The sequence below is a fragment of the Roseburia inulinivorans DSM 16841 genome, assembly GCF_000174195.1.
In the GTDB taxonomy this organism is placed as follows: Bacteria; Bacillota; Clostridia; order Lachnospirales; family Lachnospiraceae; genus Roseburia; species Roseburia inulinivorans.
In genome coordinates this window covers 1-43,916 of record NZ_ACFY01000139.1, presented here as the reverse complement: position 1 = coordinate 43,916, position 43,916 = coordinate 1, and the positions used below count along the sequence as shown (strand labels likewise).

Genomic DNA, 43,916 nt, shown 5'->3' with positions numbered 1-43,916 from the left:
CCGTACCATGCGGTACTGTGCGCTTATGCGGTATTAGCAGCCGTTTCCAACTGTTATCCCCCTGTGTGAGGCAGGTTACCCACGCGTTACTCACCCGTCCGCCACTCAGTCACTAAAACTTCATTCCGAAGAAATCGGTTAAAGTGCTTCGTTCGACTTGCATGTGTTAAGCACGCCGCCAGCGTTCATCCTGAGCCAGGATCAAACTCTCATGTTAAAAAGTTAAATCCAAACCAGAATATCTGGCTTTCTAAATCAGAAACAAGTTCCTACCGGAATCTTGATTCAGGTTTTACTGTTTTTAAGGTTTGCTTTATTAAAAGCTGTTCGTTCATCTTTCGATGACTTGAATTATTCTCTTATGAATCTTTCAAGGTTATTCACTGTTCAGTTATCAATGTTCTTTGTTGTTTTTAGCAACTCTGATATATTATCACGTTCAGAAGTGTTTGTCAACAACTTTTTTATTTTTCTTTTTCAACTCTTCCGAGCTGATGTGTTGTCGTTTTTGACAGCTTTGATATTTTATCAAATCGTCTGTCGTTTGTCAACAACTTTTTCAAAAAAAATTCGAACAACATATATTGCAAATAAGAGCGGAGAAAGAGGGATTTGAACCCTCGCGCCGGTTACCCGACCTATACCCTTAGCAGGGGCACCTCTTCGGCCACTTGAGTATTTCTCCAAAGTTCATAATTGTCAATATGATGTTGTTCGTTACGTCTGTGACGCATTTAACATATTACTAAATTTCTATTTATTTGTCAATCCCTATTTTCTATATTTTATTTTACCGGTAACCGTTGCTTCCTTTCAGACTGGTATTGATCCTGCATATATCTTTGTGAACATTACTCCGTAAGTAATTCTTAATCTAAATTCCAATATAATAAGTAATTACGGACAGACATTGCCAAAAGCACTATCATGATAGCAAGTAAAGCAATTCTTCCCTCTGTCTTTGAAAACAACACATTTCCCCATAAAAATATCAATAAAAGAGTTCCTGTCACAGCCGGCCAGCATATGCGTAATATTCTCATCCATTTTTTCTGCCATGTCTATACGTTTTTTTCCTCCATGTTTTCGTTTTACAGCATGGATTCTAAACCCTGTACAAACTACAAGGTCAATATTTTTTTTCAAAATTATTCTGTTCTTTCATATATTGAAATATCTTTTTATCATTCTTTGACTTTTTATACCAGCCTATACCTATCATTATAATTCCAACAATAATAGCTGTAGTTCTTATCGATGAATCCGGGGAAAATAAACACGATGCAACAATTCCTGTTCCTGCACCTGTAAAAAAATCTACAATTGATTTTCTTTACGGATGTTTAATATTTGATTTCCTATGTTCATAATACTACGTCCTCCTTCGAATACTATTATCTAAAAATAATGTTCAAAGTAAAGCAATCAACACCTTACATTGCATATATCGTTACGCAAAGATTCTTTGACAGGTACTTTTCTCTTATTTGGAATCATTTTCCACCTATCTTTTACTCATTTATCAGCTTCTGGCTTTTCAGATAATAATAAATCCCATCATCTGTCACGCTTTCACAAATATCAGCCGCAATTTCTTTCACTTTTTCAGCTGCATTTCCCATTGCAATCCCTTTTCCAACGGATAGTAACATATCAATATCATTTTCTCCATCTCCAAACGCTATGGCTTCTTCCTTTGAGAATTTATAATGTGCAAGAACCTGTTCAATCGCAGTTCCTTTTCCACCATCTTTTGGAATAATATCTATGGCTCTACTCCACCACGCTGCTACTTTGGCATTTTTCGTTCCCTCTAATATATACTTGCGTTCTTCTAAGTCACATCCCAACATAATTTGAAAAACATCTTTTTCCACATATTCTTCAAATTTTTCGGATACATTCACCCTATGGTGCGCAATCGCAAAATAATCTTCTAAATCTTTATCACTTCCATTTGCAACAATTTCTTCCGCAGTTGCAATAGAAACAGGTCTTTCCATTCTTTTTGCATTTTCAATAATTTTTTTTACATCTTCTTTCGGAATAGGACATTTTGCCACTACTTGATCCCCTGCAACGCAAAAAGAACCATTGAATGCCAAAATCGCATCAAATACAATCCCTTCAAACATTGGTATGGTAACAAACGGACGCCCTGTTGCGATACATATTTTAATACCATTTTGTTTTAATGAACATAACGCCTTCCTCATATTCGGTGTTATCTCTGTTTTTCCCATCTCTAGCAATGTTCCATCAATATCAAAAAAAATTATTTTTACTTTATTTATCTCGTTCTTAAGTTCATCTTTATTCTCGTATGTTCTCAAAATAGTCCTCCACGATTCTCTATCCCTTATTTCAGCAGCAACTGAACGTTATCATAAGCCAACTTAAATCTGTCAGAATGTATCATTTGCATTTTTTATATATGTAATCCAGTTTTTCAAACTATCCACGCTGAAATCCTCAAGTGCTGTTTTATAATGAACAAATGCAATAGGGTGATTTTGCTCCATCCATTTCAATGTCTTTTTCGGACCAAAATAAGGATATTGCATCAATTTCTGCTTTTGATTTTTGGGGACGGTTCTGTATATGTGAAATCACTTTCACTTGAAGTGCTTTTCCTCGTTCATTGCTATCTACAGTAATCTTGCCATCAAAGATTTGTACAAAATCACTGTTCAGATTATTTGTTCCGTCAGCATACGGACCATAAAGGATGACAGAAATAGGATTTTAGTTTCGCTTTATATATTCAATAATCTGTTCCAAAATAATCACCTCTCCAAGCATCGATTTATAGGTACAATTTGTTTTCCTTTCTACCGGAACAGACCTTCTATAAACATCTTTGCAAATATACCATATCTATTAGTTGTACACCACCCTCATAAATTGGGTGGTCATAATTGTCCGTAAAGAAATTCGGAATCTTGTTAGACCGAACAAATCCACATTTTTCATAAAATGGTATCGTCAATGGACTGTCACCTGTTCCAACCTGCAAAACGGAATATTCATCTGCATATTTACCGGCAAGAAAATCAATTAGTGCTTTTCCATAGCCCTTTCCCTGATTCTGAGGATCGACTGCAATATTCTTGATTTCAAGTATTTCGTTACCTTCATCGGTGACAACACATTCAGCTTTTACATCACCATCTTCAAGCACATACATAGTTCCTTTTTCAAGATAGCGATCAACCATATTTTCCTGCTCATCAGCTAATAACAATAATGATATAAACTGCTTTTTATCCTCATTCACTTCTCTGATTTTCATATCCATCACTCCGTCAATTTGGAAGTTAATTTATAAACAATAAATTCTAATCAAACCTAATATTAGAAGATGCACAGGATAAAATAAATAGAAAAACCACTTGGAGAATACTTTCCCCTTTTCCATTCGCTTGCCATTATAGAAATATAAAATTACAATTCCCGCAAGAGCAATTCCTGACATACTTCCTAATGCATAAGCGATATTTGTACCAAGCGAAAATCTTCCAATACCACCTGCAAAATTAAAAAGTCCAAATAACAACATTGAAATAATGAATGTATATTTCATCTTATTTCTTAATCCTCTACTCCATATAAACAACAGTGTAAATATTGGTGCCAATAATGCCCAGTCGCAGAATAAAGAAAGTACTATCAATCCCAAGATACATATATCTTTTAAAAATTTATTTGATACTTTATCATTCACAATCAGAATCATAAAACATATCAGCAATGTAAATAACATATTCAAACCTTGAAATTCTAACACTCCATTTGTTGTAAACGCCATACAATATGGGATTTCAGAAATCAAGGCAAATATTAGCAGTCTAATAGCATAATTCTTTTTTGAATGAGTATATTGAAAGCCCTCTACAAGAAAGTAACACATTGTAATTGCTGTAAAGTACCCTATGTCCAGAAATAGCTCCGACAGAAAATATCCTGATTTCATAAAGACTTGTGAAATATGATTCAACAACATAGTCAACATGGCTATATATTTAATAACATCTCTGTTTAATTTTGAGTTACCATACGCCATTTTTGTTTCCATTTTTACCACCTCAAATTTCGATTGAGATTTCACCTGTCACAAACTATTGAAAACACTACGTTTGTGACAAATGAGCTTTCCCTTATATATTCCCTTGTGTTATATCGTCCCACCAGTGTTTACAAACTCTGATAAGGGAAAATACAAGGGCAAAAAAATCTGATAACATATTATAACACAAAATGAAAATCCTGTTCCATCAGGCAAGTTGCAGTCAAGAAAGATGATATCAAAACAGCCTTTTGCTATTTTTCGTAAACCATCTTTTTTATACGCCGTGTATATTCTCTGATATAATTTCATATAATGTGCGAATTGATTTCATAATTGTATGCCCATACCTCGATTGTGCGATTTTCAAGCATAAGATTAAAGTTGTACTTGATTTCTCTTGGTGTAATGATATCTCCTGTAGAAATATCAATCTTTAATGGGGTAATTACTCCATCAAATTTTGTTTCCATGCTTACACGAACACCCGGATAATCTGCTTCTTCCATGATTTCTGATATCCGTTTGATCCGAAACGAGACACCATCGTCCAGGGGGATTGATATAATTTGGGATATAATCATCTCTACATCCTCCACACTGACATTAGTGCCTTTTATGGTAGCATCCAGATCCATAGTAGCTCTGGCATCCAGACCAACCATTGCCGCCACCAGCATCCCACCTTTTAATATAAACTGATTTTTATACTCTGATAAAGAAATTCGTTCTAAAAAACGTTCCATCATATAATTCCGCATCAAAATCTGTGCATCTGCAGATTTTTTCTTTGACAGATTACGAATCAAATCCTTTAATTGTCTTGCCGTTGTTATCATCTAAAGTAACACCTCCAAATATGGTCTTAGTATCTTTTCAACATGAAACATAGCTGCGTATTTCATAAGCACCCGTAAGTTTTTATCCTTACGCTTCGCATATTGCTTTAATGCATCTTGGAATACCTGCATTTCAATATTTTTCCTGCTGCGAAGCAGATCGCAAATCGTTCTCTCCATATCATAAACCGGAACTGAATGTCCAAATGATGTCAGCATAGTTGTGATTCCTATTTCATGTAAATCCTTTTTTACTGTATACACTTGAAAACCGTCTTCCTGCAAACGGCTTGGATTATATCCAGTTCTTACTGTTATGGTGTATTTCAAAGGCTCTCTGTCCGTTAAATCATGAAAAAATAATGCAGTTTCATGAGAAAATACAGCTTGACCACAACGTAAATGCAAAAGGTACATCGCATCTGTCCACGTATCAGGTGATACATACACACCATGAGAAGCTTGCTCTAATCCTCGTTCCTTCACATAGGCATAAAATGCAGACTTACTAATTCCATTATTTAGGACTTGAAATGTCTGAATTGTCCCTCCACATTCACGCAATAACAGATCTAATTTTTCAAATTGAGTCATATGGAATCTCCTTTCATGCTAATATGATAATATATATTAGCATGAAAGTAAATATAAATAACACCTATGTGACAAACTCCCGAAACAAGCTTCCCATTTCTTTTCCAACTGACTTTTCTTTCAGGCAACGGCAAAGCCATAATTGATGGAGAAGAAATCAGCCTTTCAACTGGAGACTGGCTAAAAATCGCACCTGCTGCAAAGCGTCAGTTTTTTGCATCCGATATTTCCGGAATTACTTATATCTGCATTCAGGTAAAAGAAAATTCTCTGGAACATTTTTCAGCAGAGGATGGCGTAATCGGCTAATTAAAAATATTTATTTACAAAAATGCACAGCTCCCGATAAGCCGAGAACTGTGCATTTCTTCAATTTTACGATTTCTCAATTTTTCAAACAAGAATTTAACCTATTCTCTTATCATTCGATAGAATGTTCCAGTACCAATTCCTGTTGTCAACTCATAAGCTTGTCCATCAATCCTAAATCCTGCCTTTTCATAGCATTTTACCGCTCTGGTATTCCATGTACGAACTTCCAAATACAACGGCTTGTTAGGATATAACTTTTTTGAAATCTCATAAGCAATCAAGAGCATTCGTTGACCATAATGTTTATTACACAAATCAGGATTTACCCCTATTCCAATAAATACCTCCTCTTTTTCCTCCAATATATTGACAAATCCTACCAATATGCTTTCATCCCAAAAACCATAATAATTTTTTTCACTTTTGGGATTCATGAATCCTATCTGTCGAACTTGCATTTCTTCGTAAGCAGGAAGATTATACAAATCGTATTCTCCGCCATATTTCCATGCACATATTTGTCGTTTTGCATCTTCGGATAGATTTCTATATACTAATTCATTCATAACATTTACCTCGGTCAATCCCAATTGTTACTTACATTGCCATCGCCATAATCCTTATAGAATTCTTCAATTTTTTCATTGGAGGATGCAATGTCTGACAAATTATATTCTCTTTTTGTAAAGAGACAGGAGTATACAACTTTTTCTTTGTATCTTTCACATCTTTTTGTCATACCGTTCAATGTATAAATAAAAAATACAAATACAATCCCTGTAAATCCAATATCAAAAACCATCGTATCTGTACCAGCACGAAATGATATCATTCCAAAGTACAGCGTACATGACAAAAATAATATCGACATTATGATATGCAGAATTCTATATCCTTCCTTTAACGATATTATGTATTTTGGTTCTTCTTCAGCCAATATATTAGATTTCTTTTTCAGATCCATTTATCTCATCTTCCCTTTTAATAAAATATCGCATTTATTCCATTTCTTCTCTTGGCTGCTTCTTCGATACCCTGCATAGCATAAGAACAAATGACGGAATCGCTCCAAATAACAAATCTATCCCCCAAAATGACAATTAAGTAACGAAATCATTATTTCCCTCAAAATTATAAATTCTTTAGTTTAAAAAACTTGAATTTACTTGCTTTTCTTCTCTTTGCTGCGTCTCACTAATGCGATAAATAGTTCAATGACTCCGCCACATAGCCATATGATACCTAACGCAATATTTTCTGCCCAGAACCAAAACGGTGACATAACAATCCATGTAATCGCTAAAATAAAAATTCCCCTACTGCTCATGATTTTCCTCCTGAAACTTCGATTGTTGCTTACATTATACTTCGTCCATCTCTCTAAGGACAGTGGGATGTTGTGATGAAAGTGAGAGAGATCGCTTACCTGTCAGACAATTTATCTTACTATATTTTTTGCACGATAAATTTACTGATTTAATATCTCTGCAATCGTGTTTGGTGCATATTTATTGAGTTCATGTCCTGCATTTGGAACGATGTGCAAAGTAGCTTGGGGTAGCAATTCTTTTAGCCTTTTAGAAGCCTTTAGATTGGCAGTATCCTTTTTGCCACACAAAATTGTTACTGGACAACGAATATTATTTAATTGCAAAGTAAAATCCAATGACCGCATAGAGTGAGCCAATTTTATGGTGCTGCTTTTTGATAGTCCCATACTTTCAAAAACCTTGTTTGGCATACAACGGAAGATAAGATTTTGAAAATCTATCAGTAAACTTGGAACTTTATATTGTGCGCCAATCAAAACCAGCGAATCCACTTTTTCCTCATGTCGAATAGCAAAATCAATCGCAAGAAGCGCACCTAACGAAAGACCGCAGATACGAAGCGGCTCTTTTACTTCTGAATACCGCTGTTCTAAATCACCCAAAATCTGCGAATAGGATATTTCATCTTCTGTTAAAGAAAAAAGTTCTGGGCAATCGACATCAGAAATTGATAGTTGTTGGACTACTTCTTTCCAGTCCTGTGCAGTTTGTCCCAACCCATGTAAAAAAACAGTTTTCATTAAACGCCTCCTAAGCTCAAGATAACCATCAATGCACAAACAAATTGTTATTGTAAATCATTTTTTGATATTTCAATCGATGGATAGTGCTCTAAACTTGTTAAGTCAACATCTAATGGAGTAACGTATTCCATATAAAATTTTTCAGGATTTTTATCTTGCAATTTTTTAAGTTTATTCTTAATTTTTCCTCCTCTGTAGAAACAAAAACCACTGATACTTCTCCTACCTTTTCACTTGGATTCATTCTGCTATCTTCAACATTTCCACATAAAATCATTCTAACTGTATTCATAATAATCCTCCTCCACATATAACTCCTAATTTAACTTTGCATCAACTTAATTGCCTCATCAACAGATACACATGTAGCAAATCTCTTTGGCCACATCATATCATTGTAATATTTATAGGTTTCTTCTCCAGACATATAGTCGTTATCAAACGTTGAATTTGCCCCTTGTGGAACAATTACTTTATATCCTCTTTCAAAAGCAGATTTCACAGTTGCATCTATACAGAAATTTGTCTGTAACCCAACTATCATTAATGTATTTTCATCTTTAACATAATCTGTAAAATCTTTATTTCCGAAACAACTATTGATATTTTTTGTAAATATCTTTTCACCTTCCCTTGGATGCACCTGTTCTGCAATCTCGAATTCTTCATCGCCGATTGAAAATCCAGTTCCTGGTCCATCATCATGCTGAAAATAGATAACCTCTATTTGATTGTCTCTAGCTACTTGTATAATTCTTGAAGTATTATCAATAAATTCATCAAAATTAAAAAGTCTGCTATCTGTTATTCCTTTTTGTATATCTATCACAAGTAGTTTCATTCGTTTCTCCTTTACACATAAAAATTCTCAATTCAAAGAACAGCATAAATAGAGTAGCAACCAAAAATCCAATCATCAATATTTTATGGCAGATTACAAAATAAACAATATATGCTACGATAGCCACCAAGTATACAATCATCAAAATGTGCCACTTTTTAGCTGAACTATCAGTAATTATTTTCTTTTTTACGGCAACATCATCCTTAATCAACTCGTCCAAACTCAATCCAAATTCATCGCTAATCGCTATTAGATTAACAATATCGGGAATACCTTTATTAGTTTCCCATTTTGTAATTGCTTGTCTTGATACATTTAGTCTTTCAGCAAGCTGCTCCTGTGAAAAACCTGCCTGCTTTCTGCATTCTTTGATTTTTTCTCCTAAATTCATTTTTGAGTCCTCCTTATTATTTGGTAAACTCATTATAATGATTTTCGAGTTTTTAACAAGAAACCGCCATTTACAATGCCTGCTACAATACGTAGCAGACATTGTGTACAATTACTTTACAAATGAACAAATGCGATTGTTCCTTTTTTCAAGCGTTAAATTGCGATTGTTCTATTTCTTCCTTTTCTGATTTGAAATACTTTTTTACTTCTTTCTCCAGCAACACAATTAACCATTTAATTTCTGGAACATTTTTCTGCATCAATTGCAAGTACAAACATCAACGCATCTAATGCATTTCCCGGATCCTGTACATCAATAACATAAGTGTCAGTCATACGAAACAATTCTTTACTTATTTTTGCTATCTGATAACCGCTTCGATCAAGAATACTATAATCCCATTCCATAATGGTTCCATCAATATGCCATCCGTTGTAATCAATATTGTAATGTGGTGTCAGGAATGAGAATTCTTTGCTCAGGTATCCGATATAACTGCCGTTTTTATAAATTTCGAATTTAGGAAGGAAGGTAAGAACTTTCTGAACAACCATTCCTACTTCATTTCCATAAGCGTCATAAATTGCAAGTTTATGTCCCCAGGAAAACTGGCCTTTTACTACATACACAGTATTGCCGGCTTCATCATAAATATCATAGCTGTCAAACCATGAAAACAACCTTTGTTTAAACAATAACTTCATAACTTTTCACCACTCTCCAACAAATATAATCGTTCCTTATGCGTCTGATCTGGAGTATGCATTTTTCATCTGATTGCTCAGCTCATACAATACTTTATTCAATGTATCCTGAGTTTCTTTTTTTACCATGTCAGCGATTTTTTCATTTGCCTCCTGACGAAGCTGCATGCGTTTTTCTGCGTTGCTTTCCTTCTCAAGAAGTTCATCATATTGGTTGATATATTCATGTCCTTTTGACATAACTCTTTCCTGATAACGTTCAATATGGAAAATGGATTTACTATAAGAAGCATCTGCCATGGCTGCGATCATCCTGCTTGCCCAGTAAAAATTATCAGTCGAAGCATCTCCGGTCGTATTGGAAAAATACTCCGGTACTTTCTCTACATCTGTGTAAAACGGTGCAGTTGTATTAAATACGTTCGAAGCAAATGCGACCCATTCGATTGCCCGGCTGTCTTCTCCTGCATCCGGTCTCATCTGGATGATTCCCAGGAAATCTGTCCGGTTTACACCAATTGCACGATATGCACCTTTCATGGATTTATCTCCATAAGATGCATACGGATCATACGGTGTTCCCTGAAAATGAGAAGAAAGAACGTATTTCACATCTTCGATCGTCACCTTTTTCTCCGGAACCATGCACCAAGGGATATCATCAGAAAGTGGTGTAAAATCTGCATCCGGTCCATCCCAGTTCATTGTACTCGGATTCAGGCAGCGTGCCATATACCATGCTCTCGGTGTATTATATACATGATCAGAGTCATCATGACTGCCAAAAATATCTCTTGGATTAAACGTTCCATCCTGTGAAAGGTTCAAATGATATTTTTCAACAAACTCCTTCAGATCGGCGGAACACATATATTCTTTCTGGTTTGAAAGTGCATCCTCAAGATCGAACTGATCCATTCCAAACTGATTTGGCATCATGACATAAACATCATCCGGTACTTTGCGTGCGATCCAGTGATGTCCGCCAATTGTCTCAAGCCACCAGATTTCATCTGCATCCTGGAATGCAATTCCATTCATTTCATAAGTACCATACTGTTCTAACAGGCTGCCAAGACGTTTGACACCTTCCCTTGCACTGTGTATGTATGGAAGTACAATGTATACAATATCCTCTTCCCCGATTCCTCCAGGAATTTCTTCTTTTCCGTCTTTTGCAGGCTGATATCTTACAAGCGGATCAGCTCCAAGAACTCTTGGATTGGATGTGATTGTTTCGGTTGCTGTCATTCCGACATGGGCTTCATTCACTCCGCAGGCTGCCCAGATACCTTCGCCCTCTTCTGCATTTGGCATTGCAGTATAACGCATCGGATTTTCCGGAAGCTCGATCTCAACATGCGAAATGACCGATTTATAGATTTTCGGCTGTTCCTCCGGGTGGATCACTGCAAATTTTTTTGAAGTATAATGTCCGGATCCTGAATCATCATTTCTTGCGATTATGGTTGATCCGTCATAACTTGCTTTTTTTCCTACTAAAATTGTTGTACATGGCATAGCTGTCACACTCCTTATTTTCTTTCAATTTTTTATCATCAAACATGCATCCGCATAACTGCCATCTGCATATTATATCTTCTTTTATCTCTCGTAAAATCCGTTATCATGTTCCAGTGGGATGCTTTTTGCATCCATATTTTCAATCCAGACGTAGGTACGGTTTTGCAAAAAAATGATCAGCTCATCGATCAGCGGTTCCTCGCCTTCTACTTCCATTTCCACGCTGCCGTCATACAGATTTTTCACCCAGCCGGTCAGTCCGAGCTGATTTGCTTTCTGCACTGCATAATAACGGAACCCCACTCCCTGAACTCTGCCATAAAAAATAATATGTTTTCTTATTTTTGTTTTCTTTTCCCAAAACATACTGATCCGCTCCTGCTGTCTTTCCTTATATCTACATGAATTCATCCTGAACTTTAAAACTTCAGTCTCATCTGATTCCACACGACATTTCCGTGTATGGATTCTGAAACGCCCTCGTTTTCAAAACCAAATTTTGCATAGTAATGCACCAGCCGGTCTTTGCACGTAAGGACAAGACCTTTTCTTCCCTGGTCTTTTGCATCTGCGATCGCTCTTTTTAAAAGTTCTCCTGCATAGCCGTGGTTTCTATATGCCGGGAGCGTATTGACACCAAATATCATCTGCCATGCTCCATTTTCCTGATGCAGGGATGCATTTTCATACATTTCATCTGTCAGGTCTTCCTGATCTGTCACCATACCATCAACAAATGCGATTAATTTATCATCCTCGAACATCAGCCAGAAATGATCTGCATAATGTGAAAGCCTCTGCTCAAATTCCTCTTTTGTTGCCGCCTCTGCTGCCGGAAAGCATTCTTTTTCCACTGCCGCAATCTGGTCTATGTCTTGTAATGTTGCAGTTCTTATATTCATTTTCATCATCTCCTGATTTTACGGATTTATATTTAAGGGTGTTTGTTCTGCAAATGTGAGCTTTTTCCTAACATTCCTTTTCATTGTTTCTGGCACGGTAATCCGGAATTTTATAATATGCGGCTGCCTCTTCAAAATTTTTTTCATCAATATGCGGCCACTTTGTCTGAGCATTGTCCTCTAACGCAAGTTTTTCTGCCAACTCAACCATTTTGGCTGAACAGTCGATTCCGGTAAGGATTGTCAGAATGTTGCTGTTCACAAACCACGGTGCTATGGAAAGCAGGCCGCCGGTGATCATATCCTGTGCAACTTTCTGATTGTCATAAGGTACTTTCAGAAATTGAGGTTTCCATATTGTTGTTCCATTTTCCACACCGGACTCTAACAACATGCACTGTGCATATCCGGCATCATCAATGGATATTCCAACACTGCCTGAATTAAAGTAATGTTTGTTTTTGTATGTCATCTCTCCCGGATAATGCGTATGAGCACAGATCATGTAATCAGTGTCAATCTTTTCTAACCATTGTTTTACCGGATCCTCATTCAACTGCAAAAGTTCCCTGCTGCTCGCCGGTGATCCGTGACAACAGGTAATGGACGGATAACCTGCTTTCTCATAAATAAATGTGATTGGAAGATTCCGAAAGAAATCAAAATCTTTATCCACAAGCTGCCCGTAAGTGTAGAGTAGGTTTCCACTTGCTGAGTTACTTATCCACATCTGCTCTGTGCATTTCTTTTTCTGGCTTCCTGCTGTGTGAGCATGTACTCCTCACGATTGCCCCTTAACAGATAACAGGTATGGTTTTCCATAAATTCATACAGATAATCCATGGTTTCTCTTGTGTAAGGTGTATCGGAAATATAATCTCCAAGAAAGAAGTACTCGTCACATTTGTGTTTTTCCATATACTCTGTGCATGCCTTAAAAGCGTAAATGTTGCTGTGTATGTCTGATATAATACCGATTTTCATAATAATACTCCTGTATTCCCGTTGTGAGATTATCTCTCTTCTGTCCGAAACGGAATCTCTGTCTTATCTGCCATGATCTCGTAATATCTATAGTCACTATAGATGACGCTGCTGCTTGAGTTTTTATTTCTTCCTGCAAAAATAAGATAACCGTAGTAATAACTCTCATACATTGTTTCCCAGGAATCATATTCATTCTGCAGATAGACTGCAAGCGGTGCGGCATGAATCAGATATTCGTCATACGAAATATAACCACATATATAGCCAAATGCAAATAACCGGATGCATCTGCAATAGTCCCATGCATCCACTCCTGCATCCCCAATGTTATTGTATGCGTAATAAGTTCCCAGATATTTGCACATTTCATCTGGGGCATACAATTTGTATGTATAATAGATACTGTCCTCCGGTAATGTCAGCGCCTCTTCCCCTAATTTTTCCAAAGTCTGTGCATAAGTATATTTATCGCCTTTTTGTAACAGGGAATCGGTTGTTTTCATAAGGCTTTTTCTGTCATGAATTCCCCAATAATCGGAGATATTTTCCCGGATAGCTTCCACCTTATCCTCTCCCATGACGTCCGCATAATTTTCCACATCAAATGCATCAAACTCTCCAAAGCTGGTACTGTTCACATAAAAATATGGATAGAAGGACTGTTTCAACCATTTTTCCAGTTCTTCCCGCTCCATTCCTGCAGCCTCCACCGCTGTATTTGTCTGTTCATCTGTGACAGCATCACGCGCTGTCCACTCTGTTTTTAAGTTTCTTCCGTCATGTGTGTAAATAAAAATCTGCGCTTTTCCAAACTTATATCCACGAAAACCAATCCATACAATGAAAGCGATACAACCCACGGTCAGGATAGGATGCCGTTTGATCCATTCACCCGGGGTAAGTCTTCGTCTATCCATGAACATTTTAAACTCTAACGGCTCCTGATCCAGTAAGTATGGAACAAACGGACTGTACCATAAGATTTTCTTTTCGCCAACACCCAATCCCCATGCAGTGTCCGAAGCGTTTACTTTGTCCGATGGCCGCTGATGTTTCACTCCATATTTATCCTGAAATTCATAAATCAGGTGACGATCAGAATCGGAAGATCTGAATGCAAAATCTTTTTCATTGACAGCAGTCCCTTCCACACGATAGAACGTCGGCTTTGTGATTTCAAATTCTTTTCTGCGGCAAAGATATTTACTCAGTAACATTCCAATAACTCCACCGAAAAAGAAAATGACCGCCAATTTGCCACTTGTTCCACCAGGAGTGTTAAAAGCCAGCATAAACATTCCTCTTAAAAAAATAATCAGGCTCACAATCTGTGCTATCTGGAATATTTTTCTGTTTTTTTCAATCTGCTTTTTTATATTCTGGTCAAACTGACTGTCCTGCTCCTGCTTTTTGTCCGATACAGAGGAGGTCTGTGGCACGTAGTATAACGATTTATAGCTATTGATTGTCTTGGAAACTTCTCCCGTTGCAAGATAATCGGTAAAAATTCTGTCACTACCTTTTACGACAACCTGTTTTCCGTTTCTGACGGAAAATGTAAATGTACAAGTTCCTGCTTTTTGCAACGTTTTTAAAATGATCTGCTCTTTATCCTGAGTACTTTTATATTTACAGATCAGATTTGATTTTTCATCGAATAATCGGATCTGTTTTCTTCGTCCAATGGTGCATACTTTTACATCCTGAACTGGGATATTTTTTGTTCTTCCTACAAATGGCGTTACATAGAAAGTATTGATATCTAATACGGTTTTCTCCCTGTTTACTTTAAAAATAAACGGTATTGAAACTATCATCGGAATGATACAGGACACTCCGATATATCCCACAATTCTATCTGCTGTTGATCCATATTCCAGAAAGTTCACACTGATTGCCGCCAAACCAAACATACACAAAAACTGATTGCTGGCATGAGTGTGACAATCACTCTCTTTGCCACAGAATTACGTACTACCACTGTTCCCATAACCTCTACTCCCCCTGATTTCACTATTCCTTTATAAAAAATGTGTATTTTCCTTTTCCATGTCCGGTTACTTTTTGGATGATATTTCTCTCGAGTAGTTCTTTTAAGAACAATGATGCTCTTGTATTTTTTAACCCGGTTACCTCTTCAACCCTGCTTCTTCCAAATATTTCATTTTTATCAAAGGAATCACACAGTTGTTCCATATGCTGTATTGTTTTCTTTGAAATACCGGAAATTTTCTCTCCAAACATTCCAATATTCACTTTTTCCAGTTGAATGTTCACTTTTCTATTTTCAATGTTCGCTTCTGATGTTTTATATTCTATTTTTTGGCTCTCTCACAAGCATTTCCTTATAATCAACATGCATAAGACGATTCTGTAATAAATTTTTTTCATCCAACAACAGATTTCGCAAAAACAGTTCCAGATACTCTGTTGTTTCATGAATCTCATGTTTCAGATCATTATAATTTGCCCGAACCAATGCATTTCTGAAATACCATGCATTTTCCGCAAATATATCATTCGTTGCATCAAATCCAAGTGTTCGAAGATACTTGATAAAAAATACGGCTGTCGTTCTTGTATTTCCTTCTCCAAATATATGGATCTGCCATAAATTTGCAACAAATACTGCCAGATGGTGAATGATTTCATCCATGGATAATCCTTTGTAACTATAATGTTTCTCCTTCATAAAATCATATTCTAACGTTTTCCTTAGTTCAGAAGCACTTCCGTAAATAACAGTTGCTCCATTCAGCACCCATTCTTTTTTTGTAATATTATAATCACGGATTTTTCCTGCGTGGTCATATATTCCGGTAAATAATTTTCTGTGAATTGAGATATACTCATTTGGTGTAAAAGAAAATGCATGTTCCGAAAGTATTTTCGCAATGCGTATGGAAACTTTATCAGCCTCTTCTGTCCTGTCATGATTTTTCTGTGGTTTTTCTTCATAGTAAGAATCTAATAAATTTTTTACTTCATCCAGCGTAATTTTACCTTCAATATTCTGAATTGCTGCATCAACGAGATATTCGGACGGCTTCAATCCATCGACTGCCTGCAATCCAATCGCAGTCTGCCATGCATAACCTTTATACTTTTTATCTGGCTCCTGCTGTTTTAGATATTCTTTAAATGGATCTGTCTGCATGAACACACCTCCAAAAATGATAAAAAATTACGCTTCAAATGTTATTTCTCGTACATAACCTCTACTGCACCGCAGAATTCCTTTGCTTTTTCCATCCACATATCCAGTGACTTGAAATGCTATATTTTCTTCCAATTTTTTTATTCTTTTGTTCTCATTTTACTCCAACGTGCAATATTTTTTGATTGCTGTCTCATACAGATTGTTTCCCTCACTGTCAATGACAACGATCACCGGAAAATCTTTCACTTGAAGCTTACGGATTGCCTCAGCTCCAAGATCTTCATAACATACGATCTCAGATTTTGTGATACATTTGGATAAAAGCGCCCCTGCTCCGCCGACTGCTGCAAAGTAAACTGCATGGTTTCTGACAATCGCGTCAATGACTTCTTTCGAACGTTTTCCTTTTCCGATCATCGCCTTTTCTCCGAGATCTAAAAGAGTTGGCGCATATTTATCCATTCTGGTTGCAGTTGTCGGTCCTGCAGAACCTATTGGACGTCCCTCTCTTGCCGGAGATGGTCCCATGTAATAGATTGTGGAATCTTTGATGTCGATCGGAAGGTTTTCCCCGCGCTCCAATGCCTCGATCATTCTTTTGTGTGCGGCATCTCTTGCCACATAAATGGTTCCCGTTATGTAAACGTAATCACCGGACTTTAAATTTTTTGTCACTTCCGCGGTGATCGGTGTTGTAATATGTTTGTCCATATTCTGTGCTCCCATTTCTAAATTTATATTTTTCTTCATTTATGACTGTAAAATTTAACAAACTACATTTGTAGTAATATGTTTTTTCTTACACTTCCCTCACCACATGCCGGTTCACATGACAGCAGATATTGACTGCCACCGGAAGTCCTGCAATATGTGTCGCGTAAGTATTCACATTCACTGCGAGAGCAGTGGTTGATCCGCCAAGTCCTCCCGGTCCTATTCCAAGCCGATTGATTTTTTCTAACATTTCTTCCTCTAACTCTTTCACGTATGGGATAGTAGAATGTTCGCCCACCGGTCTGGTCAACGCTTTTTTTGCTAAAATCGCACATTTTTCAAAAGTACCGCCAATACCAACTCCGACAACCATTGGCGGACAGGCATTCGGTCCTGCATCCTTCACTGCTGTAAGAATTGCATTTTTTACACCCTCAATTCCATCAGCTGGTTTTAGCATGAACACACGGCTCATATTTTCACTTCCGAATCCTTTTGGAGCCATTGTAATTATCACTTTATCTCCCGGAACAATGCTGTAATGAATCACCGCTGGGGTATTATCTTTCGTATTTTCGCGGATGATAGGATCACCAACGACTGATTTTCTTAAATAGCCTTCCGTATATCCCTGACGGACACCTTCGTTTACCGCATCTTCGACTGCCATTCCCTCAAAATGAACATCCTGTCCGACTTCCAGAAAAATAACTGCCATTCCGGTATCCTGACAGATTGGTATCATCTCTTCATCTGCAATTTTCAAGTTTTCCTGAAGCTGATTTAATATTTTTTTACCAAGTTCTGATTTTTCAGAAACAGTGGCATCTTTCAGGGCTTTATCCATATCTTTGGAAAGATAATGGTTTGCCTCGATACACATTTCTTTTATATTTTTTACGATATCCTCTGTATTGACTGTTCTGATCATGTTAATTTCTCCCGATAATTGTATTACATTTGTAATTTAATATATATTTTCCTATTCATCTTTCTTATGATCCGGTTTGCGGATGTTAAAGTATTTCTTGTATTTCTCCAGAGATTCATTCTGTTCACGGGAAGTCATATCTGGGAACGCCTTCATCAAACGCTTGAAACCAAAATTCTTCTCTGCAAATAATTCTTTGTATCTGCGCTCAAGTTCCTCTTTCTCATGCTGTTTTTCCAGACGAGCCGCCTCGCGTGTTTCTTTGTAAGCAGCAATCTTTTCTTTTACATTGATATTTTCTGCAGACTCAGAAAGTTTTTCTCTGGCACTTGCTGCAGTAGAAGCAATCTTCTCTTTTGCAGTGGATGGCAGATCCATAAGATTTTCTTTCGTATCAGAAATTTTTGTGAGAAATTCCTCATGTGTTTCCTGGAACTCCTCCGATTTTTCTACTGCAGTTGTCACATTTTCGTAGATATTTTCACCGATTTCATCGGATAATTTATGTATTTTCGCAGCCATTTCATCCATAACTTTTAATCGCTTGTTAAACTTCAAAATTGTAGTAACAGTAACACCGCAGTCAACAGCGAAAGCCGACATGATAATACAGAGCAGCACAACACCCAGAATATGTGGAATCATGGTGATTCCTTTGTAAATGATTGGATGAATCACATCCATAATAAATGTACATGCGAGTCCCCAGTAGATGGAAAATTTCAAACATATATATCCGTGAAGATTAAACGGCTTATTGCTATAGTCCCACCATTTATTGTGAAATACTTTCTCCAGAATAAATCCTGTAATGTATTCCAAAATGGAAGTCAGTAAGAAAGAACCCGCAAATAATATCAGCAGGTTGTCCTTTAGCGGAGTCAAAGCAGCTACAACAATCACCACTCCACATCCGTAAATTGGACAATACGGTCCATTTAAAAATCCCCGGTTTACAAAAATTCCCCGGTCCAATGCTGCATAAGATACTTCTGTGCACCATCCGATAAATGCATAAATAATAAAAATCCATACTAACTCATAAAAATTTTGCGGCACTTTTCATTCCCCCTGTTGTTCTGCTTTCTATTGGAGTTTTACTACAATTTTAAAACTCATGTATTCTATATTTACGCAAAAGTATAAACGAAAGTTTTTGCTATGACAATGAAATTTTTCCACGGAAGTTGGATTTTCGCAACACGTTATCCACATTTACACTATGGATTTCTTGATAACATATGTTGTTTTTCATTTTTGTGTTGACATCATTCATTTTTCAAATAATCAAAATTGAACATCCTTTTTTTCAAATCAGGCTTGTTATCATGAAAAATAATTTGTTTTTAGATAGACAAATCGGCTGCTACATAAAAATGTGGCAGCCTACTGTCCAGACCACAGTGAAGTCTTTGTATCACTGCGGTCAAAATATTTTTTTATTCCTCTTCCGAATCAGACTCAGCACGGCTTAATAATTCCTGCATTAATTCATCATCCGTTTCTGTCATCTGACCTGCCGCTTTTTTCGCAGCCTCTGCTGCAGCCGCAGCACTCTTGGCTTCCTCTTCCTCTGTGACAAGTTCAGATTCATCTGTATTTTCCATGAGGGATTTGTCCTCACGTACTTTTGCAATGCTTGCAACTGTGACATCATCCGCAAGATTCATCAGTTTTACACCGGAAGTAACTCTTCCGAGCAAAGCAGTATCACTGACTTTGATACGGATGATAATTCCTTCCGTTGTGATCAGCATCATCTCATCATCCTGATTTACTGCTTTCACACCGACGATATTTCCGGTTTTTTCTGTGATCTTATAGCACTTGACACCTTTACCACCACGGTTCTGGGCAGTAAATTCAGATGCAAGTGTGCATTTTCCAAGACCTTTTTCAGATACGATCATCAGAGCATCCCCCTGGGATTCCATCTGCATTCCGACAACTTTATCGCCGTCCGTTAAGTTCATACCGATTACACCCATAGAGGTCCTTCCGGTACTTCTGACATCTCTCTCATTAAAACGAATACACTGTCCGTATTTTGTCACAAGGAAAATATCCTGTTCGTTATCTGTTTTCTTTACCTCAATCAACTCATCATCTTCACGCAATGTGATTGCTGCAAGACCTGTTTTTCTGACATTCGCATAATCGGTGATCGGTGTTTTCTTCACAATACCATTCTTGGTTGCCATAAACAGATAATGTCCTTCCGTGTATTCCTTGATTGGAATTACAGCAGTAATCTTCTCTCCCGGCTGAAGCTGCAACAGGTTGATGATTGCAGTACCTCTCGCGGTTCTGCCCGCTTCCGGAATTTCGTAGGCTTTCATTCTGTATACACGGCCGGTATTGGTAAAGAACATCATGTAATGATGGGAAGTCGTCATCAAAAGTTCCTCGATGTAATCTTCATCAATCGTCTCCATTCCCTTGATTCCCTTGCCGCCACGGTTCTGGGCACGGAAATTATCAAGGCTCATTCTCTTGATGTAGCCAAGTTTTGTCATTGCGATCACAGTGTTGGTTACCGGAATGAGATCCTCCATGGAAATATCATACTCGTCAAATCCGATGGAAGTTCTTCGCTCATCACCGTATTTTTCTGCAATCAAAAGGATTTCCTCACGGATAACACCAAGGAGTTTTTTCTCATCTGCCAGAATTGCTTTTAACTCTGCAATACGATCCATCAACTCTGCATACTCAGCTTCGATCTTCTCGCGTTCCAGACCAGTCAGTGCGCGCAGACGCATATCGACGATCGCCTGTGCCTGGACATCTGTCAGGGAAAATCTCTCGATCAAACGATTTTTTGCTTCCGGTGTATTTGCACTGCTTCGGATAATATTGATCACTTCATCGATATTATCAAGCGCAATCAGTAAGCCCTCCAGAATGTGAGCGCGTTCTTCTGCTTTGTTTAAATCATATTTTGTTCTTCTGGTCACAACATCTTTCTGGTGATCCAGATAATAGCCTAACATTTCCTGAAGATTTAATACTTTCGGCTGATTGTCCACAAGGGCTAACATGATAACACCAAACGTATCCTGCATCTGCGTATGTTTGTAAAGCAGATTTAAAACCACATTCGGATTTACATCGCGGCGCAGCTCGATACATATACGCATACCCTGACGGTCAGACTCATCACGAAGATCCGTGATTCCATCAATTTTTTTATCTCTTACAAGCTCTGCGATTTTCTCGATCAGTCTTGCTTTGTTGACCATGTATGGAAGTTCGGTCACAACAATACGGTTTTTACCATTTTGCATTGGTTCGATATTGGTGATCGCACGAACTCTGATTTTTCCGCGTCCGGTGCGATAAGCTTCGTTAATTCCGGTTGTTCCAAGAATCATCGCTCCGGTTGGAAAATCCGGACCTTTTACAATACTCAAAAGTTCTTCGATATCTGTCCCCCGGTCCTCTAGCACTTCGTTGTCGATAATTTTTACGACGGCATGAATCACCTCACGCAGATTGTGAGGTGGAATGTTTGTTGCCATACCGACAGCAATACCGGTTGTTCCGTTTACCAGAAGATTCGGATAACGGGAAGGAAGCACCGTCGGCTCTTTCTCAGTCTCATCGAAGTTTGGTACAAAATCAACGGTATCTTTATTGATGTCCGCGAGCATCTCCATGGAAATTTTACTGAGTCTTGCCTCTGTATATCGCATTGCAGCGGCACCGTCACCGTCGACGGAACCAAAGTTTCCATGACCATCAACAAGCGGATATCTTGTAGACCAGTCCTGTGCCATGTTGACCAATGCTCCATAGATGGAACTATCTCCATGTGGATGGTATTTACCCATGGTATCACCGACAATACGCGCACATTTTCTGTGTGGCTTGTCCGGTCCATTATTTAATTCGATCATGGAGTAGAGTACACGACGCTGTACCGGTTTCAAACCATCTCTTACATCCGGCAATGCACGCTGGGCGATAACGCTCATCGCATAATCGATGTAGGATGTCTCCATTGTTTTTTTCAGATCGACATCATGGATTTGATCAAAAATTTTGTCATCCATTCTATTTACCTCATTCCTGCAAATTCTTTTTGGTTAAAAATCTGCATTTCTCTAATTAAACTACATTTGCAATTATATTATAAATAAACTTTCTATTTTTTATTGAACTACATTTGCAGTAATATATATAATTTCTAACACATGCAATCTTAGATATCGAGATTCTGCACATACTTCGCATTTTCTTCAATAAACTCACGTCTCGGCTCTACTTTATCTCCCATCAGAGTTGTAAACGTAATATCAATTTCAGAAGTACTCTCATCATCGATCATGACACGTTTTAAAATTCGTTTCTCCGGATCCATGGTAGTTTCCCAGAGCTGCTCTGCATCCATCTCACCAAGTCCTTTGTAACGCTGGATCTTATTATTTCCATCACGTCCGATTTCCGTTAAGATTGCATTTAACTCATCGTCACTGTAGGCATACCATACATTTTTATTTTTTTCGATCTTGTATAGTGGCGGCTGTGCCAGATATACATGGCCTTCTTTGATCAGATCCGGCATGAACCGATAAAGGAATGTCAGCATTAACGTACTGATATGGGCACCATCGACATCGGCATCCGTCATAATGATAATCTTGTTGTAACGAAGTTTGCTGATATCAAAGTCTTCATGAATACCTGTACCAAACGCAGTGATCATAGCTTTGATCTCAGCATTTCCATAAATCTTATCCAGTCTTGCCTTCTCGACATTTAAAATCTTACCACGAAGTGGGAGGATTGCCTGGGTTGCACGGCTTCTCGCAGTCTTAGCGGAACCGCCGGCGGAATCTCCCTCGACGATGAAAATCTCACAGTTCTTTGGATCTTTGTCAGAACAGTCTGCCAGTTTTCCCGGAAGAGACATTCCCTCCAGTGCTGTTTTTCTTCTGGTTAAATCTCTCGCTTTTCTTGCTGCCTCTCTCGCGCGCTGTGCAAGAAGTGACTTTTCACAGATTGTCTTGGCAACCGTCGGATTCTGCTCTAAAAAGTAAGTAAGCTGTTCGCTCACAATGGAATCCACCGCACCGCGGGCTTCGCTGTTGCCCAGTTTTTGTTTGGTCTGGCCCTCAAACTGAGGTTCCTCGATCTTGACACTGATAATGGCAGTCAATCCTTCACGAATATCATCACCCGTCAATGCCGGTTCATTGTCTTTTAATAATTTATTTGCTCTCGCATAAGCATTAAATGTCTTCGTCAATGCATTACGGAATCCGGCAAGATGTGTACCACCTTCCGGTGTGATAATGTTATTGACAAAACTTAACGTCAACTCATTGTAGGAATCATTATGCTGCATGGCAACTTCCACATAGACACCATTTCCACTGCCCTCACAGTAAATGACTTCCGGGTATAAAGCTTCTTTGCTCTTGTTTAAGTAAGTAACAAATTCCTTGATACCACCGGCATAGTGAAAATCATAGGTTCTAACAGGATTTTCCCTTAAGTCTGTAAGCACGATCCTCAATCCTTTTGTCAAAAAGGCTGTCTCACGCAAACGCTGTTTTAACGTATCATAATCAAAAACGGTCTCTTCAAAAATCGATCCGTCCGGCCAGAAAGTAACCTTTGTTCCGTGCTTGTCCTCGCCGCATTCTCCGATCACTTTTACCGGTTCATCCGGTTTACCGATCTTGTAACTCTGGAAATAAACCTTTCCTTCACGGTAAACCTCAACTTTTAACTTTGTGGAAAGTGCATTTACAACTGACGCACCTACGCCGTGAAGTCCACCAGATACTTTGTAGCCTCCACCGCCAAATTTTCCACCGGCATGAAGTACAGTGTATACGACTTCCAATGCGGATTTTCCAGCTTTGTGATTGATGTCGACCGGAATACCACGTCCATCATCTTCTACGGTAATAGAGTTATCTTCATTTATGGTCACTTCAATATTTTTGCAGTATCCGGCAAGTGCCTCATCTACTGAGTTGTCTACAATCTCATATACCAGATGATGTAAGCCCCTGGCTGATGTACTACCGATGTACATACCCGGTCTTTTACGAACAGCCTCAAGTCCTTCCAAAATCTGGATCTGGTCTCCACCATATTCGTTTTCTGTACCCATTTATTCCTCCATTCTGCACATAAAAAAATATGTACAATGCAATTATATTTCTTTTCTCTCTTCCACAGTCCCCTGCACAACTTTAAATATCTTGTTGATATGAAATCTGTTTTTTACAAATTCATCCAGCCCTGTGCAGGTGATCAGCGTCTGTGTGTCATGAATACTGTTGAGCAGATAATTCTGCCGGTTACTGTCAAGCTCCGACAACACATCATCGAGCAACAAAACCGGTGTATCATGAATGGACCGTTTAACCAGTTCGATCTCTGACAATTTTAAGGACAGCGCAGAAGTTCTCTGCTGTCCCTGGGAACCGAACTTCCGGATATCCACCTCACCGATGGAAAAAAGAAGGTCATCCCGGTGCGGTCCCACTGATGTCATACACTGCCGCATATCCCTCTCTTTGACTCTGGACAGTTCATCCTCAAAAAAAATATCTTCAATACTTGGTTCATACTGCAAAAGCAAATCTTCTTTTTCACCGGAAATCCGATAGTGAATATCATGCACGATCTCATTTAGCTCATCAACAAACTGTTTTCTTCGCCGAATGATTTTCCTGCCAGTTTCTACCAGTTGCATATCCCATACCGGAAGTGTATCCTTTAAATCCGGTCTGTAAACCATATCTTTTAATAATTTGTTACGCTGATTCAAAATTTTATTGTAAGTTGTAAGATCTGACAAATATATTTTATCCAACTGGCATAATTCAGAATCCAGAAATCTGCGGCGCTCCGCCGGACCATTTTTGATAATATTCAGATCCTCAGGCGAAAAAAATACCATATTGAGAATTCCAAAAAGCTCACTGGCTTTTTTGATTGGAACTTTATTGATTGCGATTCCCTTGGAACGATTGTGTTTTAAATGCATATCAATCTGATATTCTTTTTCTTTTTTTACAACAACCGTTCTGATATGGGACTCCTGCTCCCCGAAACGGATCATTTCCTTGTCCTTACTACATTTGTGGGACTTAGTTGTTCCACTTAAGTATGCAGCTTCAAGGATATTCGTTTTTCCCTGCGCATTGTCCCCGTAAAAAATATTGGTTCCCTCATCAAATGAAATATTTAAATCTTCATAATTTCGAAAATTCTGCAATTCAATTGACTTTATGATCATTTTACAATCTGAATTGTCTCGCCGTTAAAGGAAACAACATCTCCATTGTATAATTTTTTTCCACGCTGAAGCTCTGTCTCGCCGTTTAATTTTACCTGTCCATCCTGAATAAAAAACTTTGCATCTACTCCGGATTCTACAAGACCTGCTTTTTTCAAAGCCTGTCCCAGTTTGATAAATTCATCCGTCTCTCTGATATTTACTGTGATCATCTTTCTGCCTTTCTTAGTTAGTGGCTGCGTTAAAGTTTACCGGAAGAATCAGATAAATGAACTTTCCTTCATCATCCTTGATAAAACATGGAGCCTTCGGGTTTACCATATAAAGAGAAACCTCTTCCTCATCGATGACTCTCAGTGCATCGATAAAGAATTTCGGATTAAATCCAATGAGGATATCTTTTCCCTCTTTTGTGATATCAATATCTTCATTCATGGAACCAATAAAAGAATTGATCTTTAATTCCATATTTCCATCTGTGATATTCATGATAATTGGTTTCTTGTCACCCTCTTTTACGAGAAGTGTTGCACGGTCGATACAGTCTAATAATTCACGCTTATTAATCTTAACTTTTGTATCATAATCAGAGGAAAGCATCTGCTCAATCTTGAAATACTCCCCTTCAATCAATCTGGATACAACTGTAGTATCATCAAATTCAAATACAATATGATTCTCTGAAAGGAAAATATTGACTTCTTCCTCTGCACTTCCAGGTAAAATCTTACTTACTTCCTGAAGTGTTTTACCAGGAACAACTACTTTCTTATGATCGTAATTATTCTTTAATTCAATATTACGGATGGAAATTCTATGTCCATCCAGAGAAACTACTTTTAACTGATTCTCTTCAATCTCGAAAAGTTCACCCGTCATCAGTTTATTGTTGTCATTGTCAGCAATTGAGAAGATCGTCTGACGAATCACTTCTTTTAAAGTAAACTGGGAGATTGAAATACATTCATTTCTTTCAATAAATGGAATATAGGAAAAATCATCACCTGATTTTCCAACAATGTTAAACTTTGCTTTCTCACAGGTAATGGTAGTTTTAAAATTGGAATCTGTTTCGATCACAACATCACTGTCCGGTAATTTACGGACAATCTCAGAAAAAATCTTAGCATCTAATGCAATGATTCCCCTCTCTGCAATTTCTCCTTCAATCTTAGTTTCAATTCCAAGTTCCATATCGTTTGCTGTTAATTTGATTTCATTAGCAGAAGCATCAATTAAAATGCATTCAAGGATTGCCATTGTGGTTCTGGTTGGAACAGCTTTGGACACAATGTTAACTCCATGAAGCAGATTTGATTTAGAACAGATTAATTTCATAATGTGAATAACTCCTTCCTGCTTGGCGAAAGCCAAAATAAATATAATTAATAAAAGATATTAAAAGTAGTCGTATTAGTGTGTGTGAATAAGTGAATAACCCTGCAACCCTTGAAAACATAAGGGCTTGTCCGAAAAATCCGACTGTATAACTATGTGAAAAGCATGAGGATTAACCTTGGATAAAATGTGAATTAAAATTTTAAGCCTCCTCAGAAAAAATTTGAAATTCATCTTGAAAAGTAGGTTATCCAAAACTTTAAACATAAATTAAACATGATTTGAACAGGTTATCCACAAAATTTTGTTAATAACTCGAAAAAAAGTTGATAACTTTAGTTTGGATTGATTTTTTTCTTGATAGTTTCAATTAAATTGCGTGTCTGTTCGTTGGAATCGTACTCATCCGCAATTTTTTTGATGCCGTGGATAATGGTCGAGTGATCTCTTCCGCCCAGTAAGGAACCGATGGAATCCAATGGAATATCCGTCATGGTTTTACAGAGGTACATGGCAATCTGCCTTGGTCTTGCAATCTCATTACTTCTGTTTTTTGAGATCATCTGATCCAGTGAAATCTGGAAATGTTCCGAAACAACTTCAATGATAAGCTGAGGAGTGATTTCTCTTGGCTTGTCCGGTGTGATAATATTCTGAAGTTCTTTCTTGGCAATCTCCATGGTGATCTCTGTTTTTTCCAGATTCGAGTAAGCGAGGAGTTTGTTCAAAGCTCCCTCTAATTCACGGATGTTGGATTTAATATTATTTGCGATGTAATTTAAAATGTCATCGCTTAAGGACATATCATCAGATTCCACTTTCCGGCGAAGGATTGCCATTCGCGTCTCGTAATCAGGAGCTCCGATGTCTGCCATAAGTCCCCATTCGAAACGGGAACGGATTCGTTCTTCTAACGTTTCCATATCCTTTGGCGGTTTATCCGATGTTAAAATGATCTGTTTGCCTGCGGAGTGGAGAGCGTTGAACGTGTGGAAAAATTCTTCCTGTGTACTTTCTTTTCCTATAATAAACTGAACGTCGTCGATCATGAGAACGTCGATGGTTCTGTATTTTTCACGGAATTTATTCATCGCAGAGGCGTTACCACTACGGATAGATTCGATAACTTCATTGGTAAATTCCTCGGAAGTAACATACAAAACTTTTGCTTCCGGATTTCTTTCCAGGATGAAATGTCCAATGGAATGCATCAAGTGGGTTTTTCCAAGTCCAGGTCCACCATAAATATAAAGAGGGTTGTAAGCTTCTCCCGGAGATTCCGCTACTGCCAGGGAGGCAGACTGTGCAAAACGGTTATTGCTGCCGACAACGAAAGTATCAAATGTGTAATTTGGATTTAAGTTGGAACGTTTGGAAGCTTCAGGTTCAGGTGTTTTCTTTCCTTTATTATTGGAAGGTCTGATATTCCTGGTCTGTTCCGGTAAAATAAACTGAATCTCATATTCGGTTCCGATAATTTCAGCAATTGCTACTTTTAAAGGAAGATAATATTTTTTTGAGATATAACTTAAAGTCATCTGTTCAGATGGAACAAGGATATAGAGGGTATTTCCCTCAACACCAAAAACTTCCAGAGGTTTGATCCAGGTATCAAAAGAAATGTCGCTGACATCATGCTCTGTTTTTACTGTCTGTAAAATTTCATCCCATTTTTCCAAAATCTTGTCCATTTTCTAACTCCGTTTTCTGATAGCACTAAAATATAGCAGTTAATCTTAACTGCTTAAAAAACTCTAAAAAATTCTATATAATGCTATCCTACACTATTTTTGCGGAATTATCAACGTTTAATTGTGGAAGGACTGGGGATAGGGCGTTGATAAAAAAAGTGGCTATATGGGCGTTTTAACGCTTAATGTGAATATACTAGAAGTTATTGTTAATAATGGAAAAATAGTTATAGACCGGAAAAAATAAGGCTTGTACACATTTATACACAAGTTATGATGATATTATCAAGAAATTGTCCACAAGTTATCCACAAATTGAGGATAACTTATGTAAACGGCATAAATACTGGGTTTTCTGTGGAAAAATTTTTAATTTTCTATGTGTATAACATTATACCATATATAGATAAAATGCATTTCTTCCTTATATATATAGTGGTAAAAAAACAAAAATGACAGAAAGTGGAAAACTAAATATTGGCAAAAGCCTTATTTTATGAGATTTTGCTTGACTTTGTCTGATTATTTTGATATAAATAAAAATGATGTTTTGTCGCTATTGAAGTAGACTTATCATAACATTGAGTAAAATATATGTTTGAATTGTAGAGGAGGTGTATGTGACATGAAGATGACATTCCAACCTAAGAAGAGACAGAGAGCGAAAGTTCATGGATTCAGAAGCAGAATGAGTACTGCAGGCGGAAGAAAAGTATTGGCTGCAAGAAGATTAAAAGGTAGAAAAAAATTATCAGCATAGGCCACATATTTGTGGTCTTTTCTTCTTTTATGATCAATTTTTGGCAAAGGAATATTAGATGAAATATTCAGAATCATTAAAGAAAAACAGAGATTTTCAGAACGTATATAAAAAAGGAAAATCTTATGCAAACCGTTATCTGGTGATGTACGTTCTGGAAAATGATACAGACAGAAACCGGTTAGGCATATCGGTAAGTAAAAAAGTAGGAAATAGTGTTATAAGACATCATGTAACCCGATTGATCAGAGAAAGTTACCGGCTACAGGAAGACATGTTTAATAGTAGTTTAGACATTGTAGTCATCGCAAGAAATACAGCAAAAGATATTTCATATCATGAAGTGGAAAGTGCTTTGTTACATCTTGGAGGTCTTCATAAAATTTTGAAGTAAAGATTTTAGAAAAGAAGATGGAATCATTTTGAAAAAAATATTGATTGCTTTGATTAAATTTTATAGAAAGTATATTTCTCCGATGAAAACAACAAAATGTCCATACTACCCGACCTGTTCCACCTATGGGTTAGAGGCTGTCGAAAAGTATGGAGCTGTCAAAGGTGGGGCGTTAGCGCTTTGGAGAATTATAAGATGTAATCCTTTTTCAAAAGGCGGATATGATCCCGTTCCATAATTGGAGGTATTTTCAGTGTCAGAGATGTTATTAACAGCATACAATGGTGCCATTCTTGGACCAATTGCAAAATTACTTGGCTGGATAATGAATGGCATGTATATTTTAATGGAAAAAGTTGGAATTACCAACGTTGGACTTTCTATTATTTTATTTACCATTGTTATTTATGCTTTAATGTTCCCATTGACTTATAAACAGCAGAAGTTTTCGAAGTTATCCCAGAAGATGAACCCGGAACTTCAGGCGGTCCAGAAAAAGTATAAGGATAAAAAAGATACCGTATCCATGCAGAATATGCAGACTGAGACACAGCAGATCTATGAGAAGTATGGTGTTTCACCGACAGGCAGCTGTGTGCAGATGTTAATCCAGATGCCTTTACTGTTAGCTTTGTACCGTGTGTTTATGAATGTTCCTGCCTATATCAGCAGTGTGAAGGATGTTTATCTTGATCTGGTTGATAAGATCATGGCAACAAGCGGCTATCAGGATATTATGACAAACCTGATGAGCACATTAAAATTGAACACAGTACAGGTTGATTTTACGGCAACAGATACAACAACATTACAGAATTATGTAGTAGATGTTTTATCAAAAATGAGTTCTACCGGATGGGATTCCTTAAGAGAGTCATTCCCGGCGCTCACAGATTCCATTGATTCTACATATGGTGTAGTTTCTCATGTAAACAACTTTATAGGATTAAATATTTCAGATACTCCATTTCAGATCATCAAAGCTGCATTTGCAGGTGGAAGTATTCTGATGGCAGTTCTTGCATTGCTGATTCCTGTGATTTCTTATTTGACACAGGTTTTAAATATCAAGTTAATGCCAACGGCTGCAACAGCAGGCGGAGATAATGACCAGATGGCTCAGCAGATGAAGATGATGAACCGTACTATGCCATTATTCTCACTGGTAATGTGTTTTACTGTTCCGGTCGGTCTCGGTATTTACTGGATTGCAAGTGCGGTTGTAAGAAGTATCCAGCAGTTCTTCTTAAATAAACATTTTGATAAGATTGATCTGGATGATATTATTGCAAAGAATCAGGAAAAAGCAAAGAAAAAACGTGAGAAAATGGGAATTTCCGAAAACCAGATTTCCAATGCTGCACGTATGAACACAAGACAGGTTACAGCAAGTTCCAAGAGTTCCGTTAAGACAACGGCAGAGAAGGAACTTGAACTTGAGAAGGCAAATGCATTGAAAGCGAATGCAAAACCTGGAAGTATGGCTGCAAAAGCAAACCTGGTCCGTGAATTTAACGAGAGAAATAATAAGAAAAACTAACAGATTATTTTTCAAAAACGTGTTGGTAAGATAACGTATATGTGGAGGTTATTGTTATGGAGTATATTGAAGTATCAGCAAGAACAGTCGATGATGCTATCACAGAAGCTCTTATAAAACTTGGAGCTACCAGTGATCAGATTGAATATGAAGTAATCGAAAAAGGAAGCACAGGATTTTTAGGAATCGCAAGAAAAGATGCTGTGATCAAAGTTCGTAAGAAATATTCTGTAGAAGGTGATATCACAGAATTTTTACAGAAAATCTTTGCTGCTATGGATCTTAAAGTTGAGATCATTATTGAAAAAGCAGAAGATGGTAATACTTACAACGTAGAACTGAAAGGAGATGACATGGGTATCCTCATTGGTAAAAGAGGACAGACTCTCGACTCCCTGCAGTATCTTGCAAACCTTGCAGTGAATAAAAATTCTGAGGAATACATTAAAGTTAAGATTGATACAGAAGATTACCGCAAGAGAAGAAAAGAGACATTGGAGAATCTTGCAAAGAACATTGCATACAAAGTAAAGAGAACAAAACGTCCTGTTTCTTTAGAACCAATGAATCCTTTTGAGAGAAGAGTTATCCATTCTGCATTGCAGAATGACAAGTTTGTAACAACACACAGCGAGGGCGAAGAACCATACAGACATGTGGTTGTTACTTTAAAAAGAGATAGAGAAAGATAAATTCAAGTATAGAATTTAAAAGACCAGAAGCTGCACGTTACAAAGCTTTATGAAAATGCCGGAAATGATATGGCAGGTTCTTATGAAGTTTTGCGGCGTGCAGTTTTGTACATGGAAAGGATATCACTATGGGAACGGATACCATTGCTGCAATTGCAACTGCAATGACAAGTTCAGGAATCGGAATCGTAAGAATCAGCGGAGACGAGGCAGTTTCTATCACAGACCGTATTTTTGAAATGAAGAATCAGAAAAAGTTAGAAGATATGCCAACGCATACAATTCACTATGGTCATATTCATGATGGAGATGAAGTGATCGATGAAGTTATGGTTGTTCTGATGAGAGGACCGAAAAGTTATACCAGGGAAGATACGGTTGAGATAGACTGTCATGGCGGCGTTTATGTCATGAAGAGAATTTTAGAAACAGTTATCAAATATGGTGCGCGTCCTGCAGAGCCGGGTGAATTTACAAAACGTGCATTTTTAAATGGAAGAATTGATCTCTCACAGGCAGAATCCGTTATTGATGTTATCAATTCCAAGAATGAATTTGCATTAAAAAGTTCGTTGAGCCAGCTTTCCGGTTCTGTTTCAGAAAAAATTAAAGAAATCCGCGGAAATGTTTTACATGAGATTGCATTTATCGAAAGTGCATTAGATGATCCGGAGCACATCAGTCTGGATGGATATCCGGAAAAACTATCCGGTATAGTATCGGATGTGATAAAAAAAATTGATAAACTGCTTGCAAACAGTGATAATGGAAAAATGTTAAAAGAAGGTATTTCAACTGTTATTGTTGGGAAGCCGAATGCCGGAAAATCTTCTCTTTTAAATTTTCTGGTTGGAGAAGAGAAGGCAATCGTTACAGATATTGCGGGAACAACAAGAGATGTTCTGGAAGAACAGATTAATTTAAACGGTATTTTATTGAATATCATTGATACCGCCGGAATCCGTGACACGGAAGATGTCGTGGAAAAAATCGGTGTGGAACGTGCAAAGAAATATTTGAATAATGCCGATCTTGTTATTTATGTAGTTGACACATCCACAGCGTTAGATGAAAATGATCATGAGATCATGGAATTATTGAAAGACAGACATGCAATCGTTTTGTTAAATAAATCTGATTTAAGTCCGGTCACAACTGTGGAAGATATCAGAAAACATCTGGATAAAAAAATGATATCAATTTCTGCAAAAGAGCAGACCGGAATGGATGATCTTGAAGAAACGATCAAAGAAATGTTCTTCTCAGGGGAAGTTACATTTAATGATGAAGTTTATATTACGAATATCAGACATAAAACATCTTTACAGGAAGCTTTACGAAGTTTACATTTAGTATTGCAGAGTATTGCAGATGATATGCCGGAAGATTTTTATTCCATTGATCTGATGAATGCTTACGAGGAACTTGGAAATATTATCGGTGAATCTGTGGAAGATGATCTGGTAAATGAAATCTTCAGTAAATTCTGTATGGGTAAATAAAAAATAATTTGCAGATTGTAAATGTGAAAGAGAATCATTCAAAATCTTATATGAGTTGAGGACAGAAAAATGGAAGAGAAGAAGATTCCGTATGTAGAGGAAGAATATGATGTGGTTGTAGTCGGAGCCGGACATGCCGGATGCGAGGCAGCGTTGGCGTGTGCAAGACTCGGACTGGAAACAATTATTTTTACCGTGAGTGTAGACAGTATAGCGATGATGCCGTGTAATCCGAATATTGGAGGAAGTTCCAAGGGACATCTGGTTCGTGAGATCGATGCGCTCGGTGGTGAGATGGGAAAAAATATCGATAAGACATTTATCCAGTCCAAGATGTTAAATAAATCCAAAGGTCCGGCCGTTCATTCACTGCGTGCTCAGGCAGATAAAATGAATTATAGTATGGAGATGCGTAAGACGCTTCAGAATACCGATCATCTTACCATCCGTCAGGCAGAAGTTTCTGAAATTATCACGGAAACAACAGCGCTGGAAAATGGAAAAGAGATTCAGAAAATGACAGGCGTGAAAACGTTTTCAGGTGCGGTTTATCATTGTAAAGCAGTCGTATTGTGCACAGGAACTTATCTTTGCGCAAGATGTCTGACCGGTGAGATGATCACATACACCGGACCAAACGGTCTGCAGGCAGCAAACCATCTGACGGATTCCCTGAAAGAGCATGGAATTGAAATGTTCCGTTTTAAGACAGGAACACCTGCACGAATCGACAAAAGGTCTGTTGATTTTTCAAAAATGCAGGAGCAAAAAGGAGATGAGAGAGTTGTACCTTTTTCCTTTACAACTAATCCTGAAGATGTGCAGATCGACCAGGTTTCCTGCTGGCTGACTTATACAAATGAGAAAACACATGAGATCATCCGGAATAACTTGGACCGCTCTCCAATTTATGCAGGAATTATTGAAGGTACAGGACCAAGATACTGTCCTTCCATTGAAGATAAGGTTGTAAAATTTGCGGATAAGGACAGACATCAGATTTTTATTGAACCGGAAGGAATAAATACGAATGAGATGTATGTTGGAGGAATGTCTTCCTCTTTACCGGAAGATGTCCAGCATGAAATGTACCGCACGCTGCCGGGACTTGAACATGTGAAAATTGTCCGTAATGCTTATGCGATTGAGTATGATTGTATCAATCCAAATCAGTTGTATGCTACTCTGGAATTTAAAAATATCAAAGGACTGTTTTCCGGTGGTCAGTTTAATGGAAGCAGTGGTTATGAGGAGGCTGCCTGTCAGGGACTGGTTGCCGGAATCAATGCAGCCATGAGTATTCTCGGAAAAGAGCCGCTGATATTAGATCGCTCCGAGGCTTATATAGGAGTTTTAATTGATGATCTTGTGACAAAAGAAAATCATGAGCCGTATCGCATGATGACTTCCCGTGCGGAATACCGTTTGCTGCTCCGTCAGGATAATGCCGATCTGCGTTTATCAAAAAAAGGATATGAGATTGGTCTGATCTCACAGGAGCGTTATGACTGGATCTGTCAGAAGGAAGTATTGATCCAGAATGAGATTGAACGTGTTGCCGGAGTTAAGATCGGTGCTAATAAAGAGGTTCAGGCTCTTTTGGAAAGTTACGGAAGTATTCCATTAAATACAGGAACAACTTTAACAGAACTCATTCGCAGACCTGAACTTGATTATGAAAAATTAGCTCCAATCGATAAGGAAAGACCTGAGCTGCCTTATGATGTAGTTGAACAGGTTAATATCAATATCAAGTATGATGGATATATCGTGCGGCAGATCAAACAGGTAGAGCATTATAAAAAACTGGAAAATAAAAAAATAGCAGAAGATTTTGATTATGATGAAGTACCAAGCCTCCGTATTGAAGCCAGACAGAAGTTAAAACTTTACAGACCGTTATCAATTGGCCAGGCATCGAGAATTTCAGGAGTCTCCCCGGCAGACATTTCGGTACTTTTGGTTTATATGGAGCAGATGAAATATCATAAAGGAAATATAAAATGACATATAATTTAGAAAAATTTTTAAAAGGTCTGGAAGAACTTCAGATTGAATTAAGCGATAATCAGATAAAGCAGTTTATCAGATATTATGAGATGCTGGTGGAAAAAATAAAGTTATGAATCTGACTGCGATCACAGAATTTGATGAAGTCATTGAAAAACATTTTCTGGATAGTCTCTCCCTGATCAAAGTGTATGATCTCCAAAAAGAAGTTTCAGTGATGGACATGGGAACCGGCGCCGGATTTCCGGGGATTCCTTTGAAAATCGCATTTCCAAATCTGAGGATGACACTTGCTGATTCTCTGAATAAAAGAATATTATTTTTACAGGAAGTGATAGAGAAACTTGGATTAAAAGATATTGATGCACTTCACGCGAGAGCGGAGGAGCTTGGAAAAAATAAGGAATACCGTGAAAAGTTTGATCTGGTTGTCTCAAGGGCAGTTGCAAACCTTTCTTCCTTAGAAGAGTATTGTGTTCCTTTTGTAAAAATAGGTGGAAACTTTATTTCTTATAAATCCGGTGAAATTGAAGAGGAAGTTGCTAATGCAAAAAATGCAACATTTTTGCTTGGAGGAAAAATGAAAGAAGTCTATAAATTTGATCTGTATGAGCAGAAAAGATCGTTTGTCGTGATCGATAAGGTGAAGGGAACACCGAAAACTTATCCGAGAAAAGCCGGAACACCGACAAAGACACCGTTGTAAAAATAATAGTTACTGAGTGATGTAATAATTGGGTGATAAAATAAATCACCATATACACAAACTCCTGTCTTTTTTATGATGCAATAACATGCTTAAATGTAAAAATTTTTACATTCTATTATAAAACGTGTTTTTAATGCATCATTTGGAGGACAGGAGTTTTTTCTTTTTATTATTAAATTCAAAAATGATCCTACTTTAAAAACATATCAATTGCTTCCACAACTTTATCGGCAACTTCCAACTGAGGATATTTTTTACAGTTGGATAAGTATACGATTTCATTTCCGGAGTTTGTCTTTTTATAAGAATCAGCAATTGCGATAGCATCTTTCATGTTTCGACTTTCTATCACATAAATTGGAGTTTCTAATTTTTTCAGCGCATGTTCGATACTGTTCTTTGTGTAATTTGCTTCCATGCTTGCCATTAAATATTTACCATGACTGAAATTCATGTGGGCTGCTTCGTAATATGCGTCGATCAATTTGGAAGAAACGAGTTGTGGTCTTGCATAATATTCCTCACGGAAATACTTGGTGATGTTGGTATTGCTCACTTTGATATTGTAAAGGAAGGTTCCAATCACAGGGAGTTCCAATAAAGTTTTTTTCACAGATGCATATTTATCGGTTGTAATATGAAGCTCTTTCAAAGAAGTCGGATTGATCGCAATAATAGAGTTTGCCAGATCCTTATTCATATTGCAAGCTAACGTTACAAATGAGATTGATTCATTCGATGCAATAATATCTGTTTTTCTCCAATTACATTTTGGATAAAATCCGTCACAAGCTGAACATATAAATAATTGGTGTAAGTTAAGTACGGTTTTGCAGAGCGTCCACATCCAAGTAAGTCCAGTGTGTAGACAGTATGTTTCTTTTCCAGTTTTCGAATCACTTTGCACCATTCATAAGAAGAGCTGACCGGATTCAGATCGTGAATCAGCAATAACGGACTGCCTGATCCGCGTTTCGTATAATAAATCTGTCCGTTTTTCCAATCGTAAAAATTGCCGTTCTCTGCTTTCAAAATATTCTTGATATCAGCTGTCATATTAATAAATCTGTTAACAAAATGGATTGTTCCAGCGGCAAGAGCTGTCAACAGAAAAAAATGTTTGATATTCTTTTTCATAGAAACCTCCTTATTTATTTTATGATCATTAAAAGATGCATTTCATATAATTGAATAATCGTTTCACCATTTCATAATCATAAATCTTTATTTAATAATATTATATCCGCTTTTTATAACATATACAAATTAATTTTTGAAAAATCATTCATTTCTTTTACATATTTTGAAAATTTTAGTTTACTTAGAAAAAATAAGATAACTATAAATGTAGTATAATTGTTTTTAAAATAATGATATGGTATAATGTGCGTATGCAATGAGTAGTGCCAATCGAGAATAGCAGCATTATTAATGATTACTCAAAAGTAAAGGAACAAGTGATTATGGTCATAGAATATTTACAGCAAATAAAAGATTCTTATTTCGAACAGAAACATGCATTGGAAAAACAGTTAAATTTATTAGAAATTCAATTAAAAGAAAATACCGGAATGATAAAAATGTTGGAGGAAACAAATGATTCGTGCTACGAACTGTTTACACCTAGAAATGTTAATTCAAAGAATAAAGCTAAAATTAATGAACTGATGGAAGAACAGAAAAGTATCAATGAGTCTATAGAAAATTTGAAAAATTCTATCAAAGAATATTCTAGTAAGATCGAACAATTAGATCAGATAGTGGAAGAAGAAAATCGAGAAATTGAAATTGTTCAAGAATATACGGAGACAATGTCACAACAGAATATAGTAAGTGAAGATGAAAAGATAGAATCATCGGAAGATAATTTACTTGATGGTATGAAGAATATTTTGAATCGAGTGGAGTTATGCAGCCGGTTGATTGATATTGATCCAGTTCGATGCAGATTGGAATTAAGTTCTGTTATGAAAATTCTTACTGATCTGATTGAAGAAAAAGATGAATCGGATTTTTGAAATATATATTTCTAAAAGAGACACTTTTCCCAATTAAAATAAATTCATAAATCTATTAGGTAGATAAATTATATATAAAGGAAAAACACATATGAGTAACAAAATATATAAGAGTAAGATGAAAGATGAAAATAGATTACTTGGAAAATTTGTGAATATATCATTAATCCCTTTATCAATTATCTTTGTGTTATTATTTTTGAAAATAATAGTAACAGAAATATCATTTCATAAAATGATTGCGGAAATGGTTGAGGGGATTGATTATTACATTGAAGATATAGTAATAACAGATAAAGAAACTGTAGAGGACTATAATGGTTCGGAATCAGGTGCAACGAATTATTTTTTTTAATATGGACATGATACTGATAAGCGGATGCAAGTAAATCAAAAAGTGTATTCTCAATATAATGTAGGAGATATGTTCCCAGCTTATACAAAGGATCATTATTATTATGGTTCAACAATTAATTCGATTTTGCCAAAAACTGAGTATAAAAACAATGAATTAAGTAAAGCCGGTATAGTAACAATTGGTTGTCTAATACTATTACTGCTTATATATAAATGGATTGATAATTTGAAAAAAAAGACAAACAATAAATAGTCAAGACCGTAAAATGTTTCACGTGAAACATTTTACGGTCTATGTTATATTTTAACAATATTTAGTAGGCTCTTATAATATTAAATACTATAGTTTGAAGTGACACAATAAAAATATGAATGTTTCACGTGAAACATTTTTGGATAATTAATCATAGCATTTGAAATATAGAAGTGTTATAATATACAACGTAGAAAAAAACAACAAAAATATCTGCTTATAAAATAGTAAAAATATCCAGCTATTATGGAATGAAAATTGATTATATCATGAAGCACAAATCTATGATCGTTATCTATACCCGCTTCGCTCGGTAGATTATATCATACACAAAAAAACACATGATTCACAGGGCAGTCTTTATTTATATTATTATAAAGAAACATAATAGCTAATAACAGAACTATGGGAAAGGAAAATATAATGGGTAGAATTATAGCAGTAGCAAACCAAAAGGGTGGTGTTGGTAAGACAACAACAGCAATTAATCTGGCTGCTTGTCTTGCGGAAGCAGGAAAAAAAGTATTAACAATTGACCTTGATCCACAGGGAAATATGACAAGCGGACTTGGAGTAGATAAAAATGAAGTGGAAAATACAGTTTATGAGTTAATGCTTGATGAATGTTCCATTAAAGAAAGTATGACGGATACGGTTGTAGACGGAATGAAAGTAATTCCATCAAATGTAAATCTTGCCGGAGCTGAAATTGAATTATTAGGTATTCCAGAAAAGGAATACATATTAAGAAATGCTGTTGATTATATCAAAGAAGATTATGATTTTATTGTAATTGATTGTCCGCCATCTTTAAATATGCTGACAATTAACGCAATGACAACTGCAAACTCTGTCCTGGTTCCAATTCAATGTGAATATTATGCGCTGGAAGGATTGAGCCAGTTAATACATACCATTGATCTTGTACAACAAAGATTAAATCCAAATCTTTTGATTGAAGGGGTTGTCTTTACAATGTATGACGTGCGCACAAATCTTTCTAATCAGGTAGTTGAAAATGTAAGAAATAATTTAGATGCAAAAATATATGATACATTGATACCAAGAAATATTCGTCTGGCAGAGGCACCATCTTATGGATTGCCAATTAACTTATATGATTCCAAATCTGCCGGAGCAGAAAGTTACCGTTTACTTGCAAAAGAAGTAATAGATAGAAAGGATATTTAAAATATGGCAACCGCAAAGAAAAATGGATTAGGCAAGGGACTTGATTCACTTATTACTAATAAAGTAAATACTGCAAAAACAACAACAGCAACAACAAAACCAGCTGTTAAAAAAGATGAAAAAGTAGTGGAAGGTATACTCGTTAACATTAATAAAGTAGAACCAAACAGAGAACAGCCAAGAAAAAATTTTGATGAGGATGCACTTTTGGAATTAGCAGAGTCCATCAAACAGTTTGGTGTTTTACAACCATTACTTGTACAACAGAAAGATGATTACTATGAGATCATTGCTGGCGAAAGAAGATGGAGAGCTGCCAAACTTGCTAATTTAAAAGAGGTTCCTGTTATTATCAAAAAATTAACAGAACAGGAAGTTGTAGAAATTTCACTTATTGAAAATATCCAGCGTGAAAACTTAAATCCAATTGAAGAGGCAATTGCATATAAAAGACTTTTAACAGAATTCAATTTAAAACAGGATGAAGTAGCGGAACGTGTATCAAAAAGCAGAACAGCGGTAACAAATTCAATGCGTTTGCTGAAATTAAATGAAAAAGTTCAACAGATGGTCATTGATGATATGATTTCTACCGGCCATGCCAGAGCACTGCTAGGTCTTAATGATCTGGAAAAACAATACACGGTAGCACAGCAGATATTTGATGAAAAGCTAAGCGTTCGTGAAACAGAAAAATTAGTAAAAAAAATCCAGCAGGAAAAAAATCAGAAAGATACAGAAAAGAATAAAAAAATAGATCCGAAATTAGAAGCAATCTGCAATGACCTGGAAGAGAAGATGAAAGGAATTTTAGGAACAAAGGTTGCTATTAATCAGAAAGATAACAAAAAAGGAAAAATTGAAATCGAATATTATTCCATGGATGAACTGGATCGCATTATGGATTTATTCAGAACTATAGAAAAATAATAGAGTATTTTTATAAAAATCGATTCAATAAAAATAAGTTCGTTATATGAAACAGCAGAAGGAGAAAAAATGATTTCACAGTATTTAGGATTTGATTCAGATTATATTATCATTGGACTAGCAGCACTGGTTTTAATACTTATTATTTTAATGATTATAAATGTAGTTCAAATGAGTAAATTGAAAAAGAGCTATAAGATTTTTATGAAAGGAAAAAATGCAAAAAACTTAGAGGATACACTTATTAAAAGGTTAAATCAGGTAGATGATCTGATAAATGCAAATTCCGCAAACGAAAAAAATATAAAAACCTTATTCCAGAACATGCAGAGAACATATCAGAAAATGGGACTTGTAAAATATGATGCATTTAATGAGATGGGTGGCAAGCTGAGTTTTTCTCTGGCAATGCTTGATGTGAAAAATAATGGATTTATCATTAATGCGATGCACACAAGAGAGGGCTGTTATACTTATATTAAAGAAATCATTGATGGAAATTCAGTGATTGTTTTATCTGGTGAAGAACAGGAAGCATTAAACAACGCAATGGGGGAAAATAACATTGCAAAATAGAAAGACATATTATATAATAAAGTCCGTCTTGTAAATAGTAAAATTGGTTTACATAATTAAAAAATCGGAAAGGAGGATAGTAGTATGCACAAATTTTTAAGAGCAGTCGGTTTTTCAAAAATCACAAAAGAAGAGCTGAATGATATTTTTCAAAAAATAATAGAGAGACCAATGCTGCAGAAAGTGGCAGAGGATTCCGAAGGTAATGAGTTTGCAGAGCTCTCTATCGAGTTTGGAGATTTCTTTGGACTGTCTTTGAGAGGAACATTTAATGAGAATGATTCTTTTGAGATGAGCTACTACTATCCTTATTTTTGTGGTAATAAAATTTCAACAACGGAACAGATTGATATTGAAAAACATGCAGAAAAAGAGTCTTATGCGGGAATCTGTGATGAGGTAAGACTTGGCGTTACATTGATTTTTTATTTGCAGAATGTGGCGGATTATCTGTCTGTGAAAAATAATAAATTTTACATGAGTCAGGCAAATGGAACAGTGCTTGCTGCGCTTTCTACAGAAGGAAAAATTTTACTTCCTATTAATAAAGATGAACATAAGCAGAAGCTGACAGAACAGACTATGAACGAAAGAAATGGATTGATCGCTGCAGCCAGAAAGGGAGATGAAGATGCTATCGAGAATCTGACTTTGGAAGATATCGACACTTATTCCCTTCTTTCAAGACGTGTACAGCATGAAGACATTTTGAGTATTGTGGATTCTTACTTTATGCCTTATGGAATTGAAAGTGATCAGTATTCCATTCTTGGTGAAATCATGGATTGCAGGCTATTGCAAAATTCGTATACAGAAGAAAATGTTTATGCGATAGATATCAAATGTAATGATGTAGAATTTCCAATCTGCATCAATCAGAAAGATCTGATTGGTGAACCAGCAGTTGGAAGAAGGTTCAAAGGAAACATCTGGTTACAGGGAAGTATTAATTACAGAGATTAGTGATTTTTACAAAATCACTAATCTGATGAAAGAAAAAGATTGAACTTCTCTGATAGTTGGAATATAATAAACAAGTATTTGTTCCCTTAGTTAAATGGATATAACGGGGTCCTCCTAAGACTCTATTGTAGGTTCGATTCCTATAGGGAACGCTCATTTTTAGCGGTAATGGAGATAGTTTCATTGCCGCTTTTTTCATGCAGAATTGTAATTTCAGTGACAAATTTGTCAGCGAAGCAGGACTGAAAATACTGATTTTGTCAGCGGGAATGGATGCTTGTCACCGATTCACACTTTCCTAGCCGTCACCCAGAGGGATTAACTACAGTGTAGACCATAATTTGGGAAAGAAAAGCATTGAGCTCATTGGAGAAGAATGTGGAGACAGCCCCAAGCAGGTTCAGAGGTATATCAAAATAACAGAACTTATTCCTGAAATGCTTGAAAAGGTGGATGACGGAAGTATGGGATTTACTCCGGCGGTTCAGTTGTCATTTCTGAAAAAGAAGGAGCAAAAGGAAATGCTAGATGTAATGGAATTTGCACAGTGCACACCATCTTACCAACAGACATTATCAGGGTGGATTTCCCCAAACTGTGCGAAGAGAGTGTGTTGGAGGAAGGGGTATTAGATGAAGATACAGCTGATTGATTTTGGAGGGAGAAGTCCAGAGAGAGCTCATGCCAATGATGCCGGTGCTGATGTATTCAGTCCCAAGGATGCTGTGATCCGGCCGGGAGATATCTGTAAGTTGCCTCTGGGATTTGGATGCCAGTCCTGATACCGTATTTTACTTTTGAAAACTGGAAGGAGCGTGGTACGGGGGCTTTTGGTTCCACTGGGAGATAAGGAGAACCTCTTCGCAGAGATTCTCCTTGATTTTAAACGGTAGGTTTTGTAGGTCTTACTGTAAGCTGTAAACCGAGATGCTGAAAAATATTAAGCAGTGTTCCGAGATTCGGGGTTGTTTTGCAGGATTCGATCCGTGCTACGGATGATTGTGGAATACCACACATAGCAGCAAGCTCTCTCTGGCTAAGTCCAAGAGAAGTACGCTGTTCCACCATGGCACTTACGATGGAGGAAATATTTTCAACTTCATCGATGTCTTTTCCAATTTCAGGATCAACGGTTCTTACATGTTCCTTATAGTCATTCCAGGTTTTCATAATCATTCAGCCTCCTTTCGGGCAAGGTAATCATCACGTTCAGCCTTTGCCCGTTCAATTTCGCGCTTGGGAGTTTTTTGAGTTTTCTTGCGGAATTGATGCAAAAGCACAAAGGTATCATTTTTGAAATAAAAATATAAAACACGGTTATTGCCTGGGCGAAGCTCCCAGATATCATCATCAAGGTGTTTTGTGATATTTTCATTAAGCCGTGTACCATTATCTTCGAGGAGCTGGATGTACAAACTTATCTGTTTGTATTGAATACGGGCATCTTTGTTTGTAGCTGCTTTGACTCGAAGAGATTCAAGAAATTCCCAAAGCTCTGATCTGCCATTGGAATCTTCGTAAAATTCAATGTTGTACATTAGTATATGTTCTCCAAGTGGAAATATTTATTCTATATACATGATAGCATTTATGCTATCAAAAAGCAAATAAAAAATGAAAGAAGGAAACAAAATTTGAGTGAAAAAAATATAAAACTGATTTATGTGTAGCTCAACATAAACAAGC

The 43,916-nt window shown here is 36.8% G+C and carries 49 protein-coding genes, 2 tRNA genes, 1 rRNA gene and 3 pseudogenes; 18 read left to right on the top strand and 37 right to left on the bottom strand.

Annotated elements, in window-relative coordinates; genetic code table 11:
- The 8 genes and pseudogenes from ROSEINA2194_RS14245 to ROSEINA2194_RS14210 all read right to left on the bottom strand — a co-directional run.
- Positions 1–217 (bottom strand): 16S ribosomal RNA (locus ROSEINA2194_RS14245); the annotation flags it as partial.
- A gap of 380 nt (positions 218–597) precedes the next feature.
- Positions 598–685: transfer RNA gene (locus ROSEINA2194_RS14240), tRNA-Ser, on the bottom strand.
- A gap of 212 nt (positions 686–897) precedes the next feature.
- A complete protein-coding gene (locus tag ROSEINA2194_RS14235; RefSeq protein WP_007888678.1) occupies positions 898–1,146 on the bottom strand; it encodes a hypothetical protein in 249 nt (82 codons plus the stop codon).
- Between the two features lie 365 nt (positions 1,147–1,511).
- Positions 1,512–2,333 carry a Cof-type HAD-IIB family hydrolase gene (locus ROSEINA2194_RS14230; protein ID WP_007888675.1) on the bottom strand — a complete coding sequence of 274 codons (822 nt, stop codon included), beginning with the start codon at positions 2,331–2,333 and terminating at the stop codon, positions 1,512–1,514.
- A 515-nt stretch (positions 2,334–2,848) separates the two neighbouring features.
- Positions 2,849–3,292, bottom strand: coding sequence for a GNAT family N-acetyltransferase (locus ROSEINA2194_RS14225; protein WP_044928257.1), 444 nt, complete (start codon positions 3,290–3,292; stop codon positions 2,849–2,851).
- Between the two features lie 30 nt (positions 3,293–3,322).
- Positions 3,323–4,075: a TraX family protein gene (locus ROSEINA2194_RS14220; RefSeq protein WP_044928255.1), complete on the bottom strand. Its 753-nt coding sequence runs from the start codon at positions 4,073–4,075 to the stop codon at positions 3,323–3,325.
- A 320-nt stretch (positions 4,076–4,395) separates the two neighbouring features.
- A pseudogene (locus ROSEINA2194_RS14215) lies at positions 4,396–4,905 on the bottom strand (nucleotidyl transferase AbiEii/AbiGii toxin family protein); the annotation flags it as partial.
- Complete coding sequence (locus tag ROSEINA2194_RS14210; protein ID WP_007888660.1) at positions 4,906–5,499, bottom strand: type IV toxin-antitoxin system AbiEi family antitoxin domain-containing protein; 594 nt, start codon at positions 5,497–5,499, stop codon at positions 4,906–4,908.
- Between the two features lie 117 nt (positions 5,500–5,616).
- On the opposite strand from ROSEINA2194_RS14210, the pseudogene ROSEINA2194_RS23630 reads away from it, so the two are divergent.
- A pseudogene (locus tag ROSEINA2194_RS23630) lies at positions 5,617–5,808 on the top strand (cupin domain-containing protein); the annotation flags it as partial.
- Positions 5,809–5,909: 101 nt separating this feature from the next.
- Here the strand turns inward: ROSEINA2194_RS23630 and ROSEINA2194_RS14205 are convergent.
- The 25 genes from ROSEINA2194_RS14205 to dnaA form a co-directional block, all read right to left on the bottom strand.
- Positions 5,910–6,377, bottom strand: a complete 468-nt coding sequence (locus tag ROSEINA2194_RS14205; RefSeq protein WP_044928254.1) for a GNAT family N-acetyltransferase — start codon at positions 6,375–6,377, stop codon at positions 5,910–5,912.
- A gap of 14 nt (positions 6,378–6,391) precedes the next feature.
- Entirely contained in the window at positions 6,392–6,775 is a 384-nt protein-coding gene (locus ROSEINA2194_RS14200; protein WP_007888658.1) for a hypothetical protein, read from the bottom strand.
- Between the two features lie 198 nt (positions 6,776–6,973).
- Positions 6,974–7,138, bottom strand: a complete 165-nt coding sequence (locus tag ROSEINA2194_RS21265; protein WP_006857209.1) for a hypothetical protein — start codon at positions 7,136–7,138, stop codon at positions 6,974–6,976.
- A 141-nt stretch (positions 7,139–7,279) separates the two neighbouring features.
- A complete protein-coding gene (locus ROSEINA2194_RS14190; protein WP_007888655.1) occupies positions 7,280–7,882 on the bottom strand; it encodes an alpha/beta fold hydrolase in 603 nt (200 codons plus the stop codon).
- A 112-nt stretch (positions 7,883–7,994) separates the two neighbouring features.
- Complete coding sequence (locus ROSEINA2194_RS14185; RefSeq protein ID WP_252832654.1) at positions 7,995–8,177, bottom strand: hypothetical protein; 183 nt, start codon at positions 8,175–8,177, stop codon at positions 7,995–7,997.
- A 30-nt stretch (positions 8,178–8,207) separates the two neighbouring features.
- A complete protein-coding gene (locus ROSEINA2194_RS14180) occupies positions 8,208–8,726 on the bottom strand; it encodes a cysteine hydrolase family protein (RefSeq protein WP_007888651.1) in 519 nt (172 codons plus the stop codon).
- Complete coding sequence (locus ROSEINA2194_RS14175; protein ID WP_044928252.1) at positions 8,683–9,120, bottom strand: helix-turn-helix domain-containing protein; 438 nt, start codon at positions 9,118–9,120, stop codon at positions 8,683–8,685. The genes ROSEINA2194_RS14180 and ROSEINA2194_RS14175 overlap by 44 nt, the downstream gene beginning before the upstream one ends.
- Positions 9,121–9,356: 236 nt before the next feature.
- Positions 9,357–9,827 (bottom strand): LURP-one-related/scramblase family protein, encoded by a 471-nt coding sequence (locus ROSEINA2194_RS14170; RefSeq protein ID WP_007888647.1) that lies wholly within the window; start codon positions 9,825–9,827, stop codon positions 9,357–9,359.
- A 36-nt stretch (positions 9,828–9,863) separates the two neighbouring features.
- Positions 9,864–11,348 (bottom strand): C69 family dipeptidase, encoded by a 1,485-nt coding sequence (locus ROSEINA2194_RS14165; protein ID WP_007888637.1) that lies wholly within the window; start codon positions 11,346–11,348, stop codon positions 9,864–9,866.
- Between the two features lie 84 nt (positions 11,349–11,432).
- Entirely contained in the window at positions 11,433–11,717 is a 285-nt protein-coding gene (locus ROSEINA2194_RS14160; RefSeq protein WP_044928250.1) for an acylphosphatase, read from the bottom strand.
- Between the two features lie 53 nt (positions 11,718–11,770).
- Positions 11,771–12,253 (bottom strand): GNAT family N-acetyltransferase, encoded by a 483-nt coding sequence (locus tag ROSEINA2194_RS14155; RefSeq protein WP_044928248.1) that lies wholly within the window; start codon positions 12,251–12,253, stop codon positions 11,771–11,773.
- Positions 12,254–12,320: 67 nt separating this feature from the next.
- Positions 12,321–12,983: a metallophosphoesterase family protein gene (locus tag ROSEINA2194_RS14150; RefSeq protein WP_007888631.1), complete on the bottom strand. Its 663-nt coding sequence runs from the start codon at positions 12,981–12,983 to the stop codon at positions 12,321–12,323.
- Positions 12,974–13,237 (bottom strand): metallophosphoesterase family protein, encoded by a 264-nt coding sequence (locus ROSEINA2194_RS19860; protein ID WP_007888628.1) that lies wholly within the window; start codon positions 13,235–13,237, stop codon positions 12,974–12,976. The genes ROSEINA2194_RS14150 and ROSEINA2194_RS19860 overlap by 10 nt, the downstream gene beginning before the upstream one ends.
- Positions 13,238–13,266: 29 nt before the next feature.
- Positions 13,267–15,153, bottom strand: a complete 1,887-nt coding sequence (locus tag ROSEINA2194_RS14145) for a DUF1266 domain-containing protein (RefSeq protein ID WP_007888626.1) — start codon at positions 15,151–15,153, stop codon at positions 13,267–13,269.
- A 100-nt stretch (positions 15,154–15,253) separates the two neighbouring features.
- On the bottom strand, positions 15,254–15,496 hold the full coding sequence (locus ROSEINA2194_RS23125; protein ID WP_330370520.1) for a hypothetical protein: 243 nt from the start codon (positions 15,494–15,496) through the stop codon (positions 15,254–15,256).
- A 52-nt stretch (positions 15,497–15,548) separates the two neighbouring features.
- Complete coding sequence (locus ROSEINA2194_RS14140; RefSeq protein WP_007888624.1) at positions 15,549–16,397, bottom strand: Fic family protein; 849 nt, start codon at positions 16,395–16,397, stop codon at positions 15,549–15,551.
- Between the two features lie 159 nt (positions 16,398–16,556).
- Positions 16,557–17,111, bottom strand: a complete 555-nt coding sequence (locus ROSEINA2194_RS14135; protein ID WP_044928263.1) for a Fe-S-containing hydro-lyase — start codon at positions 17,109–17,111, stop codon at positions 16,557–16,559.
- Positions 17,112–17,199: 88 nt separating this feature from the next.
- On the bottom strand, positions 17,200–18,045 hold the full coding sequence (locus tag ROSEINA2194_RS14130; protein WP_007888622.1) for a fumarate hydratase: 846 nt from the start codon (positions 18,043–18,045) through the stop codon (positions 17,200–17,202).
- Between the two features lie 51 nt (positions 18,046–18,096).
- A complete protein-coding gene (locus ROSEINA2194_RS14125; RefSeq protein WP_007888620.1) occupies positions 18,097–19,104 on the bottom strand; it encodes a putative ABC transporter permease in 1,008 nt (335 codons plus the stop codon).
- A gap of 380 nt (positions 19,105–19,484) precedes the next feature.
- Positions 19,485–22,100 (bottom strand): DNA gyrase subunit A, encoded by a 2,616-nt coding sequence (gyrA, locus tag ROSEINA2194_RS14120; protein WP_007888618.1) that lies wholly within the window; start codon positions 22,098–22,100, stop codon positions 19,485–19,487.
- 149 nt (positions 22,101–22,249) lie between these two features.
- Entirely contained in the window at positions 22,250–24,172 is a 1,923-nt protein-coding gene (gene gyrB / locus ROSEINA2194_RS14115; RefSeq protein ID WP_007888616.1) for a DNA topoisomerase (ATP-hydrolyzing) subunit B, read from the bottom strand.
- A 42-nt stretch (positions 24,173–24,214) separates the two neighbouring features.
- A complete protein-coding gene (recF, locus tag ROSEINA2194_RS14110) occupies positions 24,215–25,306 on the bottom strand; it encodes a DNA replication/repair protein RecF (protein WP_007888614.1) in 1,092 nt (363 codons plus the stop codon).
- Entirely contained in the window at positions 25,303–25,518 is a 216-nt protein-coding gene (locus ROSEINA2194_RS14105) for an RNA-binding S4 domain-containing protein (RefSeq protein WP_007888612.1), read from the bottom strand. Before ROSEINA2194_RS14105 ends, recF begins: the two co-directional genes overlap by 4 nt.
- Positions 25,519–25,531: 13 nt before the next feature.
- Positions 25,532–26,644: a DNA polymerase III subunit beta gene (gene dnaN / locus ROSEINA2194_RS14100; RefSeq protein WP_021922597.1), complete on the bottom strand. Its 1,113-nt coding sequence runs from the start codon at positions 26,642–26,644 to the stop codon at positions 25,532–25,534.
- Between the two features lie 335 nt (positions 26,645–26,979).
- Positions 26,980–28,335, bottom strand: coding sequence for a chromosomal replication initiator protein DnaA (dnaA, locus tag ROSEINA2194_RS14095; RefSeq protein WP_007888607.1), 1,356 nt, complete (start codon positions 28,333–28,335; stop codon positions 26,980–26,982).
- A 625-nt stretch (positions 28,336–28,960) separates the two neighbouring features.
- Here dnaA and rpmH point away from each other — a divergent pair.
- The 8 genes and pseudogenes from rpmH (at position 28,961) to rsmG (ending at position 35,939) form a co-directional block, all read left to right on the top strand.
- Positions 28,961–29,095: a 50S ribosomal protein L34 gene (gene rpmH, locus ROSEINA2194_RS14090; protein ID WP_007888604.1), complete on the top strand. Its 135-nt coding sequence runs from the start codon at positions 28,961–28,963 to the stop codon at positions 29,093–29,095.
- A 58-nt stretch (positions 29,096–29,153) separates the two neighbouring features.
- Positions 29,154–29,489, top strand: coding sequence for a ribonuclease P protein component (rnpA, locus tag ROSEINA2194_RS14085; protein WP_007888603.1), 336 nt, complete (start codon positions 29,154–29,156; stop codon positions 29,487–29,489).
- Positions 29,490–29,517: 28 nt separating this feature from the next.
- Positions 29,518–29,727 (top strand): membrane protein insertion efficiency factor YidD, encoded by a 210-nt coding sequence (yidD, locus tag ROSEINA2194_RS20565; RefSeq protein ID WP_081453927.1) that lies wholly within the window; start codon positions 29,518–29,520, stop codon positions 29,725–29,727.
- Positions 29,728–29,751: 24 nt separating this feature from the next.
- Entirely contained in the window at positions 29,752–31,029 is a 1,278-nt protein-coding gene (locus tag ROSEINA2194_RS14080) for a YidC/Oxa1 family membrane protein insertase (protein WP_007888598.1), read from the top strand.
- 56 nt (positions 31,030–31,085) lie between these two features.
- Positions 31,086–31,721, top strand: coding sequence for an RNA-binding cell elongation regulator Jag/EloR (gene jag, locus ROSEINA2194_RS14075; protein WP_007888596.1), 636 nt, complete (start codon positions 31,086–31,088; stop codon positions 31,719–31,721).
- Between the two features lie 128 nt (positions 31,722–31,849).
- The gene (gene mnmE / locus ROSEINA2194_RS14070) at positions 31,850–33,223 is read left to right on the top strand and encodes a tRNA uridine-5-carboxymethylaminomethyl(34) synthesis GTPase MnmE (RefSeq protein ID WP_007888594.1); all 1,374 of its coding nucleotides are present in this window, start codon (positions 31,850–31,852) and stop codon (positions 33,221–33,223) included.
- 69 nt (positions 33,224–33,292) lie between these two features.
- The gene (gene mnmG / locus ROSEINA2194_RS14065; RefSeq protein WP_007888592.1) at positions 33,293–35,230 is read left to right on the top strand and encodes a tRNA uridine-5-carboxymethylaminomethyl(34) synthesis enzyme MnmG; all 1,938 of its coding nucleotides are present in this window, start codon (positions 33,293–33,295) and stop codon (positions 35,228–35,230) included.
- Positions 35,227–35,939: pseudogene (gene rsmG, locus ROSEINA2194_RS14060) on the top strand (16S rRNA (guanine(527)-N(7))-methyltransferase RsmG). Before mnmG ends, rsmG begins: the two are co-directional and overlap by 4 nt.
- 193 nt (positions 35,940–36,132) lie before the next feature.
- Here the strand turns inward: rsmG and ROSEINA2194_RS22185 are convergent.
- Together ROSEINA2194_RS22185 and ROSEINA2194_RS22180 are read right to left on the bottom strand one after the other, a co-directional pair.
- On the bottom strand, positions 36,133–36,642 hold the full coding sequence (locus ROSEINA2194_RS22185) for an alpha/beta fold hydrolase (protein ID WP_007888587.1): 510 nt from the start codon (positions 36,640–36,642) through the stop codon (positions 36,133–36,135).
- Positions 36,643–36,656: 14 nt separating this feature from the next.
- The gene (locus ROSEINA2194_RS22180) at positions 36,657–37,079 is read right to left on the bottom strand and encodes an alpha/beta hydrolase (RefSeq protein ID WP_007888586.1); all 423 of its coding nucleotides are present in this window, start codon (positions 37,077–37,079) and stop codon (positions 36,657–36,659) included.
- A 326-nt stretch (positions 37,080–37,405) separates the two neighbouring features.
- Between ROSEINA2194_RS22180 and ROSEINA2194_RS14050 the strand changes: the two genes are divergently transcribed.
- The 9 genes from ROSEINA2194_RS14050 to ROSEINA2194_RS21255 all read left to right on the top strand — a co-directional run bounded on the left by ROSEINA2194_RS14050 (position 37,406) and on the right by ROSEINA2194_RS21255 (position 43,012).
- Positions 37,406–37,960, top strand: a complete 555-nt coding sequence (locus ROSEINA2194_RS14050) for a hypothetical protein (RefSeq protein WP_044928245.1) — start codon at positions 37,406–37,408, stop codon at positions 37,958–37,960.
- A gap of 91 nt (positions 37,961–38,051) precedes the next feature.
- On the top strand, positions 38,052–38,315 hold the full coding sequence (locus ROSEINA2194_RS19855; RefSeq protein ID WP_007888584.1) for a hypothetical protein: 264 nt from the start codon (positions 38,052–38,054) through the stop codon (positions 38,313–38,315).
- Positions 38,316–38,993: 678 nt separating this feature from the next.
- Entirely contained in the window at positions 38,994–39,761 is a 768-nt protein-coding gene (locus tag ROSEINA2194_RS14040; RefSeq protein WP_021922606.1) for a ParA family protein, read from the top strand.
- Between the two features lie 3 nt (positions 39,762–39,764).
- Positions 39,765–40,691, top strand: coding sequence for a ParB/RepB/Spo0J family partition protein (locus ROSEINA2194_RS14035; protein WP_007888577.1), 927 nt, complete (start codon positions 39,765–39,767; stop codon positions 40,689–40,691).
- 69 nt (positions 40,692–40,760) lie between these two features.
- Complete coding sequence (locus ROSEINA2194_RS14030) at positions 40,761–41,267, top strand: DUF4446 family protein (protein WP_007888575.1); 507 nt, start codon at positions 40,761–40,763, stop codon at positions 41,265–41,267.
- Positions 41,268–41,351: 84 nt separating this feature from the next.
- Positions 41,352–42,230, top strand: coding sequence for a DUF3881 family protein (locus ROSEINA2194_RS14025; protein WP_007888573.1), 879 nt, complete (start codon positions 41,352–41,354; stop codon positions 42,228–42,230).
- 80 nt (positions 42,231–42,310) lie between these two features.
- Positions 42,311–42,382: transfer RNA gene (locus ROSEINA2194_RS21260), tRNA-Arg, on the top strand.
- A gap of 189 nt (positions 42,383–42,571) precedes the next feature.
- Positions 42,572–42,862: a hypothetical protein gene (locus tag ROSEINA2194_RS14020; RefSeq protein WP_007888567.1), complete on the top strand. Its 291-nt coding sequence runs from the start codon at positions 42,572–42,574 to the stop codon at positions 42,860–42,862.
- Entirely contained in the window at positions 42,863–43,012 is a 150-nt protein-coding gene (locus ROSEINA2194_RS21255) for a hypothetical protein (protein ID WP_007888566.1), read from the top strand.
- A gap of 100 nt (positions 43,013–43,112) precedes the next feature.
- On the opposite strand, the gene ROSEINA2194_RS14010 is transcribed toward ROSEINA2194_RS21255, so the two are convergent.
- Both ROSEINA2194_RS14010 and ROSEINA2194_RS14005 read right to left on the bottom strand, forming a co-directional pair.
- On the bottom strand, positions 43,113–43,400 hold the full coding sequence (locus ROSEINA2194_RS14010; RefSeq protein ID WP_015517757.1) for a helix-turn-helix domain-containing protein: 288 nt from the start codon (positions 43,398–43,400) through the stop codon (positions 43,113–43,115).
- A 2-nt stretch (positions 43,401–43,402) separates the two neighbouring features.
- Positions 43,403–43,768, bottom strand: coding sequence for a type II toxin-antitoxin system RelE/ParE family toxin (locus tag ROSEINA2194_RS14005; RefSeq protein WP_007888560.1), 366 nt, complete (start codon positions 43,766–43,768; stop codon positions 43,403–43,405).
- Positions 43,769–43,916: the final 148 nt, after the last annotated feature.

Coding starts and splice junctions, on each gene's coding strand:
- ROSEINA2194_RS14145 (WP_007888626.1), bottom strand. CDS start 15,153: ATGTTTGGTTTGGCGGCAATCAGTGTGAACTTTCTGGAATATGGATCA.
- ROSEINA2194_RS14190 (WP_007888655.1), bottom strand. CDS start 7,882: ATGAAAACTGTTTTTTTACATGGGTTGGGACAAACTGCACAGGACTGG.
- mnmG (WP_007888592.1), top strand. CDS start 33,293: ATGGAAGAGAAGAAGATTCCGTATGTAGAGGAAGAATATGATGTGGTT.
- ROSEINA2194_RS14155 (WP_044928248.1), bottom strand. CDS start 12,253: ATGAATATAAGAACTGCAACATTACAAGACATAGACCAGATTGCGGCA.
- ROSEINA2194_RS14140 (WP_007888624.1), bottom strand. CDS start 16,397: ATGCAGACAGATCCATTTAAAGAATATCTAAAACAGCAGGAGCCAGAT.
- ROSEINA2194_RS22180 (WP_007888586.1), bottom strand. CDS start 37,079: ATGAAAAAGAATATCAAACATTTTTTTCTGTTGACAGCTCTTGCCGCT.
- ROSEINA2194_RS19860 (WP_007888628.1), bottom strand. CDS start 13,237: ATGAAAATCGGTATTATATCAGACATACACAGCAACATTTACGCTTTT.
- ROSEINA2194_RS14035 (WP_007888577.1), top strand. CDS start 39,765: ATGGCAACCGCAAAGAAAAATGGATTAGGCAAGGGACTTGATTCACTT.
- ROSEINA2194_RS14010 (WP_015517757.1), bottom strand. CDS start 43,400: ATGAAAACCTGGAATGACTATAAGGAACATGTAAGAACCGTTGATCCT.
- dnaA (WP_007888607.1), bottom strand. CDS start 28,335: ATGGACAAGATTTTGGAAAAATGGGATGAAATTTTACAGACAGTAAAA.
- ROSEINA2194_RS14175 (WP_044928252.1), bottom strand. CDS start 9,120: ATGAATTTAGGAGAAAAAATCAAAGAATGCAGAAAGCAGGCAGGTTTT.
- ROSEINA2194_RS14135 (WP_044928263.1), bottom strand. CDS start 17,111: ATGGACAAACATATTACAACACCGATCACCGCGGAAGTGACAAAAAAT.
- ROSEINA2194_RS14050 (WP_044928245.1), top strand. CDS start 37,406: ATGGTCATAGAATATTTACAGCAAATAAAAGATTCTTATTTCGAACAG.
- ROSEINA2194_RS21255 (WP_007888566.1), top strand. CDS start 42,863: ATGAAGATACAGCTGATTGATTTTGGAGGGAGAAGTCCAGAGAGAGCT.
- ROSEINA2194_RS14225 (WP_044928257.1), bottom strand. CDS start 3,292: ATGAAAATCAGAGAAGTGAATGAGGATAAAAAGCAGTTTATATCATTA.
- ROSEINA2194_RS14205 (WP_044928254.1), bottom strand. CDS start 6,377: ATGAATGAATTAGTATATAGAAATCTATCCGAAGATGCAAAACGACAA.
- ROSEINA2194_RS14105 (WP_007888612.1), bottom strand. CDS start 25,518: ATGATCACAGTAAATATCAGAGAGACGGATGAATTTATCAAACTGGGA.
- rpmH (WP_007888604.1), top strand. CDS start 28,961: ATGAAGATGACATTCCAACCTAAGAAGAGACAGAGAGCGAAAGTTCAT.
- ROSEINA2194_RS14005 (WP_007888560.1), bottom strand. CDS start 43,768: ATGTACAACATTGAATTTTACGAAGATTCCAATGGCAGATCAGAGCTT.
- ROSEINA2194_RS14080 (WP_007888598.1), top strand. CDS start 29,752: ATGTTATTAACAGCATACAATGGTGCCATTCTTGGACCAATTGCAAAA.
- dnaN (WP_021922597.1), bottom strand. CDS start 26,644: ATGAAATTAATCTGTTCTAAATCAAATCTGCTTCATGGAGTTAACATT.
- ROSEINA2194_RS14150 (WP_007888631.1), bottom strand. CDS start 12,983: ATGTGGATAAGTAACTCAGCAAGTGGAAACCTACTCTACACTTACGGG.
- ROSEINA2194_RS14170 (WP_007888647.1), bottom strand. CDS start 9,827: ATGAAGTTATTGTTTAAACAAAGGTTGTTTTCATGGTTTGACAGCTAT.
- gyrA (WP_007888618.1), bottom strand. CDS start 22,100: ATGGATGACAAAATTTTTGATCAAATCCATGATGTCGATCTGAAAAAA.
- ROSEINA2194_RS14210 (WP_007888660.1), bottom strand. CDS start 5,499: ATGACTCAATTTGAAAAATTAGATCTGTTATTGCGTGAATGTGGAGGG.
- gyrB (WP_007888616.1), bottom strand. CDS start 24,172: ATGGGTACAGAAAACGAATATGGTGGAGACCAGATCCAGATTTTGGAA.
- ROSEINA2194_RS14180 (WP_007888651.1), bottom strand. CDS start 8,726: ATGAAACTACTTGTGATAGATATACAAAAAGGAATAACAGATAGCAGA.
- ROSEINA2194_RS14040 (WP_021922606.1), top strand. CDS start 38,994: ATGGGTAGAATTATAGCAGTAGCAAACCAAAAGGGTGGTGTTGGTAAG.
- ROSEINA2194_RS14130 (WP_007888622.1), bottom strand. CDS start 18,045: ATGATCAGAACAGTCAATACAGAGGATATCGTAAAAAATATAAAAGAA.
- jag (WP_007888596.1), top strand. CDS start 31,086: ATGGAGTATATTGAAGTATCAGCAAGAACAGTCGATGATGCTATCACA.
- ROSEINA2194_RS21265 (WP_006857209.1), bottom strand. CDS start 7,138: ATGAGCAGTAGGGGAATTTTTATTTTAGCGATTACATGGATTGTTATG.
- ROSEINA2194_RS22185 (WP_007888587.1), bottom strand. CDS start 36,642: ATGAATAAGGATCTGGCAAACTCTATTATTGCGATCAATCCGACTTCT.
- recF (WP_007888614.1), bottom strand. CDS start 25,306: ATGATCATAAAGTCAATTGAATTGCAGAATTTTCGAAATTATGAAGAT.
- ROSEINA2194_RS14165 (WP_007888637.1), bottom strand. CDS start 11,348: ATGCCATGTACAACAATTTTAGTAGGAAAAAAAGCAAGTTATGACGGA.
- ROSEINA2194_RS14025 (WP_007888573.1), top strand. CDS start 41,352: ATGCACAAATTTTTAAGAGCAGTCGGTTTTTCAAAAATCACAAAAGAA.
- ROSEINA2194_RS14185 (WP_252832654.1), bottom strand. CDS start 8,177: ATGAATACAGTTAGAATGATTTTATGTGGAAATGTTGAAGATAGCAGA.
- rnpA (WP_007888603.1), top strand. CDS start 29,154: ATGAAATATTCAGAATCATTAAAGAAAAACAGAGATTTTCAGAACGTA.
- ROSEINA2194_RS14030 (WP_007888575.1), top strand. CDS start 40,761: ATGATTTCACAGTATTTAGGATTTGATTCAGATTATATTATCATTGGA.
- ROSEINA2194_RS14220 (WP_044928255.1), bottom strand. CDS start 4,075: ATGGAAACAAAAATGGCGTATGGTAACTCAAAATTAAACAGAGATGTT.
- ROSEINA2194_RS14160 (WP_044928250.1), bottom strand. CDS start 11,717: ATGTTTTGGGAAAAGAAAACAAAAATAAGAAAACATATTATTTTTTAT.
- ROSEINA2194_RS19855 (WP_007888584.1), top strand. CDS start 38,052: ATGAGTAACAAAATATATAAGAGTAAGATGAAAGATGAAAATAGATTA.
- mnmE (WP_007888594.1), top strand. CDS start 31,850: ATGGGAACGGATACCATTGCTGCAATTGCAACTGCAATGACAAGTTCA.
- ROSEINA2194_RS14200 (WP_007888658.1), bottom strand. CDS start 6,775: ATGGATCTGAAAAAGAAATCTAATATATTGGCTGAAGAAGAACCAAAA.